Annotated in this window: 54 protein-coding genes (2 of these 54 only partly in view); 22 read left to right on the forward strand and 32 right to left on the reverse strand. The window is 33.8% G+C overall.

The genetic code is table 11. From position 1 onward, the window contains the following. Both ES674_RS12525 and ES674_RS15435 read left to right on the forward strand, forming a co-directional pair. Positions 1-487, forward strand: the end of a protein-coding gene (locus ES674_RS12525; RefSeq protein WP_148404475.1) for a C1 family peptidase. Its footprint begins 632 nt before the window's first position; 487 of the gene's 1,119 nt are visible here — the last part of the coding sequence; the start codon falls outside the window, past its left edge; the stop codon is at positions 485-487. Between the two features lie 268 nt (positions 488-755). Then, positions 756-914 carry a hypothetical protein gene (locus ES674_RS15435; protein WP_170234014.1) on the forward strand — a complete coding sequence of 53 codons (159 nt, stop codon included), beginning with the start codon at positions 756-758 and terminating at the stop codon, positions 912-914. 2 nt (positions 915-916) lie between these two features. Here ES674_RS15435 and ES674_RS12530 read toward each other — a convergent pair whose 3' ends face one another. The 5 genes from ES674_RS12530 to ES674_RS12550 all read right to left on the reverse strand — a co-directional run bounded on the left by ES674_RS12530 (position 917) and on the right by ES674_RS12550 (position 5,701). Beyond that, positions 917-1,750: a CvfB family protein gene (locus ES674_RS12530; RefSeq protein WP_148404477.1), complete on the reverse strand. Its 834-nt coding sequence runs from the start codon at positions 1,748-1,750 to the stop codon at positions 917-919. A gap of 148 nt (positions 1,751-1,898) precedes the next feature. Next, positions 1,899-2,237, reverse strand: coding sequence for a DUF2853 family protein (locus ES674_RS12535; RefSeq protein ID WP_148404479.1), 339 nt, complete (start codon positions 2,235-2,237; stop codon positions 1,899-1,901). Positions 2,238-2,324: 87 nt separating this feature from the next. Continuing rightward, positions 2,325-4,085: a 2-succinyl-5-enolpyruvyl-6-hydroxy-3-cyclohexene-1-carboxylate synthase gene (gene menD / locus ES674_RS12540; RefSeq protein WP_148404481.1), complete on the reverse strand. Its 1,761-nt coding sequence runs from the start codon at positions 4,083-4,085 to the stop codon at positions 2,325-2,327. A 50-nt stretch (positions 4,086-4,135) separates the two neighbouring features. Next, positions 4,136-5,272, reverse strand: coding sequence for a chorismate-binding protein (locus tag ES674_RS12545; protein WP_148404483.1), 1,137 nt, complete (start codon positions 5,270-5,272; stop codon positions 4,136-4,138). 3 nt (positions 5,273-5,275) lie between these two features. Continuing rightward, positions 5,276-5,701, reverse strand: coding sequence for a PaaI family thioesterase (locus tag ES674_RS12550; protein ID WP_148404485.1), 426 nt, complete (start codon positions 5,699-5,701; stop codon positions 5,276-5,278). Positions 5,702-5,753: 52 nt separating this feature from the next. Here ES674_RS12550 and ES674_RS12555 point away from each other — a divergent pair, with 52 nt between their 5' ends. Beyond that, on the forward strand, positions 5,754-6,395 hold the full coding sequence (locus ES674_RS12555; protein ID WP_148404487.1) for an alpha/beta hydrolase: 642 nt from the start codon (positions 5,754-5,756) through the stop codon (positions 6,393-6,395). Further along, on the forward strand, positions 6,396-6,971 hold the full coding sequence (locus tag ES674_RS12560; protein WP_148404489.1) for a GNAT family N-acetyltransferase: 576 nt from the start codon (positions 6,396-6,398) through the stop codon (positions 6,969-6,971). A 51-nt stretch (positions 6,972-7,022) separates the two neighbouring features. Here ES674_RS12560 and ES674_RS12565 read toward each other — a convergent pair whose 3' ends face one another. The 4 genes from ES674_RS12565 to dnaK form a co-directional block, all read right to left on the reverse strand. Continuing rightward, positions 7,023-8,777, reverse strand: coding sequence for a serine hydrolase (locus tag ES674_RS12565; RefSeq protein WP_148404491.1), 1,755 nt, complete (start codon positions 8,775-8,777; stop codon positions 7,023-7,025). 191 nt (positions 8,778-8,968) lie between these two features. After that, complete coding sequence (locus ES674_RS12570; protein WP_148404493.1) at positions 8,969-9,943, reverse strand: NAD(P)H-dependent flavin oxidoreductase; 975 nt, start codon at positions 9,941-9,943, stop codon at positions 8,969-8,971. A 75-nt stretch (positions 9,944-10,018) separates the two neighbouring features. Then, the gene (locus ES674_RS15640; RefSeq protein WP_246126043.1) at positions 10,019-10,462 is read right to left on the reverse strand and encodes a class I SAM-dependent methyltransferase; all 444 of its coding nucleotides are present in this window, start codon (positions 10,460-10,462) and stop codon (positions 10,019-10,021) included. A 463-nt stretch (positions 10,463-10,925) separates the two neighbouring features. Continuing rightward, positions 10,926-12,836 (reverse strand): molecular chaperone DnaK, encoded by a 1,911-nt coding sequence (gene dnaK, locus ES674_RS12580; protein ID WP_148404497.1) that lies wholly within the window; start codon positions 12,834-12,836, stop codon positions 10,926-10,928. A 202-nt stretch (positions 12,837-13,038) separates the two neighbouring features. Here dnaK and ES674_RS12585 point away from each other — a divergent pair, with 202 nt between their 5' ends. The 4 genes from ES674_RS12585 (at position 13,039) to ES674_RS12600 (ending at position 17,017) form a co-directional block, all read left to right on the forward strand. Next, on the forward strand, positions 13,039-13,551 hold the full coding sequence (locus ES674_RS12585) for a collagen-like triple helix repeat-containing protein (protein ID WP_148404499.1): 513 nt from the start codon (positions 13,039-13,041) through the stop codon (positions 13,549-13,551). An 87-nt stretch (positions 13,552-13,638) separates the two neighbouring features. Beyond that, positions 13,639-15,063: an L-serine ammonia-lyase gene (locus ES674_RS12590; protein ID WP_148404501.1), complete on the forward strand. Its 1,425-nt coding sequence runs from the start codon at positions 13,639-13,641 to the stop codon at positions 15,061-15,063. A gap of 158 nt (positions 15,064-15,221) precedes the next feature. Beyond that, positions 15,222-16,040 carry a 3-methyl-2-oxobutanoate hydroxymethyltransferase gene (gene panB, locus ES674_RS12595; protein WP_148404502.1) on the forward strand — a complete coding sequence of 273 codons (819 nt, stop codon included), beginning with the start codon at positions 15,222-15,224 and terminating at the stop codon, positions 16,038-16,040. A gap of 278 nt (positions 16,041-16,318) precedes the next feature. After that, positions 16,319-17,017: an RluA family pseudouridine synthase gene (locus ES674_RS12600; RefSeq protein ID WP_148404504.1), complete on the forward strand. Its 699-nt coding sequence runs from the start codon at positions 16,319-16,321 to the stop codon at positions 17,015-17,017. Here ES674_RS12600 and ES674_RS12605 read toward each other — a convergent pair. The 4 genes from ES674_RS12605 to ES674_RS12620 all read right to left on the reverse strand — a co-directional run bounded on the left by ES674_RS12605 (position 17,014) and on the right by ES674_RS12620 (position 20,718). Then, the gene (locus ES674_RS12605; RefSeq protein WP_246126044.1) at positions 17,014-17,835 is read right to left on the reverse strand and encodes a sensor histidine kinase; all 822 of its coding nucleotides are present in this window, start codon (positions 17,833-17,835) and stop codon (positions 17,014-17,016) included. The genes ES674_RS12600 and ES674_RS12605 overlap by 4 nt on opposite strands. Then, positions 17,811-18,512: a hypothetical protein gene (locus ES674_RS12610; RefSeq protein WP_148404506.1), complete on the reverse strand. Its 702-nt coding sequence runs from the start codon at positions 18,510-18,512 to the stop codon at positions 17,811-17,813. The genes ES674_RS12605 and ES674_RS12610 overlap by 25 nt, the downstream gene beginning before the upstream one ends. 8 nt (positions 18,513-18,520) lie before the next feature. Next, entirely contained in the window at positions 18,521-19,033 is a 513-nt protein-coding gene (locus ES674_RS12615; RefSeq protein WP_148404508.1) for a hypothetical protein, read from the reverse strand. A gap of 146 nt (positions 19,034-19,179) precedes the next feature. Then, positions 19,180-20,718 (reverse strand): YifB family Mg chelatase-like AAA ATPase, encoded by a 1,539-nt coding sequence (locus ES674_RS12620; RefSeq protein WP_148404510.1) that lies wholly within the window; start codon positions 20,716-20,718, stop codon positions 19,180-19,182. A gap of 155 nt (positions 20,719-20,873) precedes the next feature. Here ES674_RS12620 and ES674_RS12625 point away from each other — a divergent pair, with 155 nt between their 5' ends. After that, entirely contained in the window at positions 20,874-21,851 is a 978-nt protein-coding gene (locus tag ES674_RS12625; protein ID WP_148404512.1) for an NAD(P)H-dependent flavin oxidoreductase, read from the forward strand. 96 nt (positions 21,852-21,947) lie between these two features. Here the strand turns inward: ES674_RS12625 and ES674_RS12630 are convergent, their stop codons facing one another. The 5 genes from ES674_RS12630 to ES674_RS12650 form a co-directional block, all read right to left on the reverse strand. Beyond that, the gene (locus ES674_RS12630) at positions 21,948-22,904 is read right to left on the reverse strand and encodes a YheT family hydrolase (RefSeq protein WP_148404514.1); all 957 of its coding nucleotides are present in this window, start codon (positions 22,902-22,904) and stop codon (positions 21,948-21,950) included. 1 nt (position 22,905) lies between these two features. Beyond that, the gene (ade, locus tag ES674_RS12635; protein WP_148404516.1) at positions 22,906-24,525 is read right to left on the reverse strand and encodes an adenine deaminase; all 1,620 of its coding nucleotides are present in this window, start codon (positions 24,523-24,525) and stop codon (positions 22,906-22,908) included. A gap of 72 nt (positions 24,526-24,597) precedes the next feature. Then, a complete protein-coding gene (locus ES674_RS12640; RefSeq protein ID WP_148404519.1) occupies positions 24,598-26,625 on the reverse strand; it encodes a protein-disulfide reductase DsbD family protein in 2,028 nt (675 codons plus the stop codon). After that, positions 26,615-27,937, reverse strand: a complete 1,323-nt coding sequence (tilS, locus tag ES674_RS12645; protein WP_148404521.1) for a tRNA lysidine(34) synthetase TilS — start codon at positions 27,935-27,937, stop codon at positions 26,615-26,617. Before tilS ends, ES674_RS12640 begins: the two co-directional genes overlap by 11 nt. A gap of 59 nt (positions 27,938-27,996) precedes the next feature. Then, a complete protein-coding gene (locus ES674_RS12650; RefSeq protein WP_246126045.1) occupies positions 27,997-29,310 on the reverse strand; it encodes an anthranilate synthase component I family protein in 1,314 nt (437 codons plus the stop codon). A 153-nt stretch (positions 29,311-29,463) separates the two neighbouring features. On the opposite strand from ES674_RS12650, the gene ES674_RS12655 reads away from it, so the two are divergent. After that, entirely contained in the window at positions 29,464-30,813 is a 1,350-nt protein-coding gene (locus tag ES674_RS12655) for a DEAD/DEAH box helicase (RefSeq protein WP_148404633.1), read from the forward strand. 66 nt (positions 30,814-30,879) lie between these two features. On the opposite strand, the gene ES674_RS12660 is transcribed toward ES674_RS12655, so the two are convergent. The 5 genes from ES674_RS12660 to ES674_RS12675 all read right to left on the reverse strand — a co-directional run bounded on the left by ES674_RS12660 (position 30,880) and on the right by ES674_RS12675 (position 34,494). Next, positions 30,880-31,392 carry a DUF3124 domain-containing protein gene (locus tag ES674_RS12660; RefSeq protein ID WP_148404523.1) on the reverse strand — a complete coding sequence of 171 codons (513 nt, stop codon included), beginning with the start codon at positions 31,390-31,392 and terminating at the stop codon, positions 30,880-30,882. A gap of 162 nt (positions 31,393-31,554) precedes the next feature. Then, entirely contained in the window at positions 31,555-32,646 is a 1,092-nt protein-coding gene (locus tag ES674_RS12665; RefSeq protein ID WP_148404525.1) for a transporter substrate-binding domain-containing protein, read from the reverse strand. Between the two features lie 341 nt (positions 32,647-32,987). After that, entirely contained in the window at positions 32,988-33,170 is a 183-nt protein-coding gene (locus ES674_RS15645) for a TPM domain-containing protein (RefSeq protein WP_317132056.1), read from the reverse strand. Positions 33,171-33,173: 3 nt separating this feature from the next. Further along, positions 33,174-33,377 carry a hypothetical protein gene (locus ES674_RS15650; RefSeq protein WP_246126046.1) on the reverse strand — a complete coding sequence of 68 codons (204 nt, stop codon included), beginning with the start codon at positions 33,375-33,377 and terminating at the stop codon, positions 33,174-33,176. A gap of 58 nt (positions 33,378-33,435) precedes the next feature. Then, the gene (locus ES674_RS12675) at positions 33,436-34,494 is read right to left on the reverse strand and encodes a flavin monoamine oxidase family protein (protein ID WP_148404527.1); all 1,059 of its coding nucleotides are present in this window, start codon (positions 34,492-34,494) and stop codon (positions 33,436-33,438) included. An 82-nt stretch (positions 34,495-34,576) separates the two neighbouring features. On the opposite strand from ES674_RS12675, the gene ES674_RS12680 reads away from it, so the two are divergent. After that, complete coding sequence (locus ES674_RS12680) at positions 34,577-35,254, forward strand: class I SAM-dependent methyltransferase (RefSeq protein WP_148404529.1); 678 nt, start codon at positions 34,577-34,579, stop codon at positions 35,252-35,254. Positions 35,255-35,523: 269 nt separating this feature from the next. Here ES674_RS12680 and lpdA read toward each other — a convergent pair whose 3' ends face one another. From lpdA to ES674_RS12700, 4 genes are all read right to left on the reverse strand, one after another. Beyond that, entirely contained in the window at positions 35,524-36,924 is a 1,401-nt protein-coding gene (lpdA, locus tag ES674_RS12685; protein WP_148404531.1) for a dihydrolipoyl dehydrogenase, read from the reverse strand. A 261-nt stretch (positions 36,925-37,185) separates the two neighbouring features. Then, positions 37,186-37,956, reverse strand: a complete 771-nt coding sequence (locus ES674_RS12690; protein ID WP_148404533.1) for a response regulator transcription factor — start codon at positions 37,954-37,956, stop codon at positions 37,186-37,188. A gap of 62 nt (positions 37,957-38,018) precedes the next feature. Beyond that, positions 38,019-39,605: a S41 family peptidase gene (locus tag ES674_RS12695; protein WP_148404535.1), complete on the reverse strand. Its 1,587-nt coding sequence runs from the start codon at positions 39,603-39,605 to the stop codon at positions 38,019-38,021. Positions 39,606-39,693: 88 nt separating this feature from the next. Continuing rightward, positions 39,694-40,152: an Lrp/AsnC family transcriptional regulator gene (locus ES674_RS12700; protein WP_148404537.1), complete on the reverse strand. Its 459-nt coding sequence runs from the start codon at positions 40,150-40,152 to the stop codon at positions 39,694-39,696. Positions 40,153-40,321: 169 nt separating this feature from the next. Here ES674_RS12700 and ES674_RS12705 point away from each other — a divergent pair, with 169 nt between their 5' ends. The 5 genes from ES674_RS12705 (at position 40,322) to ES674_RS12725 (ending at position 44,603) form a co-directional block, all read left to right on the forward strand. Continuing rightward, entirely contained in the window at positions 40,322-41,521 is a 1,200-nt protein-coding gene (locus ES674_RS12705) for an aminotransferase class I/II-fold pyridoxal phosphate-dependent enzyme (protein ID WP_148404539.1), read from the forward strand. A 155-nt stretch (positions 41,522-41,676) separates the two neighbouring features. Next, positions 41,677-43,152: a Na+/H+ antiporter NhaC gene (gene nhaC / locus ES674_RS12710; protein ID WP_148404541.1), complete on the forward strand. Its 1,476-nt coding sequence runs from the start codon at positions 41,677-41,679 to the stop codon at positions 43,150-43,152. 134 nt (positions 43,153-43,286) lie between these two features. Then, positions 43,287-43,925 (forward strand): peroxiredoxin, encoded by a 639-nt coding sequence (locus ES674_RS12715; protein WP_148404543.1) that lies wholly within the window; start codon positions 43,287-43,289, stop codon positions 43,923-43,925. Positions 43,926-44,031: 106 nt separating this feature from the next. Continuing rightward, positions 44,032-44,340: a thioredoxin family protein gene (locus tag ES674_RS12720; RefSeq protein WP_148404545.1), complete on the forward strand. Its 309-nt coding sequence runs from the start codon at positions 44,032-44,034 to the stop codon at positions 44,338-44,340. 5 nt (positions 44,341-44,345) lie between these two features. Beyond that, positions 44,346-44,603, forward strand: coding sequence for a DUF6952 family protein (locus ES674_RS12725; protein WP_148404547.1), 258 nt, complete (start codon positions 44,346-44,348; stop codon positions 44,601-44,603). A gap of 89 nt (positions 44,604-44,692) precedes the next feature. On the opposite strand, the gene ES674_RS12730 is transcribed toward ES674_RS12725, so the two are convergent. After that, positions 44,693-45,271, reverse strand: a complete 579-nt coding sequence (locus ES674_RS12730; RefSeq protein WP_211359291.1) for a fasciclin domain-containing protein — start codon at positions 45,269-45,271, stop codon at positions 44,693-44,695. A 177-nt stretch (positions 45,272-45,448) separates the two neighbouring features. Further along, positions 45,449-45,970, reverse strand: a complete 522-nt coding sequence (locus ES674_RS12735) for a fasciclin domain-containing protein (protein ID WP_148404549.1) — start codon at positions 45,968-45,970, stop codon at positions 45,449-45,451. Between the two features lie 154 nt (positions 45,971-46,124). Between ES674_RS12735 and tpx the strand changes: the two genes are divergently transcribed. From tpx to ribB, 6 genes are all read left to right on the forward strand, one after another. Next, on the forward strand, positions 46,125-46,631 hold the full coding sequence (tpx, locus tag ES674_RS12740; RefSeq protein WP_148404551.1) for a thiol peroxidase: 507 nt from the start codon (positions 46,125-46,127) through the stop codon (positions 46,629-46,631). After that, positions 46,624-46,992 (forward strand): diacylglycerol kinase, encoded by a 369-nt coding sequence (locus tag ES674_RS12745; RefSeq protein WP_148404553.1) that lies wholly within the window; start codon positions 46,624-46,626, stop codon positions 46,990-46,992. The genes tpx and ES674_RS12745 overlap by 8 nt, the downstream gene beginning before the upstream one ends. Positions 46,993-47,121: 129 nt before the next feature. Beyond that, positions 47,122-49,512, forward strand: a complete 2,391-nt coding sequence (locus ES674_RS12750) for a DNA translocase FtsK (protein ID WP_148404555.1) — start codon at positions 47,122-47,124, stop codon at positions 49,510-49,512. 47 nt (positions 49,513-49,559) lie between these two features. Continuing rightward, complete coding sequence (locus ES674_RS12755; protein ID WP_148404557.1) at positions 49,560-50,198, forward strand: LolA family protein; 639 nt, start codon at positions 49,560-49,562, stop codon at positions 50,196-50,198. A 106-nt stretch (positions 50,199-50,304) separates the two neighbouring features. Further along, entirely contained in the window at positions 50,305-52,134 is a 1,830-nt protein-coding gene (locus ES674_RS12760) for an LptF/LptG family permease (protein ID WP_148404559.1), read from the forward strand. Between the two features lie 33 nt (positions 52,135-52,167). Continuing rightward, positions 52,168-53,322, forward strand: a complete 1,155-nt coding sequence (ribB, locus tag ES674_RS12765) for a 3,4-dihydroxy-2-butanone-4-phosphate synthase (RefSeq protein ID WP_148404561.1) — start codon at positions 52,168-52,170, stop codon at positions 53,320-53,322. A gap of 148 nt (positions 53,323-53,470) precedes the next feature. Here the strand turns inward: ribB and ES674_RS12770 are convergent, their stop codons facing one another. The 3 genes from ES674_RS12770 to ES674_RS12780 all read right to left on the reverse strand — a co-directional run. Beyond that, a complete protein-coding gene (locus ES674_RS12770) occupies positions 53,471-53,851 on the reverse strand; it encodes a DUF4870 domain-containing protein (RefSeq protein ID WP_246126047.1) in 381 nt (126 codons plus the stop codon). 182 nt (positions 53,852-54,033) lie between these two features. Further along, positions 54,034-57,219 (reverse strand): T9SS type A sorting domain-containing protein, encoded by a 3,186-nt coding sequence (locus ES674_RS12775; protein ID WP_148404563.1) that lies wholly within the window; start codon positions 57,217-57,219, stop codon positions 54,034-54,036. 37 nt (positions 57,220-57,256) lie between these two features. Then, positions 57,257-57,671 carry the 3' portion of a T9SS type A sorting domain-containing protein gene (locus ES674_RS12780; RefSeq protein WP_148404565.1) on the reverse strand. It continues 374 nt past the right edge of the window, so the window shows 415 of its 789 coding nt (coding positions 375-789); the start codon falls outside the window, past its right edge; it ends in the stop codon at positions 57,257-57,259.

The raw sequence follows: 57,671 nt of genomic DNA on the forward strand, positions 1-57,671 counted from the left end.
TTTCATTTTAAATCTTCCTGATAATTTTTCAAATGGTAGTTTTCATAATGTAAAATTGGATGAGCTTATGGGCACTATTAATAATGCTTTAGAAAATGGTTTCACGGTTGAATTAGATTGTGATGTTAGTGAAAAAACATTTTCTGCTAAACATGGTATCGCTGTTATTCCTGAAAATGATGACACTGCGGCTGAAGCTATTATTAGTGTAAGACCAGAAAAGAAGATTACACCAGAATATAGACAGCAAGAATTTGAAAATTACGCCACCACTGATGATCATTTAATGCACATTACTGGGATGTTAAAAGATCAGAACGGAACCATTTATTATAAAGTGAAAAATTCTTGGGGAAATGATGAAAATCGTGTTGCTAACGCTGGATATATCTATATGAGCGAAGCTTTTATGCGTTTAAAAACAATTTCAGTAATGGTACATAAAGATGCCCTTACAAAAGATTTGAAGAAAAAATTAAACCTATAAAACGCCTACTAAAGTCCTCAATTCCTAATTAAAACGGCATATCAGAAAATATTTAAGTTTACAAATTGCCGACTTCTATTTTTTCAAAGATTCCGTAGATGTTGAATTCGCCGAAGATGTGCATGTTTGTTAAAATGTTTTACAGGAAATAATTTCTAGAAGTAAACTTTATTATGCCAAGAACAAGAATAAACCCTTCGGACTTATTGTAAATAAATTCTATAGGTATACAAAAGTCCCTAGTGATGCCAAAAAATTAGAGCTCGAATTGCCAAACCTAATTGCCACAGCTGTAGTAACCCGAGATGATGCTTTAGCTATAAATTTCGATCTAGAAAATCACTTCTTTAAAACCATGAAAAGACGCCTATTCCCTAATATGAAATCGGCTGAACATTGGATTGTTGAGAAAATTAATACAGCATAAATTTATTCTGCTAAATAGATGCCGTCGTCTTTAATTTCAATCAATTTTTGCTTGTAAAGTGTACCAACAGCCTTTTTAAAACTCTTTTTACTCATCTGTAAAAGATTTTTAATAGCTTCTGGATCTGATTTGTCAGTTAAGTTTAGATATCCACCATGATCTTGGAGTTCTTTCATGATTAAATCCGCATTTGGTTCAATACTTCTATAACCAATTTTACCAAGTACAATATCTAGCTTATTGTCTTCACGGATTTTTTTAACGTAACCTTTTAATCGGTCACCCACGGATAAATCTTGGAAGATATCATCATTGAAAATTAAACCAAGATGTTTTTTATTCACAATAACGTTCATACCCATATCTGAAGGATGCGAAACAATTAAATCCACTTCCTGATAAGGTAAAACGGTTAATTCTTTATTATCTAAAAAATGATTGGTTTTACTAGAGGCAACTAATCGATTAGATTCATCATCTAAAAAGCAATACACCAAATACCAACCGCCTTTTTTCATTTTAAAGGCTTGCTCTCTAAAAGGACAGAATAATTCCTTTACCATTCCCCAATCCAGAAAAGCGCCGTGCTCTGTAATCGCGTTACAACGCAGTAAAGCAAAATCACCTCGTGTTATATAAGGTTTATCCGTAACGGCTACTAGACGCTCCTCATTATCGAGATACACAAATACATCCAGCTTATCCCAAATTTTAAATTCCTTTGGCACGTAGCGGTTAGGCAATAAAACTTCATTACCATCACTGTCTTCTAAAAATAATCCAGGTTCTGTTTCCCGTAAAATTTCTAATGTATTGTATTCTCCAATTTTTATCATGCTACAAAGGTAATATTTTATAAGATATTATAAGCATCTGTTCTTTGGATTTAGACGACATCATTAAAAATCATTTATTGTCATAAAAAAAACGCCACTTGTAGTAAATGGCGTTTTCTAATTTATAGTTTTTTTGAAAATTTACAGTTTAGTAAATTCCTTCTTTTTTAAAATGTTTTGTTAACATATAATAAACAACGGCTCTGTATTTGTTACGGTTTGACTTTCCGTATTGCTCCATAACAGCTTCTAAACCTTTATCCAATTCTGGACTGTCTTTTAAGCCTAATTTTTTAATTAAAAAATTATTTTTTACAGTAGCCAATTCTTTAGGATCAGAACCTGAAACGGTAGCTGCATCAGCATTATAAATAGATGGTCCACAACCAATGGTTACTTTGGTTAATAAATCCATATCTGCACTCATGCCCATTTTATCTTTTAAATCGGCTGCATACTTGGCTATTAATTCGTCTCTTTTACTCATGTCTTTTAAATTTTAAATGTGGTTAATATTACACCCATAATATAAGCAATTTTCAATAAATTAAAAAATATAATAATTCAATTAAATTTACTTAACAAAATTAAAGTAATTCCGTAATACCTCATCATTTAAGGTTCTGGGTGTGAAAATTTCCAGAATTTTTGGTTGCTCGGATTCTTTGTAAAAATCTTTCAATTTATTCTTCAATTGGACCTCATTTGAAGCTGTTCCATATTGGAATTTATACATATTTGCCAAATGCTTGGCAGTCATGTCATGTTTGGTTTCAAAAAAGTTTTCAAAATTTTCGGAATGCGTATTCCCTGGTAAAATCCTGAAAATACCACCACCTTGATTGTTAACAATAATAATCCTGAAATTGGCAGGAATGTAATTATTCCAAAGAGCGTTACTATCATAAAAGAAACTCAAATCGCCCGTTATAAAAACGGTTTGTTTACTTTGAGCAACAGCACAACCAATGGCCGTTGACGTACTTCCATCAATTCCACTAGTACCGCGGTTACAAAAGATATCTATACTTTTATGAATGTCAAAAAGTTGTGCATATCTAATAGTAGAACTATTTCCTAATTGCAAGGCGATGTTATTAGGCAATGTTTTAAATAACACGTCAAAAGCTTGAAAATCGCTAAAAGGAATTTCCTCTAAATATTCAGCATGCTTTTCTTTTCTATGATTTCTAACTTTTTCCCAATTGGCTTTATAATCACTTTTTACAAAATGAGTGATTTGTGTTAAAAAGGTTTCAAAGAAATTATTGGGCGTTGTTTCAATATGTTTTTCTAAACTGAAAAAAGTATCATTTGCGTAATCTCTGTCAATATGCCAATGTTCTTTGGGACGATACGCTCTTAAAAAGGATTTTATTTTTTTTGAAACAATCAATCCGCCAAAAGTTAAAAGAATATCAGGCTGCAAATCTTTGAAATCAGCTTCCTCCAAAGGCATAATCATGGTATCAATACTATTGAAAAATCCGGGATTATGAATATTAGAAGTCGTTTCCGTGAAAACAATAACGCTATTATCTTTTGCTAATTCATCCAACCATTTTTGCTCAATAGCATTTGGCGGATTAACACCCACCAAAACCATCTTTTTAGCAGAACTATTCCAGGTACTTAAGCAATCATTATATATGAAATCGTCCACTTTACTGGCGCGTTTTTCAAAATCAATAATTTTTGGGTTTACGCTTAAAGTATCGGTTAATTCATATAAAGGCTCGTGAAACGGCATATTAATATGGACAGGACCGCGTTTGGATAATGCTTTGTTCAGAGCCTTATTAATTTCAGTCTCGTTTTCTTGCTGTAATTCTTGTTTACGGCCTAAAAAACGTTCTAATTTGTTTTCAATACTTTTAATAATAGCTGATTCCTCTTCATCCCGATTTTTGAATTCAGCATCCATTTGAGAACTCAAATTAGCTGTATAAATAACGTGATTTTTAAAAACATCGCGTTGGTTTATTGTTTGCCCATCCCCTATTCCTATTAAATGTTTTGGCCTATCCGCAGATAATACAACTAGCGGAATATGGCTATAATAGGCTTCAGCAACAGCAGGATAATAATTTAAAAGGGCACTTCCTGAACTGCAAAGAACTGCAACTGGTTTATTAATTTGTTGGGCAATTCCTAAAGCGAAAAAAGCCGCACAACGTTCATCCACTATGCTGTAACATGTAAAGAAATCGTCATTGGAAAAACCAATTGTTACAGGGGCATTGCGGCTTCCTGGAGAAATAACAATATGTTGTACATTTTTAGCTTTACAAAGCTGAATAATGGTTTGAGCAAGCGGGATTTTTGGGTATTGCATGTAAGATTGAATCTATCTGTAAAAATAACAAATAGCTGACTGATAAAAAATTATTGTAATACCTTTTTCATGGTTTCTGATTTGGAAACCGTTTCCTCCCATTCCTTGATTGGATTGGAACCATCGGTAATACCACCACCGATATACAAAAGCGCTTCGTTGTTTTTAATTTGCATACAACGAAGATTTACAAACAAATTGGAAGCCGTTTTTATACTGAAATAGGCATGGTTTTCTACATTGCGTCTGTTGGCGTTTCTTGAAACTTCTTTTTTAAGATTTAATTCACCTAAAAATCCCGTGTAAAAATCGCGTTTATAATGTTCATTTTCCATAATAAACGATTTAGCAGCTTCCTTTGGCATGCCGCAAACAGCTGGTGTAGGATGTAAACTTTTAATAATACGTGTTAAGCTAGATGCCTCCATATTAATACGACCTGAAATATGCGTTTTTAAATGCAGTAAAGTTCCAGCTTTTGCCGTTTCAACTTTAGAAACTTTTAATGCTTGCAACTGATTTTCTAAATTTGAAACTATAAAATTGGTCACAATTTGCTGTTCCTCCAATTCTTTTGCTTCCCAAACAACATCCGTTGTGCCTTTATAAACCTTCGTCCCTGCTAAGGCCATCGTTTTAAATTCCCTGTTTTCTATTTGAAGTAAGGTTTCAGGCGTAGCACCTAACCATAAACCTACTTTTGGATGATACCATACATAAACAAATGCTGTTGGGTAAGATGCCAATAGTTTTTTAAAAATTTGAATAGGATTTTTTTCGGTTAGTAAAACCGGTTCTTCACGGGATAGAACCACTTTTGAAAAAACGTTTTCCTGAATAGCTTCGATACCTTTTTCAACTAATGAAATATGGTTTTTTTTGACTGAAACTTCATTGATTATTTCTGAACTTTTGTTTGAATAATCTCTGGATTCAATTTCTTCTAAAGTATCTTCATCACTTATAATAAGTTCAGAGGATTCCGAAGGAATTAACACACTCATTTCTTCTAAATTAAAAGGCGCCAAAACAAATCCGCTTTCTAAAAATTCCGTCGTTTTATGAAGAATAGAATCAACTTGCAAAAAAGATTGCACATTAGATTCTTTCGGTTTTCTATAAGCAACAAAGGGTAATTCCTGGGTTAATTGCTCTTGAATTCGCTCTAAAAAATCAGAGAATATCATGGTTTATTTTTTTCGTGGTAATGAAATAGTTGAAAGTCTGCAAATAGAAATTAAATTATCCGCATCATCTGTAACGCGAATATCTAAAAGTTGCGTTGTTCTACCTTTATGTAAAAAAGTAGCTTTCGCATACACATGGCCTTCTGTAACACTTTTAATATGGTTGGCGGTAATTTCAATACCACGCACAAAAACTTCATCTAAATTTGAAAATAAATGCGAAGCGAAACTGCCAACACTTTCTGCTAAAGCAGCCGTTGCGCCCCCGTGTAAAACGCCATCAGGTTGATAAACGCGCGAATTTACAGGCATTTTGGCTATTAAATAATCAACCCCAAAATCTGAAATGGTGATCTCTAGCGTTTCCATCAAGGTATTTTTGCAAACCGCATTGATTTCTTTAAGTTTGGTTTCTTTAGATGTTGGCATAAAATTCTGTATTTTTAAATCGAAATGTAAAAGTACAAAACACCTGCTACAAATGAATCTAACTGAAAAGGAAATATCTTATACAACCACGAATAGTTATGCAACTTTAAACACGTTAACGGATGCTACAAAAAATGTATGGGTTGTATGTCATGGTATGGGTTTTTTAAGTCGGTATTTTCTGCGTTATTTTCAAGGTTTGAATGCTGATGACAATTACATTATTGCACCTCAAGCTCAAAGTAAATACTACATTCCACCAAAATTTAAACATGTTGGCGCGAGTTGGTTAACCAAAGAAAATACGGTTAAAGAAACCGAAAATATTATGCGGTATTTTGATTCCGTTTTAATAGCCGAATCCATTCCTGAAAACGTTAATTTAATTTTTCTAGGTTATTCGCAAGGCGTCAGTGTGGCAACGCGCTATTTAGCCAAACGGCAGTTAAAATGTGATCAATTAGTAATTCATTCTGGAGGCATTCCTAAAGAATTAACAGCATCTGATTTTGAATATTTAAACGAGAACGCTAAAGTCTCCCTTATTTATGGTTCCGAAGATGAATATTTAAATAAAGAGCGCATGATTTATGAAGAAAATAGGGCTAAAGAATTATTTGGAAAGCGATTACAAATAATACCCTTTGAAGGTAAACACGATGTAAACGTAGATGTGATTAATAAACTCGTATAAATGAATAACGCTTATTTTGAAAACAATTATGTAAAACTCACGCTTTTAGATTTGAGTAATTACAAGTATTTAACTGAAATTGCTGAAGAAAAAGATTTAATTTTTTACGCGCCAAATGCCATTTCTCCGCCGGGAGAATTAAGAGAATATGTGCAAAATGCAATTGAAGATTATATTAATAAAACAGCTATACCTTTTATTATTTATGACAAAAGAAAGCAAGCCTATGCTGGAAGCACTCGTTTTGGCCTAATTAACTATAAAAACAAAGTTTTACATATTGGTTGGACTTGGATTGGTAAAGACTTTCAAGGAACTGGATTAAATAAAAACATCAAATTTTTAATGCTTCAATATGCTTTTGAAACATTAGCGTTTGATAAAGTGGAATTCCGCATAGATGAACGAAACATGAAATCTAGAAAGGCTGTAGAAAAAATTGGAGCAACGTTAGAAGGTATTTTAAGAAAAGACACGCTGATGTTAGATGGTTTTAAACGAAGCACCTGCTGTTTTGGAATTTTAAAAGAAGAATGGCTACACCTTAAAAATACTATTTTTGCTGGTTTTAAATAAGCAAAAACCCCTGAAATAACTTCAAGGGTTTGTTTTAATGACATTTAGGTTTTACAATTTTTTACCTGTTATTTCTTGTCCACCTTGCAATAAGGTTACGCTTTCAACGTCCCCTGCATCATTTTTATTAAACGTCAATTGAGCGGTTGCCACCTTCAAATAAAACACGTTTTCTGACTTTGGAAAAACATCAACTATAGCTTGTCCTGTAGCTTGGGTTTTTAACTGATTACCTTCTTTAGTTACCGAAAGTACAAAACCTGGAGCAAGTTCATATTTACCTACATAGCTTTGTAAAATAGCCTCTGACACTACAATTTCTTTTTCAAAATCTGAAACATCTACTCCAAGTTTCTTTAACATTTCAATCCCATTTTGATTATTGGGATTCATTTCTAAAGACGTTTTATAATTTTTTATGGCTAACTCCTTGTTTCCTTGAGTCATGAGCGCTTCAGCATAACTATCATAGGTGTTATATGATTTTGGGAATGCGTCCACATTCAATTTTAATACTGTAAGGGCTTCATTCATTTTTTCGGAACGTAGTAATTGGTAGCCAATTGAGTTCATTTCATCTTCAACTAAACCATAATTTTTAGATGCTTTATTAATATTATAATTTTTTAAAGCTTCATCCATTCCTTTTTCTAATATATCCTTGTAAAGGATATTGGCTACAGATTTTTTTGACAACTCATACGGTTTATTATACAGTATGCCCCGAATAGCTTGCGCTATATCCTCAAGTGGTGCGCCGCCCGTATTGTTAAGTAACACGATTAAAGATTTATCAGATGTTGCTCTGCTAATTAACGTGTTAAATCCATTTATTCCGCCACCATGACTGATAGTTTCGATAGTTTCGTCTGTACTTCCAATGCCTTCATTTCCAATGGACCATCCGTATCCATAATGTGCACCTCTGGCAGATATATGTTCGCCAAAGAATAAATCCATTGATTCTTTAGTGATTAGTTTATTCGTGTAAAGCGCTTGATCCCATAGGTGTAAATCCTCAACTGTGGAATATAATGAACCCGCAGCATAGGGAACAGACATGTCTATATAGCTTGAATTAATAAACCCATTAGCCGATTTACTATAACCTGATGCTCTATTTTTTAAAATCGTTTCATAATGATCAAAGCCCGAATCTTTCATATTTAAAGGTGTAAATATGTTTTCTTGAAGCATCTGCTCATAGGATTTTCCTGAAACTTTTTCAATTAAATCTCCCAAAAGAACATATCCAGAATTACTATAACTAAAGCGTTCTCCAGGCTCAAAGTCTAATGGTGTTTCAGAAAACACATTTATAAGTTCAGTTGGTGTGTAAGGAATTCTGCTGTTTTTTTCCATAAAACCAGGAAACGATGTGTAATTTGGAATACCAGATGAGTGTGTTAATAAGTGATGTGTAGTAATTTTAGAGGCATTAGCTTTAGGATAATTTGGAAGATACTTTGCTATTGGCGTTTGTAAATCTATTTTGCCAGCTTCTACCAATTGAAGAATTAGCATAGCTGTAAATTGCTTTGTTATGGATCCTAATCTATGTTTTGTGTCTGGTTTATTTGGAATATCCCATTCCATGTTTGCCATACCAAAACCTTTCTTATAAATAACCTTACCGTTTTCTGCAACTAAAACCGAACCATTAAATTTATGGTATTCTGTATAGGAATCTATAAGTTTATCTAATTGCGCTTTTTTGTTCTGACCAAAAGAAAGGCTGCTACATAATAACAATGCAATAAGTAAATAAGCATAGTTGTTAAAAAAATGAACTGATTGTTTTTTCATGATAAATATTTTTGATTGATTGATAATAGCTATAGGACGACGTCATGTTCCATTATGTTACAACAAAAATGATAATTTTTAAAAAAACTGGTGATTTAATCCAATATCACGATGATTCCGTTTCAAAGTAAACGTGTCATATTTTCTAATAAACTTCTAGCACAATTAGGAAACTATTATATGTGTTTTTATTAAAATTCTGCAGTAAGATTCGTTATAATTTCTCTAATTGGTAAAATAGCTTTGGTGTATTCAATACTCGGTCCTGCCACCCAAACTGTTTTATAAGTGGCTTGCATAGCAGCTTTTTCTGTGGCTTTCATACCCATATAAAAACGAATCATTTTTACCCACTTTTTCAGGGTTTTACTTTTATTTAAAAACTTTTCTAAACCAGTAGATTTCGTGCCAATTTTCTGAACATAAGGCGTATTAATAACTGTGCATGGTGTTCCTGAAATACGCTCCGTCATAACAATATCTTTAGCATTATAATCTACACAGGCTTGCTTATATTCTTGTGTTACGCTAGCCTCTACAGAAGCAATAAATGGACTTCCTACAGAAACACCATCGGCGCCATAACTAATCATTCTATCTATATCAGCTTTGCAACCTACGCCGCCAGCAGATATAACTGGAATTTTTAATTCTTTTTTAAGCAAACTAGTTAATTCCTGTGGTGATAAATTACCACGATGTCCACCAGCTTCGCTATTAACAGCAATAGCAGCGTCTGCACCTAATGTCTCTATCTTTTTGGCGAAATGTAAATCGGTAACATCACACAAAACTTTGATTCCAACGGCGTGCGCTTCTTTTATGGTTTCTTCAGGACTACCTAAAGAGGTTATTATAAAATCGCAACCTTCTTCGCAAATTACGCGTAATTGCTCCAGATATTTGACATTGGATTTATTTACAATTAAATTAAAACCGAAAGAGCCACCCGTTCCATCCAGCAGTAAGGATGCCCCTTTTGCAGCTTTCAATTCAACAATGGCATCTCTTAACTCATTTAAAGTTCGGTAATTTAAGGCAGGAATACAACCCGCAATACCACTTTTCATACCTTCAATAACCATAGCTGTATTGGAAACCAAAAACATGGGTGCCATAATGATTGGATGCTTAATTTTGAGAAGTTCGGTGAGTTTGGTTTGCATGCTTTGTATAATTTTAAAGACCTCAAAGGATTTATACAAATATAATAGAATTTATTATGCGTGCATAGCTTTTAATTAGAACTTTAAGTCTTTTTTAGCGATAATAATAGTTTCATTTTCTAAAAACCCGAAGTAGTTATCTGCTTTTTCGTTAAAACATAAATTTTGTGTTTTGAAACCAGCTTCTTCAAGTCTGGATTGTAATCCAGAAACTGAATAGAATCTTAAATGATCTTCTTGTCCAAAATGTTCTAATCTTCCCTTTTCTGTTATAATTGAATTATCTTCATAGATGTCACCCTCTTTAAAAGGTGTTTGAATATAGCATATACCATTAGGTTTTAGAATTCTAAAAAGCTCCTGCATAGCCTTTTTATCCTGTTTAACATGCTCTAAAACATGGTAACAAATTATCACGTCATAAGTATTATCTGGTTCATCAATAGCCTCAATATTAAGATTTTTCAAGGCTTGAAACTCTCCCAAATAATCTGAAGTTATATATGTTTGGGTATCCATTTTTTGAATTTCGCTTTTTAAGCTTTTTGAAGGTGAAAAGTGCAATATACTTTTATTCTCCAACGTATTTTGAAGTAAGGTATATAAATGTCTATTTCTGGAAACACTACCACACTTCGGGCATAGCTTATCACAGTTCTCTGTTTTAACAAATTTGGATAACTTAAAACCACATATATTACATTGATACTTATTACCTATATAAAACATGGAGATAATACTTCTAAAAAGCGTTTCATTTCTTTCAAGGGTTTTTTTTGGTAAGAAGCTTTTAAGCGTTTTTTTAAGGTTTTGATACATGGGGTTGTAAATCTTGGTATTTGCGAAGATACTTTTTTAACACCTATTATTATAAATAAAAAAACGCAACCATTTCTGATTGCGTTAATTTTATTAGTTCCCAAATAAATTTGGGATAAGCGATTCGCACAATTCTGATAAAAAACCAGAATTTGCTCTTTACTTATTTTACTTCTTCGAAATCCACGTCTTCTACGTCGCTTCCTTCGTTAGAATCTCCGCCTGCATTGGCATCAGGTCCTGGTTCTGCACCACCACCTTGTTGGCCATCAGCTTGCGCTTTATACATTTCTTCGCTTGCTACTTTCCATGCTTCGTTGATTTTCTCTAAAGCTGGGTCAATAACCGCAATATCTTTTGTTTCGTAAGCTTTCTTCAATTCTTCAAGCGCTTCTTCAATTGGTTTTTTCTTATCATCAGATAATTTATCACCAAATTCTTGCAATTGACTTTCTGTTTGGAAAATCATAGCATCAGCACTGTTCAATTTTTCAGCTGTTTCTTTTGCTTTTGCATCAGATTCTGCGTTAGCTTCAGCATCCGCTTTCATTTTCTTGATTTCATCTTCAGATAATCCAGAAGATGCTTCAATGCGAATATCCTGTGTTTTACCTGTCGCTTTATCGCCTGCCGTTACATGAATAATACCGTTGGCATCAATATCAAACGTCACTTCTATTTGAGGTGTACCACGTTTTGATGGTGGAATACCATCTAAATGGAAACGTCCAATTGTGTTATTATCCGCTGCCATAGCACGCTCTCCTTGTAATACATGGATTTCAACAGATGGCTGATTGTCAGCCGCTGTAGAGAATACTTGCGATTTTTTAGTAGGAATAGTTGTGTTAGCTTCAATAAGCTTCGTCATAACGTTACCCATTGTTTCAATACCTAATGACAATGGTGTAACGTCTAATAAAAGCACATCCTTAACATCACCTGATAAAACACCACCTTGAATAGCCGCACCTAATGATACAACTTCATCTGGATTTACACCTTTACTTGGTTTTTTGCCGAAGAATTTCTCAACAGCTTCCTGAACAGCAGGAATACGTGTTGATCCACCTACTAAAATTACTTGATCAATATCCGATTTTGATAAGCCTGCAGATTTCATTGCAGATGCACAAGGTGCAATAGTACGTTTTACTAAATCGTCAATTAATTGTTCAAATTTTGAACGTGTAAGTGTACGTACCAAGTGTTTTGGTCCACTTGCAGTAGCCGTAACGTATGGTAAGTTAATTTCTGTTTGAGCAGCAGATGACAATTCAATCTTCGCTTTTTCAGCAGCTTCTTTTAAACGTTGTAAAGCCATTGGGTCTTTACGTAAATCAATATCTTCTTCAGATTTGAATTCGTCAGCTAACCAATCAATGATTTTTTCATCCACATCATCACCACCCAAATGCGTATCGCCTTCAGTAGATAATACTTCAAAAACACCATCACCTAATTCTAAAATAGATACATCATGAGTTCCACCACCAAAATCGAATACTACGATTTTTTGGTCAGTTCCCTTTTTGTCCATTCCGTAAGCTAAAGCAGCAGCAGTAGGTTCGTTAATAATACGTTCTACTTTTAAACCTGCAATTTCTCCAGCTTCTTTAGTTGCTTGACGTTGTGAGTCATTAAAGTAAGCAGGTACTGTAATTACAGCACGTGTTACTGTTTGACCTAAATAATCTTCAGCAGTTTTCTTCATTTTTTGAAGAATCATAGCTGATAATTCTTGTGGTGTATATAAACGACCATCAATATCCACACGTGGCGTATCGTTGTCACCTTTTACTACCTTATATGGTACGCGTCCTGCTTCTTTTGAAGAATCAGAAAACTTATTACCCATAAAACGTTTAATAGAATAAACCGTTTTTGTTGGATTGGTAACGGCTTGACGTTTTGCTGGATCTCCAACTTTAATTTCACCGCCTTCAACGAAAGCGATTACAGATGGAGTTGTTCTTTTACCTTCTGCATTTGGTATTACAACAGGTTCATTACCTTCCATTACAGAAACGCAAGAGTTAGTTGTACCTAAATCGATTCCAATAATTTTACTCATAATATGTATATTTCTTTTAATTTATAATTCCCAAGGCTACTTGGAAACGTTGTGTTCTTGTTTAATTTCGAATAGTAATAGACAAGGATTGTGCCACTCCAAAAAATATGACACGATGTCATATTACTATGTTAATATGTATAAAATAGGCTAACATGAACCTTATTATTACTACTTTTATGTTCTAAAAAATAAAAATATTATGAAAAAGCTTTTAACTATATTATTCGTTTCTGCCTTAATTTTGACTTCTTGTGAAGGTCCTCAAGGTCTTCCAGGAGCTCCAGGGCCTCAAGGTACGCCAGGGACTGATGGTCAGATTGAAGTAGCACCTTCTTTTGAAATTGAACTCGATTTTGTTGCTTCAAATAATTTTGAATTTTTCGAGCCTTATGGGTTTACAACGTATGCATCTGATGTTACGTTAGTATATATGTTGTGGGAAGTTAATAACAATCAAGATGTTTGGCGCTTATTGCCACAAACAGTTGAATTTAGTGAAGGCACTTTAGTTTATAATTTCGATTTCACCCAAACCAATGTGCGCTTCTTTTTAGATGGAACCGTAGATTTTAATAGTCTGGATGTTTCATGGACTCGCAATCAAGTATTTCGCGTTGTAGTTATTCCTGCATTTAATGCTGGTAAACAAGACTTCTCTGATTTGAATACGGTAATGGAAGCCTACAATATTACAGAATTTGAAAAACGCTAAGGGTTTTCTGGTTTAATATCCTTTTGGTTTCTTTAGAAACATGCTAAACTAAATGTATCTTTGCCTTTAATCTAAAATGATTTTTACATGGAGTGTATTTCTGTCTTTGATATGCTAAAAATTGGTGTTGGTCCGTCTAGTTCTCATACTTTGGGTCCTTGGCGTGCTGCTGAACGTTGGATAGCCGACTTAAAAGCTAAAAACAGATTTGATAAGGTCGAAAAAATCACGGTCGATTTATATGGTTCACTTTCTTTAACCGGAAAAGGACATGCTACGGATTATGCCGTTATGCTTGGTTTAAGTGGAGCCGATCCAGAATATATTCCAGTAGATACCATTGAAGTTATCATTGCTTCGGTTAAAAACACCAATAAATTGTTTTTTAATAATGAACGTTCTATAGATTTCGATCCGAAGACCGATATTATTTTCAATCGAAAATTTCTACCGTATCATGCCAACGGTATGCGTTTTACGGCCGTTATAAATGGTCGAAAAAACCATGCCTACTACTACTCTATTGGTGGTGGTTTTGTGGTTCAGGAAGAACGTCAAAATTCCAAAGCCAATAAAATTACTTTTTATTGCACGTTTCCATATCCCGTTGAAAATGGCGCTAAGCTTTTAGAGTTTTGTCAGCAATTAAACTTGCCGGTTTCAGGCGTTGTTTTAGAAAACGAAAAATCTATTCGAAACGAGGAAACTATTGATTTAGAATTAAAACGTATTTGGAACACCATGTTGGAATGTATGTATGTTGGTTGTCATACAGAAGGAAATTTACCTGGAGGCTTAAATGTGCGTCGCCGTGCTTTTGATATGCATTCTAAATTAAGCAATGGCGTACCATATGATTCTCCAGAAACATGGCTACAAAGTATTCGACAAACCGAAGTTAAATTTCGACAAATTTTAAAATGGGTCAGCTGTTTTGCATTAGCAGTTAATGAAGTAAACGCGGCTTTAGGCCGTGTGGTTACTGCTCCTACAAATGGTAGTGCTGGCGTTATTCCTGCGGTTTTAATGTATTATTTGGTGATTGAAAATCATGAAGCCGATTTTGAGCACATTAAAAAATTCCTATTAGTATCCGGTGAAATTGGCTCGATCTTTAAAAAAGGTGCGACTATTTCTGCAGCTATGGGTGGTTGTCAAGCTGAAATTGGCGTATCATCTGCCATGGCAGCTGCTGCATTATGCGAATTGATGGGCGGAACGCCAGATCAAGTTTTAATTGCTGCTGAAATTGCTATGGAACATCATTTAGGTCTCACCTGTGATCCTATAGGCGGATTAGTACAAATACCCTGTATTGAGCGGAATTCTATGGGCGCAATAAAAGCGATTAATGCTGCGGAATTAGCACTTGAAACAGATCCTAAAAACGTCAAAGTACCTTTAGACAAAGTGGTACAAACCATGTGGGAAACAGCAAAAGATATGAATTCTAAATACAAAGAAACCAGTGAAGGTGGATTAGCGGTTAGCGTTAATTTAACGGATTGTTAATCTATTTATTCAACTAACTTCAAAATAATTGTTCTCTTATATTATTTAGATATTATTTTGAAATTTTTCTGTAGTTGAATCCATCTATTGAAATAATTAAAAATGTATCTCTAACTAGTCTTATTTTATTAATTTTACACGCATTTTAAACCAAATATATGTCAGTCGCAAAAAAACAATACAAACGCATCACAGTTAAAACGTTGGTGGATATGAAAGCCAAAGGCGAAAAAATATCCATGTTAACTGCTTACGATTATACCATGGCAAAAATTGTTGATGGTGCAGGCATAGATGTTATTTTGGTTGGCGATTCTGCCAGTAATGTGATGGCCGGTCATGAAACGACATTGCCTATTACATTAGATCAAATGATTTATCATGCATCGTCCGTAGTTCGTGCGGTTGAACGTGCTTTAGTGGTTGTAGATTTACCTTTTGGAAGTTATCAAAGTGATCCTAAAGAAGCCTTGCGTTCTGCTATCAGAATCATGAAAGAAAGTGGTGGTCATGCTGTAAAATTGGAAGGTGGTAAAGAAGTAAAAGATTCTATAAAACGCATTTTGAATGCAGGAATTCCTGTGATGGGACATTTAGGTCTAACACCTCAATCCATTTATAAATTCGGAACGTATACCGTTCGTGCAAAAGAAGAAGAAGAAGCTGAAAAACTAAAAGAAGATGCACTCATGCTTGAAAGAGCTGGCTGTTTTGCCATTGTTTTAGAAAAAATTCCTGCTAAATTAGCTCAAGAAGTTGCTGAAAGTGTCAGCATTCCAGTAATAGGAATTGGGGCTGGAAAAGGTGTAGATGGTCAAGTACTGGTTTTACATGATATGATAGGTATGACCCACGAATTCAATCCGCGTTTTTTACGCAGATATATGAATTTGTATGAAGATATGACCAACGCTATTTCGCAATATGCTAAAGATGTGAAGTCGGTTGACTTTCCGAATGACGAGGAGCAGTATTAATAATTTAAGGGTTAAGGTTTATGATTCAAAGTTTAGACCGGAATGCTTTTGAAATCTGTGCCTCATTTTCTAGCCAAGTCGCAAAGGCGCAAAGTAAAGCATCCGTGTAAATCAGTGTAATCAGCGTCTGTTTTTCTCACAAAACCGCCATGACATCAAGTTTTAGTTTGAATATCATTCTCTGAGAAACTCTGTGTTTTTCTCCGTGTAACTCTGCGAAACAATTCGTGTAATCTGTGTCTTTTAAATTTATTAATTAGTGTAAATTCGTGTAATTCGTGTCAAAAGTTCTCTCCAACAAAAACAATCTCCAAGTCTTATATGAAGATAATCATCTAATCATCATCAACAAACGTGCTGGTGATATTGTTCAAGGTGATAAAACTGGCGACACACCTTTAAGCGACGTAGTTAAGGATTATATTAAAGACAAATACAATAAACCAGGTAATGTCTATTTAGGAGTGGTTCACCGTTTGGACAGGCCAACAACTGGTGTGGTTATGTTTGCCAAAACTAGTAAAGCCTTACCACGATTAAATAAGTTATTTGTAGATAGAAAAGCCGATAAAACCTATTGGGCTTTGGTTAAAAATGCACCAGAAAAGCAAGCCGATACTTTGACGCATTGGTTGCGGAAGAATCCAAAGAATAATAAATCGACAGCCTTTCCAAAGAAATCTGAAGACAGCAAAAAAGCTATTTTACACTATCAGATTTTAAAACAATTGGACAACTACGTTTTAATTGAAGTATCTTTAGAAACTGGCAGACATCATCAAATTCGTGTACAATTAGCCAGTATTGGAAGTCCCATAAAAGGCGATTTGAAATATGGTTTTAACCGAAGTAATCCGGATGGCAGCATCAGTTTGCACGCTAGAAATTTAAAGTTTTTACATCCTGTTTCTAATGAAGTAATTCATGTAACCGCACCACTTCCAAAGGATCCCGTTTGGGATGTTTGTCTAGCTTAAAATTTCAATTTCGTTTCTTCTCGATACGGATATTTCAACTGCAATTTAGTGCCTTCTTTACTAACCGAGTGCAAATTGAAATCAGCATTAATTAAATCTGCACGATTTTTCATATTAATTAAACCGGCACCTTTTTCAACTGAATTGACTTCAAATCCTTTTCCATCATCTGAAATTTCGATTATCAAATGTTCATTTTTGTAAATTAATGATACTAATAAACTAGCGGCTGAAGCATATTTTACCGTATTGGAAATAAATTCCTGAACTATTCGAAATAGGATGATACTATCTTCTGAATTGGTAAACAGCGTTTCATCTCCTACAATTTCTAATTCAGCTGATAATATTTGTAATTTATTTAAGCGCGTAATTTCATTTTCAACCGACTTCTGAAAACCACGATTTACAATCACATCACTATTTAAGGATTTAGAAAGCGCACGCAATTCGCTTAAACTCTCCTTAACCACATTTTTGGTTTCGGTGAATTGTTCTTTTAAGGGTTCTTGAATTTGCATATTCATAATGCTCATTTGCATATTGGCAACAGATAATAACTGTCCAATATTATCATGTAACTCCTGACCGATATTTTTTAATGTTTGCTCTTGAATCTCAATTTGGGTTTTAGAAATTTCTTCTTGAAACGCCTGTTCTCGCTCAATTTTATCTAATAATAATTTATTTTTACGTTTATTAAAAAATATAAAAATTAATATAATAAGAGTACAAATAAGCAGCAATACACCAATCATGTACACTAACAAATATCTTTCAGCAGCTGTGCTGACTAATGGGTCTCCGGTTTGCACCATAATAAAGCAAAGCTAAAGGTTAAATACATAAACATATTGGCAAATAGGAAAATTTGCCATTTTAAGATTATAAAATTCCAATCGGCAGTGGTAAAATATACATTGTAAAATATCAAAGGTGTCGTAATAAGCCACCAAACAAAAATAGTAGTACTGATATAAAAATAAATAGATTTATAGAAATTCAGAATTTTATCTGATTGCAATAATTCATAAAAATAAAGACAAACACAAGTTAATACAACTAATCCTCCTGTAATAAGTAGTGACGGAAACATGGTATGAAAATATCTCTTGAAATTTGTTGAAATTATAAAAGCAGCTAAAACTAGAAACCCGATACACATCCATCTTATAAGTTTCTTAAACTTATCCTTTTCAACTAAACTGTGATAGAAAAAGCTAAAAAATAATACAGATCCAATATTCCAATACAAAGTTGACCACCAACTATTTTTTTCAAAAACAGTATCTTCTAAAAAGTACAATGGCCCTTCAAATATTTGATACGTATATCTACTTAAAAGCTCACAAATAAATACATATATTAAAAAAAAAAGAAAAAATTTAGCCGTTGTATACCTGTATTTCTTAAAACAAAATAAAGCAATTACAGCGGCTAAACCTTCAATTGAAAGAGATAAAATAGTATAATTACTTCTTAAAAACTCTTCCATGAAATAATTTATTGTGGATAATTGGCACTTGGTGGATTTCCATCACCAGACATATTCAAACCATCTCCTCCAGGTATGTCACCACCTTGCCGTTTAAAATTAAATGGCAAACTAGATCCTTCTGATAAAGCTTGAGTACCTGTTGGTACAAAAAACATAGTGGTATAACCAATGCCTACTTCAGGTGAATCTGGATGTGCACCCAAATATAAACGCACGCCATCCATTTGATAACCTAGTTCATGAGATTGATTTTCCGCGTATTTTAAATAATTTCTAACATCTTCCAAAGACCACCAAGATGATCGGTTATCTGGACGCATAACAATGGAATCACTAATTAATTGATGTCTGGAATTAAAAGCTTCATCTAAAATCATGGCTTCTTTAGGTGAAATAACACCTGCTGGTTTAACAATACCTTCCACTTCATCATCATGACCAGTGCAATTAGGACAAAAATAATAGGTGGCTAAAGCACCAATGATGATACCAATAATTAATAAGGATACACTTTTCATATTTTGGTTGGTTTGATTAATAGACTCTAAAAATATAAAAAAGAATGAAATAGGCTTTGTTTTTATTGAATTAAAATACGTTTTAATATATTTTTATGCCGCCATTTTTATTGGTGATAAGATAGAAATTGTCAGAAAATTTTCACTTAACCCAACCAGCCTTCCCGATCTAAACTTCTATATTGAATGGCTTCACTTATATGTGAACCGTTTATATCTAAACTGGCTTCCAAATCGGCAATCGTTCTGGACACTTTTAAAATCCGGTCGTAAGCACGAGCAGAGAGATTCAAGCGTTCCATAGCTGTTTTTAATAATTCTTTGGAAGCATCATCCAGTTTGCAATGCTTTCGGATTTGCTTCACATTCATTTGGGCATTATAATGCACACTGTCGGAATCTGAGAAACGTTCCGTTTGTTTTACTCTTGCTGCTGTAACGCGTTTTCTAATGTCTACTGAAGATTCGCCTTTGCGTTCATCAGATAATTTTTCAAAAGGGACTGGTGTCACTTCAATATGAATATCAATTCTGTCCAATAAAGGGCCAGACACTTTACTCAAATAGCGTTGCATTTCCGCTGGTGATGAAGTTAAAGGTGCATTTGGATCGTTAAAATAACCACTTGGACTCGGATTCATACTAGCCACCAACATAAATGAACATGGATAAGTTACCGTAAACTTAGCTCTGGAAATGGTGACTTCCCGATCTTCTAAAGGTTGACGCATAACTTCTAAAACGTCTCTTTTAAATTCGGGTAATTCATCTAAAAATAAAACACCGTTGTGCGACATAGAAATTTCGCCAGGTTGTGGATAGCTTCCGCCTCCAACTAAAGCGACATTCGAAATGGTATGATGCGGACTTCTAAAAGGCCGTTGCGCCATTAATCCGGTGTTTTCTTTTACGCGACCAACAACCGAATGAATTTTGGTAGTTTCCAAAGCCTCACTCAATGTCATTGGAGGAAGGATACTCGGTAAACGTTTGGCAAGCATAGTTTTTCCTGCGCCAGGAGGACCAATTAATATAATATTATGACCTCCAGCTGCAGCAATTTCCATACAACGCTTGATTCCTTCCTGACCTTTCACGTCAGCAAAATCAAACTCTGGAAAATTCAGATTTCTATTAAATTCTTCCTTCACATCAATAATGGTTTGCTCTAACGCTTCGCCTTTATCAAAATAATCGATAACCTGCGAAATCGTATCCACACCATAAACATTTAGGCCGGAAACGATGGCAGCTTCTTTGGCATTTTGTTTTGGGAGAATAAATCCTTTAAAGCCTTCTTCATGCGCTTTTATAGCAATTGGCAAAGCCCCTTTTATGGGTTGCAAAGTGCCATCCAAGGACAATTCACCCATAATAACATAATCCTCTAAATTATCTGCTTTAATCTGGTTGGTAGCAGCTAAAATACCCATGGCAAGTGTTAAATCGTAAGCACTTCCCTCCTTTCGTAAATCGGCTGGCGACATATTAATAATAATTTTTTTACCAGGAATTTTAAAACCATTATTTTGAAGTGCAGCTGCAATTCTGAAATTACTTTCTTTAATGGCATTATCCGGTAAACCCACTAAATGATATCCGACGCCTTTGTCTACATTGACCTCGACCATTATGGTGGTTGCTTCTACTCCAAATACCGCACTTCCAAACACTTTTTTGAGCATAATTGATTGATTTCCTTAAATGTAGTAAAAATGCGCGAATAAAAAATGGCAAAGCTTATGTGCTTTTTCTAGTATTAAGAAACTCTTAAGACTTCAATTAAAGTCTAATGAATGAATTTTAATTATATTTGGTAACCAAACAAAATACACCAAAAATGAGCAAAGCTTCCTTTATAAAAGATTTAAAATTACCTGTTGTTGCAGCACCAATGTTTTTAATTTCCGGACCACAATTGGTTATTGAATGTTGTAAAAATGGGATTGTTGGAACGTTTCCGGCTTTGAATCAACGAACAAGTGAAGGTTTTGAAGATTGGCTAATAGAAATTAAAACAGCCCTTTCTGAATTTGAAAAGGAAACTGGAAAAAAAGCAGCACCTTTTGGCGTCAATTTGATAGTTCATAATACAAATCCGCGTGTTCAAGCCGATTTAGAATTATGCATAAAGCATAAAGTGCCGTTAATAATTACCTCATTAGGAGCTGTTTCAGAATTGGTGGATTCTGTTCATAGTTATGGCGGACTCGTTTTTCATGATGTTATTAAAAAGCGCCATGCTGAAAAAGCAGCCGAAGCTGGTGTGGACGGACTTATTTTAGTTTCTGCTGGTGCTGGTGGTCATGCAGGAACCATTAATCCGATGCCATTGGTTGCGGAAATCAAACGGTTTTTTAAGAAAATTATTTTATTAGCTGGAACTATAAGTACAGGACGTGATATTGCTTCTGCCTTACAAATGGGTGCCGATTTAGCCTATATGGGAACTCGTTTTATAAATGTGCAAGAAAGTAAAGCACCCAAAGAATATCGTGATATGATAATTGAAGCCGGAGCAGATGATATTGTTTATACTGCTGCCATTTCTGGCGTGGCTGCAAACTTTTTGGGACCCAGTATTACAGCCATGGGAATTACCGAAGAGATGTTGACTCGTGAAAAGAAAGTCGATTTTGGAGAGGAATTAACAGTACATAAAGATGATGCCAAAGCTTGGGCAACTATTTGGTCAGCGGGACAAGGCGTAACAAACATTCATGATGCGCCGCATGTTGCCGAATTGGTTTCAGATTTAAAGAAGGAGTTTATTGAAGCTATTAAAGAACAGACTAAATATTTGGAGATTTATAAGTAAATTATAGACACGAATTTCACGAATGAACACGAATAAACTAGATATTAAAAGCAACAGTCCTGACTGAACGTCAAATAAGTAATGAACAAACCTCTTTTAATTCTCCAAAATAAACTCCAAAGTCCGAATCTCATTATAATAATAACCGCCTTTTTGAATAAAGCCCATATGTCCGCCATATTTAGGCATTTCTAGAAACAAATTGGGGTTATTTTTCGCTTCTTTCACCGGATAACATTCTGATGATAAAAACGAATCGTTTAAGGCATTAATTATTAATGTTGGAACTGTAATATTCGGAAGAAACTGCAAGGAACTGCTTTTTTCGTAATAATCAGATCCATCAATAAATCCGTGTGCTTTGGCTGTGTAATAATTATCAAAATCGTACAACGTTTTTATGGCCTTTAAGTCTTTAGGATCTATTTTATCAGGGTGACTATCAATTTTGGCACGTAACTTACTAATTAAATCGCGCTTGAATTTTTCATGAAAAGCTACATTTTTAAGTTTATGTAATTCCTTGGCAGAACCTGATAAATAACAAGGTACTGAAACGGCAATACCTCCTTTTACTTCTTTGGGAATATTAGATTCTTCACCTAAATATTTCAAAGTAACATTTCCACCTAGACTAACACCTTTAATATAGATTTCCGAATAGGATTTAGTTCCTAAAACATGAGCAATCACATCATTTAAATCGTTTGTAGCGCCAGAATGATACGATTGAAATAACAAATTATCTTCACCTGAACAACCACGAAAATTTACGGATAGCGCATCAATATTATTTTCATTACATAATTTAGCGGTTCCTGTAACGTAAGCACGCTGCGCGCTGCCTTCCATTCCGTGTAAAATAATAATGAGTTTTTCAGTTTTTTCTTGAGCGTAACTCCAATCTAAATCTAAAAAATCGCCGTCAGATAACGTGATGCGTTCTCGCTTTTGCGGAAGATTAACATTTCTAATTAATCCCGAATAAACGGTTGCAACAAAGCCTTTTCTAAATAAAAACGGTGGTTTATAAGTGGACTCTACTATGGGCATATTAAACTTCTAAAGATGTAAATTTAAAGGTATTCCCATCAAATAAACCTTTATCGCTCAATTTTAATGCAGGAATAACTAACAAAGCCATGAAACTTAAGGTCATATAGGGCGCATTAAGTGTGCTTCCTAATTTTTTGGCCATTTTATCTAATTCCCCATAAGCATCACCAATGGTTCTAGCATCCTGATCGCTCATAATACCAGCCACGGGTAAAGAAACAATATGACTGTCCGTTTCTGAAACAGCACAAATACCGCCTTTATTTTCTATGATAAGATTCACTGCTTTACAAATGGCGTCATCACTTACGCCCACAGCAATAATATTATGAGAATCGTGACCAACAGAACTGGCTATGGCGCCAGATTTTAAGCCGAAGTTTTTTATAAATGCCATGGAAGGTTTGTCATCGTTATACCGATTTACCACCGTCATTTTTAAAATGTCTTTTTCTATATTTGAAATGATATTGCCATTTTCAAGTAAAGCGTCTTTAATTAATTCATTAGTTACCAATTGTCCTTCTAGAGCTTCTATAACGCGAATTTTTTCAGCTGAAGATTCAATTCTGAAGTCTGAAGGCTGTTTTTTTGAAGTTTGAAAATTATTAAGAATTTCAAAGGACGTATGCGGAATTAAAGATTTTCCATTTTTAAAAACCACGTGACCATCTATATAGGTTTGAAGGGTTTTAAAATTTATTAAATCTTCCACCACAATAAAATCGGCAGGATCATTTACTTTCAGTAAGCCTACCTTAAGTTTGTAATGCTTTACAGGGTTTATACAAGCCATTTGTAAAATTTGGAACACATCATAACCTTTGGTAACTGCTCGCGCGCACAACTGGTTAATATGACCTAGTAATAGGTCGTCTGGATGTTTATCATCACTGCAAAACATCATATTTTCATAATATTTCGGAAGTAAATCTATTAAAGCTTCAAAATTTTTGGCCGCACTACCCTCTCGGATTAAGACTTTCATACCTTTTTGAAGTTTCTCCAAACCTTCTTCATAGGTGAAACACTCATGATCAGTAGTTATTCCGGCATTTATATATTTTGAAATATCATCGCCACGCAAACCGGGCGCATGACCATCAACCGGTTTATTATTATGTTTGGCCCAAGAAATTTTTTTCAGAACCTCTTCATCATCAAATAAAACGCCAGGATAATTCATCATTTCGGCTAAATAGGTAATATCAGGGTTTGCCATTAATTTTCGTATGCCTTCCGAATCAATCACAGCGCCGGCCGATTCAAAAGTAGTAGCCGGAACACAAGACGGTGCGCCAAAATTGAATTTAAAAGGCGTTTGCTTGCCATTTTTTATCATGAATTCTACTCCTTCAATACCTAAAACGTTGGCAATTTCGTGCGGATCAGAAACCGTGGTAACCGTACCATGAGTAACGGCTATTCTAGCAAATTCACTAGGCACCAACATGGAACTTTCAATATGAATATGAGAATCTACAAAACCTGGCATTATGAATGTTTTGATAGTATGTGCAACTTCTTCAATAACAGTAATTTTTCCATTTTCAACTGTGATTTCACCCGAAAAAATACGCTTGTTAGGAATATCTACAATCTGTCCTTGAATTTTCATAAACTAGTTTTGGTAAAGCTACTTATTTTAGACAAAAAAAGCGAGAACTGATCTCGCTTGATTTTTATAAACTTATTCTTTATTTTTAAAACGCTCAACGCCTTTGGTCAACCAAGTGTGATATTCTTCTTCATCTGGCGTATAACCAACGGGTTTACTAATATCATTACCGTCTACATCCTGAATAACATATAAAGGTTGCGCATTGGTGTTATAACGCACTTGCTGAAATTCTAACCATTTATGACCGAAAGTCTTTACATTATTTCCTGTTAACTCTGATGCGTATTGTTCACTTTCGGGAAGTTTGGTTCTATCATCTACATAAAGCGAAATTAAAACAACATCTTTATTTAAAACCTGTAGTATGCGTTCTTTCACCCAAACTTGCTCTTCCATTTTACGGCAATTAACACAAGTTAACCCCGTGAAGTCTAACATAACTGGTTTGTTAACCTTTTTGGCATAAGCTAAACCTTGATCATAATCTCTGAAAGCTATTATATTATTTGGACCATAATGTGCATGTTCTGGTAGTTCTACTGTGGAACCTGAATAGACGCCAGGTTTGGAATAACCAACTCCGTAAGGCGATTCACTATTCGAACTCATTGGTGGTGGAAAACCACTAATAAGTTCTACTGGAGCACCCCAAAGTCCTGGAATCATGTACACGGTAAAGGATAAAGCTATTAACGCCATACATAAACGACCTACAGAAATATGTGGTAAAGGTGAATCATGCGGTAATTTAATTTTTCCTAATAAATACAAACCTAATGTTCCAAAAATGGCAATCCATATAGCTAAAAATACCTCACGCGATAAAATATGCCATTCTAATACCAAGTCTACCATAGATAAGAATTTAAATGCAAACGCTAATTCTAAAAATCCTAAAGTCACTTTTACTGTATTCAACCATCCACCCGATTTTGGCATAGAATTTAACCAACTTGGAAAAAATGCGAATAAAGCAAATGGTAATGCGATCGCTGATGAAAAACCCAACATACTAACAATGGGTGCAATGCCACCTTTTGTTGCAGCATCCAATAATGCCGTTCCAGCAATTGGAAACGTACATGAAAAAGAAACCACCGCTAATGCAAGTGCCATAAAAAAGATACCAACAATACCGCCTTTATTAGCGCCACTATCTACTTTGTTTACCCATGAATTTGGCAACATAATTTCAAAAGCACCTAAAAATGAAAAGGCAAATATTAATAAAGCAATAAACATAATGGTATTGAAGGTAACACCTGTAGAAAATTCATACATGGTATTACTTCCAAAAATAGCTGAAATAGCCGTTCCTAAAAGTGTGTAGATTACAATGATAAAAAAGCCGTAAAGCAAGGCGTTTCTAATACCTTGACCTCTTGTTTTACTTTGTTTGGTAAAGAAACTCACCGTCATGGGAATCATAGGAAACACACAAGGTGTTAGCAATACTAAAAATCCTAAAAAGAAAGCCGTGAAAAATATAACCCAAAGTCCTTTAGATTCGTTTTCGGCTGCAGCCTCGGCGTCTATTACACTAAAATCCTGTTTTATTTCGGCCGTATTATTGTCTAATTGGATAATATCAGAAAGTGACGAACTCTGACCAGATAATAGGGAACCTGCATCATTGGAGCCGTCTAGATTGAATGTAACTGATTTCTGTTCATAAATACAACGAGCATCATCACAAGCTTGAAATTCAATATCAGCCGTTATATTTTTTAAATTGGGATTGAGAAGTTCAATTTTCTGCTTGAATTTCGCTGAAAAATCGAAAAAATTTAAATCCATTTCAAAAACTGGATCATAAGCTGTGATATATTTGCTTTCTACAACTTTTCCAATTAACTTATAATTATCCGCTTGTTTTATCGAATCGAAAATGAATAAGGTGGGTTGCGGACCTTCATCAGGAAGATCTTGGGAGTATAAATGCCACTTTTCTTCAATGGTAGCTTCAAATATTAAATTATATTCGGTTTCCGATAACTTTTCTGTTTTACCAGTCCATTTTACGGGATTTAAAATTTGTGACTGCATGGAAAAAATTGCAGCAAATAGAGTAATTAATAGGACTAAATTACGTTTCATTATGAAGACTAATTTTTAATATGGGGTTCGTTTCGTTAGTTACTTTAAATCGGTTATCGGCGCGTAAACCTATAACCCAAACAATGTCAGTATCGGAATATAACAACCAAGTTTCTTCCTTTTCTGGCATGCTTAATTTCTCGTCTTTGAAAAATTTACTGACTTTCTTTTTGCCAGACAAACCAAAAGGGTAAAAATAGGCTCCTTTTTCACATTTTCGGACCGTTAGTGGATATTTTAACAAATCTTTATTAACATATATACTTGTGACAGATGTTTCATCAATCTCTGTAACATTTTCAATGCTTAATCGACCAAAAGGCGTACTTATTTCAGATTCATTTTCGATCCAAATAAATTCTGAAATTTCTGCTTCAATTGGTAGTTCTGTTAAAATTAACGTGGTTCTATCTTTAACCAATCTGTGTGTTTTAGAAGTCACAAATTTGCCAGATTGCGCAAATAGCAATTGATACACATCATCCCATTCCGTGAATTGGAAAGCTTTTAGCAATTGGTATAAATAGACTTTAGGGTTTGATAATTGCTGTAGTTTTTTTACATCTAATTGAATTATATCTCCAGAAGCATGCACAATTTTCTTCTGAATGCGAACTAGGGCGTCATCAACAATTTCAGCCGTTTCTTGCAAATGTTCTTGTGTTTTCTGGAAGCTTTGAATCAATTGTGGATTTATGTCTTTTAAAATAGGAATGACATCATGACGTAATTTGTTTCGCAAGTATTTAGTGGATGCATTGCTACTATCATCACGCCAGGATATTTTTTTACTTTTTGCAAATTCTTGCAACTGGCTATGAGAAAAGGGTAATAATGGACGAACTAAAATACCGTTTGTTTCTGGAATTCCAGTTAATCCGTCCAAGCCCGTGCCGCGCATTAAGTTTATAAAAAACGTTTCCAAATTATCATCGGCATGATGGGCTGTTAAAATATAATCAAATTTTAACTGCTCCGCCAATTCATGAAACCAATTATAACGAAGTTCTCGTGCTGCCATTTGAATGGACAAATTATTCTCTTCGGCGTAGGTTTCAGTTTCAAAACTTTCAATAAAAACTTCAACATCAAGATCTTCTGCTAATTCCAATACAAAATCTTCATCGGCATCACTTTCAATACCTCGTAAATTAAAATTACAATGCGCTAAAGCAAAATTTAAATTCAATTTATGGCATATATGTGTTAATACAACGCTGTCCATGCCTCCAGAAATAGCAATAAGCAGCCTACTTTTTTCTAAAAATGGCAACTTTAGTTGGATGTGATTTTGAAAATCTATCAACGTCATTTTTTATGTATTACACGTTTTTTTTTTACTCGCTTATTCACAAATTTACATTTTTTAAATCAACAATTGCCATCTTTAGAACCCTCTAAAACATCACGCATAGCTTTTGCTTTTGTAAGACATTCTTCATACTCACTTTCCGGTTTACTTTTAGCCGTAATGGCACTTCCTACAGAATAAGAAGCATATTTATTGGTTTGGTTATATAAAATACTTCGGATAACCACGTTAAAGTCGAAATCACCTTCAGGCGAAAAATAACCGACAGCTCCCGAATATAAACCGCGTTTGGTTTCTTCTAAATTTTCAATAATGGTCATTGCCGAAATTTTAGGAGCGCCCGTCATGCTTCCCATAGGGAAGGTGGTTTCAATAATATCAATCGGATTTGTAGTTTCTGAAACCGTACTTTGAACGGTAGAAATCATTTGATGCACTTGTTCAAAGCTATAGATTTGGCATAATTCTGGCACATGAACACTTCCTTTTATAGCCGTTTTTGATAAATCATTTCGCACCAAATCCACAATCATAATATTCTCACTGCGTTCTTTACTATCTGAAACCAATTGATTTTTCAGAAAGCTATCTTCTGCGCCATTTTTAGATCTTTTGGCTGTTCCTTTTATGGGTTGTGAAATAACGGTATTTCCTATTTTCCTTAAATAACGCTCGGGAGATGCCGACATGGCGAATTTATCATCCAATTTTAAGAAAGTAGCAAAAGGCGGTTTGGAAATGGCATTTAGATTGTTATAAATTTCTAAAGCCTCAATTGTAACGTTTTCAGCATAAAATTCTTGACAAAAATTAGCTTCGTAAATATCACCACGATGAATATGTGTTAACATCTGATTCACTTTTTCTAAATAAGCTTCCTTTTGAATTCTTGGCTGGATTTTTATGGGATTATCAGGAAGTTCTGAACTGTGAACCCGAGAAGTTTTTTCTATGGTTTCCAAATCGCTTTCCATCTCATCGTCCACCATATTCAAATAGCGCATTTCAACTTGATTCCCTTTAAAAAGAAATATTTTTTTAGGTTGAAAAAACCATAAATCCGGAAATTCTAAAGCATCGAAATTCTCCGATTTTAGGTGTTCTGTGGCGTTTTTAAGATCATAGCTTAAGTATCCAAAAAGCCAATCGTTTGTTAGTGTTTGGTATTCTTTAAGTTTCTGAAAAGCATCCGTAAAATCTGTTTGAATACTGGTAAAAGCATCAACGGCTAAAACCGCATCGTAACTACTATTTGTTTGGGTGAAATTATTAGAATCTAACCATAAAACTTCTCGGAATTGCTGACTCCACATCAGTAATTGATTTTTAAAGACCGGCATGTCTTGAGGCTGATATGTATGTGCTTTTCTCAAATAAAAGTTATTTACAAATTACCGAAAATTTCATTGGATAAAAAAGTGCTAGAATGCTTCTTATAAACTGATTTCATAAAGTTGGTATGCCATAAAGCATAAGAGTTATAAAAGATTTATCTTTGTGGGCTAAAACAGAAACTTTTGGACGCTATTACTTTTCAAGATTTAAAATTAAATACACCTTTATACAACGCATTAGACGATTTAGGTTTTACAAATCCTACGCCTATTCAAGCGGAAGCCTTTAATGTAGTTGCCTCTGGGAAAGATGTGGTGGGAATTGCACAAACCGGTACGGGGAAAACGTTTGCTTATATGTTACCTATTTTAAGAGGTCTCAAATATTCCGAGCAGGAAAATCCACGTATTATGGTTTTAGTTCCAACGCGTGAATTGGTTGTTCAGGTGGTTGATGAAATAGGAAAGTTAACAAAATACACCAATATTCGTGTTTTAGGCGTTTATGGTGGAGTAAATATTAATGCTCAAAAACGTGCGGTTGCCGAAGGTTTGGACATTATTGTAGCAACGCCGGGACGTCTATATGATTTGGCTGTAAGTCGCGTTTTACAACTAAAATCTATTCAGAAATTGGTGATTGATGAAGTTGATGTGATGTTAGATTTAGGATTTAGACATCAATTAATTAATATTTTTGATATCATGCCCGAGCGTCGCCAAAACATTATGTTTTCGGCAACTATGACTGAAGATGTAAGTGAACTTATTAATAATTTCTTTACAGTTCCAGAGGTTGTTTCCATTGCTGTTTCGGGAACGCCGTTAGATAATATTACACAAGAAAAATATGCCGTTGCTAACTTTTACACCAAATTAAATTTATTAAAGCATATTTTGAAAGATAAAGAAAACTTTAATAAAGTATTAATTTTTGTGGCTTTTAAGAAAATGGCCGATCGCTTATTTGATGCTTTAGATGAACGTTTTCATGATGAATTATGCGTAATTCACTCCAACAAAACACAAAACTACCGTTTACGAAGTATTGAGCAATTTCGTGCTGGTGAAAACCGAATTTTAGTGGCAACCGATGTTATGGCTCGTGGTTTGGATATTGATAATGTATCACATGTTATTAATTTTGATACGCCAAACTTCCCTGAAAACTATATGCACCGAATTGGTAGAACGGGTCGTGCAGAACGTGAAGGTCATTCCCTATTATTTTACACGGAGAAAGAGAAAGACGCTTTGGAACGTATAGAAAATTTAATGCAAATAACGATTCCGGAATTAGATTTTCCTGAAAACGTAAAAATAGCTACAGATCTTCTAGAGGAAGAACGTCCACAAATACAAGAACGTAATAATCCACTTAAATTGCGTGATGAGGATGCACCTGGTCCAGCTTTCCATGAAAAGAACGAAAAGAATAGTAAAGAAAACTTAGGCGGTTCTTACAAATTTAAAATTGCTGCTAAATATAAGAAGCCTAAAACTAGAGGTGATAAGAATTATAATAAGCGAAATAAAAAATAGTCCATCTTCTTGGCGTATTTATTAAAGTTTCATGCATGATTTATAAATTCCAGCGCAAACTGGAACTTATTTAATGCGTTTGCCTGTTGTAGAAAAGGATAAACCCTGTTGCCCTAAAGTAGAATTCATAATGCCCTCAAATAAAGGTTCTGATGTATTTTCAGCTTTTTTCCATTCAAAAATAAAATTGGAACCTGTTCCACCTTCTATATCCAGTTCCTCAATTATAACCTCGGTTGTTTCCATAGGTGCTAAATAAATAGATTTATCAAAATAGGTGCGAATTAGTTTACCTTGCGCATCATAATATTTAGCGCTCGTTACAAAAATGGTGTCAGTATCACTTGTATTGCGCATGCTAGCCATAGCAGTTAAATTATGCGTTTTATGCTGAGACATACTATAAATTTGAGAATAAATTGATAAATAGGTTTTGCCAGTTTCTAGAGAGTCTTTTGGGTTAACATCCATGCGCCTTTTACTCCAATTTTCGGCGTGATATTCCTCATGAGAAGGCAACTCGTTACAAGACGTTAAACAAGCAAAACTTATAAGTACACAAATAACTATTCTTGCCATAAAATCTGTTTTAAAGAGGAAGCAATATACGAATAGCATTTTTATTTCTTAAAAAAAATATCCTAAGCCAATTCTGTCAAAGGATTGCCAGTAAACATATATTTGATTGTCCCTAAAACATCATAAACTAGTTTAGGAGAATTTTAATGTTTTAAATATTTATTACTCATCCTTTTGTATGTAAGAGTAAATTATTCGCTCCGTATCTTGATTTTCAGCCAACTCCAGCAAACTTCTATTTACATCAGAAATAAGTTCTGAATTTAAAGAAAATGCAAAACCATAGCCCTGTTTATAATATTCTGCTTTACTGAGATATAATTTATCTTTTTCATTTTGTTTTATGAAATATAACAGTTGGGGCCTATCAAAAACAACAGCATCCACTTCTTTATTTTCAAGCTTAGCGATGGCGTCATCTAAATTCGATACGCTAACAACCTTGGCTTTCGCTTTTTTAAGAAAATCTTCAGACGTAGAACCGGAAACTGTAGCCGTTTTCCGATCAGAAAGTTGCTCAATATTTGAAAAGGTGGTTGCTCCTAGATAGGAAAGTGTTAGCGTACTTGCTATTCCAGCAACCATTGACGTTGCGAAAATAATAGAAATAATCATCCATGAACCCGCAATTATTCGGCCTACCAATGTTATAGGCGCCTTGTCACCATAACCGGTTGTACTCATCGTTACAACAGCCAACCACATACCAGTGCCTATACCGTGCAAGGCATCATGCGGAAATTGATCTGGTGATTTTTTACGTTCTGCCAACCAAAATAATGAACCTACAATAGCTAAAATAATCAGGAAAACGCCAACTGCTAATAGTAATTTAATACTGAAAAGTGGTTTGATTTTCTGCCATAAGCTATTGTTATCAATTCTGGAAATTATGGAAATACTTGAATTATAAAAAGGTTGCGAAAACCGCATAGTTTCTAATCTTTTAGCCGTAATACTAATGGAACCAACTACTAAATCTACATTACCTCTATCCAATGCCCGTAAGGCTTCATCAACTTGATTAAAAAAAACGTAGTCGTAACGCCATCCTTGATCTTTAGCAATTTTATCCCAAATTTCAACAGCAATGCCAGAATCGGAACCACTAAATACAAAAGGTTCACTACCTGTCACACCAACTCGCAGCGTTTTCGAATCCACTTGAGACGTATCTGATTGCGACCAAACCGTATTTACAAAAAAAGTAAGCGTTACTAATAAAAATGATTTTGAGAGTAATGTGAATTTCATGAAATTTTATTGGAGGTTTTTAAAATATGTCAAAGCTTATAAGATAAATGTTTAATGGCAAAACTGCCAAATTTATGACCTAAAATCAAGATGAATACACGAATTTAGCTTTTATTTCTTCTGTATACATATATCGATTTTACTATAATTCACTTTGAAAACATAAGCTAAATAGAAATAATAATGGTTATCAATTTAATTCCATTTCGCCATTAATTCCAAGACACCATTTTTTATACCTTCATAAAATTCCTGATTTTTAAATTTAGGAATTATCGTGTTTTCAATAACCTATTTGCAAATTTCATCAGTCAATTCAAAACTTGTATTGGTTCCAGTAGCTATACCAATTTGTCTACACGGCAAATCACTATAGTAAGTCCATTGTGTATTCCTGCCATTCCAACACCCCAATAATTGCCTAAATCCATTGCAAATCTTTGAATATCCGTATAAGGTTCTAAAGAGTTAATGGTTACTAAAGCGATTTGTAGTTTGGTTTTAATTTCATAATCGTAAAGAATTTTTTATAATTCGGCACTTTGAGATTCCGTTAGAATTTCCCCATAATCATTGACTATTCCAATGGATTTAGGAAAAACGTTCTTTTCAATTTCACTGGAATTTACTTCTGTTGTAATCTGATTTTTTTCAGTTTCTTGGGCAGAAACCGAAAATGAAAACAAAATTAAAGAAATAATAAGTGTTTTTAATTTCAAATTGATTTTCATAGTAAGTCTCTTAAAGTTTCACTTCTAGGTTTCAAAACTAATTTAGCAAATAAAAACACTATTTCAGGTTACTTCTATGTGCTTTTATAATTTTTTCCGCAATTTGATTCCCTATATAGACCGCACCATCCATATAACCTGAGAAATCTTGAGATGCTTCTGAACTTGAAATCAATAAGTTTTCTTCGTAATAAGATTCACGAAATACAGCGTTTCCATTGTTTTGATGTGGAAATAGAAAGGTTTCTGACTCTTCAAAGGTATAGTCTTCTTGACTCCAAATACATTCATTATAATCTATAAAATCCATTGCATTTTTACCGAAGGAAGATTTTAGTTGGTTTAAAACACGTTCGCGTCTTTCTTCATTAGAAAGATTTTTCAAAGTTGAACTCATAAAACCACAAAGCGCGTATTTGGATTGTTCAAAATTACAATGATCGTAAAATTCGGTTATCGGTCCGGTATTACTAAATAAAGCACCAGATTGAATGGCATCGCGCCAAAAAGGTTTGGCATATGTTAGGGCTACTTTAATAGAATCTTCCATCCACGTATGCGTTTTCTTGGCTATATCTATTAAATTTGATGGTAATTGAGGCTGAAATAAAATCTTTCTTGCCCACAATTTAGGAGGAATTGCTAACACTACTTTTTCGGCTTCATAAACACTATCCGCTATTACTTGAACACCATTTTCATGAAAACGAATTTCTTTAACGGTTTTATTGAGCAATACATTATTTTCATCCAATCCATTATATAATGTTTTGATGAGCTTGGCTGTTCCTCCTAAAATTCTATAACTAGGAGCTTGATTGGGAAGCTGAATCAATTGTGTTGGCGCCTCAGCGGATGGTTGATAAAATGCAGAACCATCCATATATTGTTCAAAATAATCTAATTTTAATTCGTGTAAAAGCGCTAGGAGATTTCGATGTGGGCTTTGAAACCAAGTGGCACCCAATTCAACTAGTGTATCATTTGCACTAAATAACGTGTGAATTCGCCCTCCTACCCGACTTCTGGATTCTAGAATTTTAAATGGAATACATTCCTTTTTTAAACGGTATGCCGTTAATAAACCTGATAATCCTGCGCCTACAATTATAACCATTTGGCAAAATTAAGGATAAATTCTCGTTTGCATAATTCATTTATGAGTAATTTGGTCCGAGTAGCTTTTGCAGATCTAAATTATGAACGAAAATAAAAACAACCCTAAAAAACCAAAAATGCCTTGGCCCACAAAAGACACTATGAAGCAGGTTTATGAGTTGAAACTTTGGGGAGATAATAAATCTGCATTCTATTCGGGTGCTGGTTCACATGAATCTGAATTAGTTGATCCTTATATTCAGGCAGTAACTGGGTTTTTATCGTCTTTTAACAACCCCATTACGGTTTGTGATCTTGGTTGTGGTGATTTTAATGTAGGCGAAAAATTAGTAAAATTCACTAAACAATACATAGCTGTTGATATTGTTCCAGATCTTATTATTCATAATAAAGAAACATTTAAAGCTGATAATTTAGAATTTCAATGTTTGGATATTGCAGTAGATGATTTACCGAAAGCCGATTGTGCATTGGTAAGACAAGTACTTCAACATTTATCAAATTCAGAAGTCCAGGAGATCCTTAATAAATTAAAAGCTTTTAAATACGTTATTATAACGGAACATATTTCAGCGGAAACATTCACACCTAATAAGGATATTATTTCTGGACAAGGCATCCGTTTAAAAAAGCAAAGTGGTTTAGATGTTTTGGTAGCACCTTTTAATTTTAAGGTTTTGGAGCAAAAACTATTGGTTTCAGTAATCGTTAATGACGGGAAGGAGATTATTGTAACGACTTTATACACTATTTTTTGAGATGTCTATGTTGGTCTCAAATTAAATTAAATCTTAGTAGTTTCGTGTAACTTGCTTTAGCTTCTAAAAATTTTTGACACGAATTTCACGAATTTTCACGAAATTAACAGACTTTCAATTTGATTCATAAACGTATTTAACCTTTATCCAAAGTGATTCAGTTATGGATTTTTCAAAATAATTAATTCAATTGAAATAATTCAAAATAAAAAACCACTCCGAATAAGAAGTGGTTTATTGTTTTTAAAAAGTTTGCTTTTAGGCTAAATTTAAACGTGTAAAGCACGATTTTCAGTTGCGGCTAATGCTGCTTCTTTAATGGCTTCTGCAAACGTTGGATGCGCGTGAGACATTCTAGAGATATCTTCTGCTGAAGCTCTAAACTCCATAGCTACAACCGCTTCGGCAATTAAATCTGCTGCACGAGCGCCTACCATGTGAAATCCTAAAATTTCATCGGTTGTTTTATCGGCTAGAATTTTTACAAATCCGTCTAAATCCATGCTCGCACGACTACGTCCTAATGCGCGCATTGGAAATTGTCCTACTTTATATTCTACGCCAGCTTCCGTTAGCTGCTCTTCCGTTTGTCCAACAGAGGCCACTTCCGGCCATGTATAAACCACGCCTGGAATTAAGTTATAATTAATATGCGGTTTTTGTCCAGCAATAGTTTCTGCAACAAATACACCTTCTTCTTCTGCTTTATGGGCTAACATAGCGCCTTTAATAACATCACCGATAGCGTAGATATTTTTAGCAGATGTTTGTAAATGTTCGTTAACGTCTATTTGACCACGTTCGTTTAATTTAACACCGGCAGCTTCCGCATTTAAACCGTCTGTATAAGGACGACGACCAACAGATACTAAACAATAATCGCCTTTAAACTCAATTTCTTCACCTTTTTTATTATCAGCTTTTACTATGACTTCGTCACCGATACGTTCCACCGATTTCACTTTATGAGATGTGTTGATTTTGAATTTTTGTTTCTTCAACACTTTATTTAACTCTTTTGAAAGACCAGCATCCATAGTTGGAATAATCCGATCCATATATTCAATTACAGTCACTTCGGCACCTAAACGTTTATAAACTTGACCTAATTCCAGGCCAATTACACCGCCGCCAATAACAATCATATGTTTTGGAATTTCTTTAAGCTTTAATGCTTCTGTAGAAGTGATAACACGTTCTTTATCAAGTGTTATAAAAGGTAAATTTGAAGGTTTACTTCCAGTAGCGATAATGATATTTTTTGCTTCAATTTCAGTATCCTTATCACCTTTGATTATAATATGAGTGGCATCTTTGAAACTTCCTAAACCTTGATACACATCAATGTTATTCTTCTTCATTAAAAAATCAATACCACCTGTTGTGGTATCAACAACCGATTGCTTACGTGCAATCATTTGTTTTAGATTCACTTTAATTTCACCTGGAATATCAATGCCATGTTCTTCAAAATGCTTAATCGCATCTTCATAATGGTGACTTGAATCTAAAAGTGCTTTACTTGGAATACAACCTACGTTTAAGCAGGTTCCACCAAGCGTTGTATATTTTTCTATAATAGCTGTTTTTAATCCTAGTTGCGCGCAACGAATAGCTGCTACATAGCCTCCAGGTCCAGAGCCGATAATGGCCACATCATATGAATTCATATAATTGATTTCTTTAAGTTACAAAGATGTTTTTAGCATGGTTATCATGCTTTAAATTTTAATTCATACAAAAATACAAATGTTTTATGGGTAGGCAATAAAAAAGTGACTTCATAATAAATACCTTTTAAAATAGGAGCATAAAAAAGGGCAACGCTAACAAACTGTCAGGCTGCCCTTAATTTAAGGTACTCCCTCAAATAATAGCATTACAAATATGTCATTTTATTTAAAGTCTTACAATACTCAAATTGAGTAAATCTATATAAAACCGATGTTAATCTTCAGCATTCCAACCAATTCACCGGTAGATGATATGTTTAATTTTTTTAAAATATTTCTACGATGCGTATCTACGGTATTGGGACTAATATATAAACTATCCGCAATTTCTTTACTAGATTTATTAAGGGTTAATAACCGAATTACGTCGCGTTCCCGATTACTTAACCCATCCGTTAATAAGCTTTGCGAATAATTATTGAAGAATTTAGTTTCATACTCATTTTGGTCATTTAATAATTTAGCCGAAACGGTGATAGGCATTTTTACTTGTGCATCCATAACCGTATAATGGGCTAAACCCATAATGGGTTTCATTTCCGCATCAAATTCTAAAGGCGTTGTGTTTTGAATGATATTTACATAATCATCTTGCTCATTTTTAAAACGATAATTCCAAGTATAACTCATCCGGTAACGTTTATTTAAAGGAATATCTTCCAATGTATAAACCATTAAATCATTTAAACCCTTAAGCCATAATTCGATATCTTCCGGATGAATTCGGCTCCAAAAATTTCGCATGCCTTCATTAAGCAGTACATTTTTATCCAAGCCTAAACATGCTTTCATATTTTTACTGACAAATTCGAAGGTTAAATTTTGCGTATTTGTAATACAGAAAAAGGTTGAACTGTAAGGCAAATACTCGTCCAGTTCCATTATTTTTTTAATATGTGTATCAAGTTCCGGATGGGCATAAGAACTGAAAATATCTTGATAAATTTTTTCGATGTTTTGGTAATTCATAGAATTTTTTATCGTGTTTAGTTAGAACAACTTGCACTAAAAATACATAAAATCTCATACAATTAATCTTTTATATCTTCTAAAATCCATTCTACTTCTGGATCATGATCATTAAAAATATCGTTACGAGTCGGCACAATTTTTATATCTGGCTTAACTCCAAAGCCATTTGGCTCGACTTTATAGGGTGCATCAATTTGCATTAAACCAAATCGTACCGACACTAAAGAGTTCTCTAAATCATAGATCTTGTAGAGTCCTGCAACCGTTCCATTATAAGCGCCTCCAGCTTCTTCGCCTACAAATGTTGCTAAATTATTGGCTTGAATATTTGTAGACAAAATGGAAGACGCAGAAAATGAATTTCCGTTAATTAATACATATAATTTTCCTTTATAATTGTTTTCAAAAGGCGATTTTAATTTGGAGTATCTAAATTTGTAAAACAGTTCATCGTCTACCTTTTTAGTTTTTATTAAATTGTGGGTTATAATAATGGGAGAAAGAAGTCCCGCTACAATTTTTAAGCCTAAAGGGCTGCCATTACTCATCGTATAAACCATAAACGGTATTCTCGTTTTTATTTCGCTTTCATTTATTAATTGAAAATCCTCTTGAGCCAAATAACGGTATAGATAAAAAATTTCATCAATTCGTCCGCCGCCATTATCACGAAGGTCAATAATTAAATTAGGCGTTTTTAAAGAATCTAATTGTTCAAAGCTTTGCTTGTAGAATTTCTTATAATTACCATTTCCAAAGCCCCGAATTTTTATTATAGCCACCAAACTATCGGGATCCACAAAATTAAAATTCCGCGTATATTTTCCTTCAGAGCCTTCAAAACCAAAGATTTTATTTTTTAAACGCTTGTGTTTAGCTTCTTGTTTTTTAATTAATTTTTCAGCTTTTGACAGTTTAGGCGCTTTAATGGGATCATTTAGCTTTTTTAAGGAGTCCGATTTACTAAGCGTAGAATCCTTTGGGATCCGTCTAAACATTTTGGTGTAAAGTAAATCTTGTTCTTTAAAAGTAACAGACAGACTATCTAAAAACCCTTTATCACGAGCATATAGTTTCTGAAAAGCACGCCCTAAATACCTGTCATAAAGGGTGGTATTAAAACCATCAGATGCATATAGCTTTTGGTATTTTTTAATTAATTCCATGACGGGTTCATTTTCAATTTGGACAACTTCACTTCCTATTAATAAAGAATCCGTTTTGGATTCTGTAACCCACAATTTCTTGTCAATATATTTGAAAGCTAAATCGTAAAATTCGAATTTCTCCTTTCTTAAAACTTTGCGTTCTTTTTTGGTGAATTGTATTTGTGGCGGCGTAACGGAGATATGACCTTGTCGGACTTCTGCGAGTACTGGCGCTAATTTTTCATAAAAATCATGACTCGTTAAAGGCTGTTTAATACTTGCCTTTAAGCTGTCAAATTTAAAGTCTAAATCCGTTTTTGAAATATATTGATATAAGCGTGGATGGTATTTTTGAAGTTGGTTGTAAACAGCATCTACATCATCTTGAAGTTCAACAATACTATGTAAACTGGTAACAATTTCATTGTGTTTTTTAACGCTTCCGCAGGAAAGAAATAGGAATAGGATTGATATTGACCAAAAATAATGGTGTTTCATGGAATAATTTCGCTTTTATTAGAAGCGCGAAATACGCAGTATTTTTTAAATAATAAAAATTGAATATCATAAAAAATTATAAAATAACTTAAATCATAATAGCTGTGGTATGTTTTACTTCGTTAATAACAAACATACTATGCGTACTTCCAATATGACTTATAGAGGTTAATTTTTTCACCATAAACTCTCTAAAATCTTCCATGTCCTGAACTATTACTTTCAATAAATAATCATAATCGCCACTTATATGGTAACATTCTGAAACTTCTTCTAAATTGGTAACTTCCCGTTCAAATTTCACGATATTATCTTGCGTATGTTGAACAAGTTTTATATGACAAAAAGCGACGAAACTTCTATCAACTTTATCTTTATTTACCAAAGCAACATATTGAGAAATTACGCCTTCACGTTCTAATTTCCGAATGCGTTCGTAAACGGCCGTAACAGATAAATTTAATTTGTTAGATAATTCTTTGTTGGTCTGCTTAGCATCCTCCTGAAGAAACTGTAAAAGCTTTAAATCGGTGACATCAAAATTCATGATTTTTGAAAAATTTTCATTAAAAAAACAAAAATAGCAATTTTGAATGTAATAAAATCTATCAATTAATGAATTTATAGTTTTATAATCTAAATTAAAGAGTATCTATTGATATATAATCTAATATTTCGGATTTTTACGTAATAATAATTTTAAATATTCAATTATCATGGCATTTAAACCAGCAAACAATATACAGGATTTACAATATTTCGGTGAATTTGGCGGTGTTAACCCATCTATCTCGGACTCATCAACTTACACATTTCTATCAGCTAAAACCATGTTTGATACCTTTGAAGGTAATGCGGACGGTTGTTATTTGTATTCCAGACACTCCACACCTTCTAACTTATATTTAGGTGAAGCTCTAGCCGCTATGGAAGGTACAGAAACGGCAAGCGTAACGGCATCAGGAATGGGCGCCATTACCCCTGTTATTATGCAGCTTTGTGGTGCTGGAGATCATGTGGTTTCAAGTAGAACAATTTATGGAGGAACTTATGCCTTTTTAAAGAATTTTGCGCCACGCTTTAATGTTAAAACAACATTTGTAGATATTACAAAACTAGACGTTGTTGAAGCTGCCATAACGCCTAATACTAAAATTTTGTATTGTGAGTCTGTTAGTAATCCGCTTTTAGAAGTTGCTGATATTTCTGAACTTTCAAAATTAGCCAAAAAGCATAATTTACAATTAGTTGTTGATAATACTTTTTCTCCATTATCAGTTTCGCCAGTTCAATTAGGTGCTGATATTGTTATTCACAGTTTAACCAAATTCATTAACGGGTCTAGTGATACAGTTGGTGGCGTGGTTTGTGGATCTCAAGAATTTATTGATAGTTTGCGTAATGTAAATGATGGTGCTTGCATGTTATTAGGTTCTACAATGGACAGTTTAAGAGCGGCTTCCATTTTAAAAAACCTACGCACCTTACATATTAGAATGCAGCAACACAGTTTAAACGCCACGTATTTAGCCGAAAAATTTGAAGCTGATGGTTTAAAAACTGTGTATCCTGGTTTGGCCTCGCATCCATCACACGATTTATTTAAATCTATGATGAATGAAAAATATGGTTTTGGTGGCATGTTAACTATTGATGTAGGCTCATTAGAAAACGCCAACGCGCTTATGGAATTAATGCAAGAGAAAAATTTAGGTTACTTAGCCGTAAGTTTAGGATTCTATAAAACCCTATTTTCAGCTCCAGGAAGCTCAACCTCCTCTGAAATACCAGAAGATGAACAAAAAGAAATGGGATTAAGTAATGGCTTAATTCGTTTTTCTATTGGTTTAGATGCTGATATTGAACGCACTTATAAAACTATGCGTGCGTGCATGGAATCTTTAGATATTCTATAAATAGGATATTTTAAATTATAGACTAAAAGGAGTTCATTATTATGAGCTCCTTTTTTATTTGAGGTATTATCATATTTTTATTTGCGACTTGACTTTAGTATTTGCATACTTTATCCGAAAATCGTAACATTACAATCCGAATTAAATAAACACCCATGAAGCAGGACGATAATAATCTATCTAACATTGAAATTGAAGACCAAACGATCATTGACAATAAAGAGTTAAGTATTTGGGAAGCTTTAATTCCCGTGGTTTTATTAATGCTTATGCTAGCTTACAATATCTTTCTTGCGGATGGTGAAGCTTTAGGAGAATATTCCAATCAGTTTATATTATTATTAGGCGGTGGTGTTGCCGCAGTGGTAGGATTTTTCAATAAAGTAGGCTTCAAGGCCATGCTTAAAGAAGTTTGGGAAAATTTACGCAGTGTTTTTGTGCCTATTATGATTTTGTTTTTAGTTGGTGCTTTAGCAGGAACTTGGCTTATTAGCGGCGTAATTCCGGCTATGGTTTATTACGGTCTTCAAGTTTTAAGTCCTGGAATATTTTTGCCAGCATCTGTTGTAATTTGTGCTGTTATTTCCATTGCAACTGGTAGTTCATGGACAACTTCTGCTACCGTTGGTATTGCTTTAATAGGTATTGGAACTGCTTTAGGGATTCCTACAGGTATGATTGCTGGTGCTGCCATTTCTGGAGCCTATTTTGGAGATAAAATGTCGCCTTTAAGTGATACTACAAATTTAGCGCCTGCTATGGCAGGGACGGATTTATTTACACACATTCGTTATATGGCGTTAACAACTGTGCCAACCATTATAATTACACTTATTGCTTTTACAATCATGAGTATGTCCATTGATACAACCGGTAACGCTGATTTAACAAGCCTTTTAGTGAGTATTGATAAAACCTTCCAAATTACACCATTGCTATTTATAGTGCCTTTAGTAGTTATTGTACTCATTTTATTAAAAACAAAACCACTTATAGCCTTAGGTGTTGGTGTTTTATTAGCTGCTGTTTTTGCTTTTATATTTCAACCAGCCATTTTAGATAGTTTGGGTGACACCAAGTTGGGCGCTACTTTCCATGCTATTTTAACAGATACGCAAATTATAACGGATAATGAAAAGCTTAACGACTTGTTTGCTGCTGGCGGTATGAAAGGGATGATCTGGACGATATTACTTATATGTTGTGCTATGTTTTTTGGTGGCATCATGGATGCCATTGGCGCTTTAGCTAGAATAACGAAAGTATTATTATCTTTTGCAACCACTGTTTTCGGACTATTTGCCAGTACGGTTATTAGCTGTTTAGGATTAAATACCATTGCAAGCGATCAATATTTAGCCATTGTAATTCCAGGTAAAATGTTTAAGAAAGCCTATCAAGATAAAGGATTAGCACCTGAAAACTTGAGTAGAACGCTTGAAGATTCGGGTACAGTAACTTCAGTTTTAATTCCTTGGAATACCTGTGGTGCCTACCAAAGTAGTGTTCTAGGTGTTTCGGTAGCAGATTATTTTGTGTTTGCAATATTCAACTGGTTAAGTCCATTTATGACATTATTGTTCGCTGCTTTAAACATAAAAATCAAGCAATTAGCAGTTAAATCGATATAAACTATCGTAATATAAGTTTACTATAAGTTTAAACTATACTTCAATAAAGATTTAAAATTTCATTTATAAGTTTTACCTACATCTTGTGCCTACCTTTGTATTAAGAAAATTACTAATACTTAAAATATAAAAACATGGCCATAGTAGGAAAGAAATTCCCAAATTTAAACGTAGACGCAATGAATGACATGGGCGACACTTTTAAAGTGAACGTTCTTGAAGAAGCGATTAATAATAAGAAAAAAGTAGTATTATTTTGGTACCCAAAAGATTTTACTTTTGTGTGTCCAACTGAATTGCATGCATTTCAAGCAGCAATGAAAGAATTCGAAAAACGTAATACCATCGTTATCGGAGCTTCTTGTGATACGCCTGAAGTACACTTTGCTTGGTTAAATACACCAAAAGACAATGGCGGAATTGAAGGCGTTACCTATCCAATATTAGCAGATACAAACAGAAATTTATCTTCTACATTAGGAATTTTAGATATTATTAATGAGCAGTATAATGAAGAAACTGGCGTTGTAACTGTAGAAGGTGATAACGTAACATACAGAGCTACTTATTTAATTGATGAAGAAGGAACGGTTTTCCATGAAGGTATTAACCATATGCCAGTTGGTAGAAACGTAAATGAATTTTTACGTTTAATTGATGCGTATACTCACGTTCAAAAAAATGGTGAAGTTTGTCCAGCAAACTGGGAAGAAGGAAAAGACGCTATGCAAGCTAACGCGAAAGGAACTGCTGCATATTTAGCATCTCACTAATCACAATTCTTCCACTTAAAAGAAAATATTTTCAATACAAAAATAATGATCTAGTAGAAGTCCTTCCTTTTTAGGAAGGGCTTTCTTTAGACTAAAATTTATAAACATGGTACAGGAATTAGAACAAGATAATTTACAAGATATCATTAACAATAATGATACAGTAGTGGTACAATATTCAGCAACTTGGTGTGGTAATTGTCGCATTATGAAGCCGAAATTCAAAAAATTGGCAACAGAGCACGAAGGTGTAACTTTTGTGATTGCGGATGCCGAGAAATTTCCAGAAAGTAGAAAATTAGCAACAGTTGATAATTTACCAACTTTTGCGACTTTCAAAAATGGTGAATTTGTTGGACAAGAGCAAACCAATAAATTTGATGTTTTAAAAGAACTTGTTGATACCGTAATCTAGAACTTATGAAACTACCTGTAATTAAACATTTGACGCAATTTATTGAAGACAATGACGAAGATTTTGTATTAGAAACCATTGAAACTTTAGAATCATTAACGGAAGTATCGTCTTTAAAAGATGAAGAGCTAGATGTCATTGGCGAACTTATCTCTAATATGTATGGTGCTATTGAAGTAACAAAAATGATGAAAGAAGGCACGCCGCAAAAAGAAGCTTTAAATAGTTTTATGAAACGTGTTCTTGGATCTATTGACAAGTAATCTTATTGATGTATAAAATATAAAAAGCCTCTAAAATTAATTTTTAGAGGCTTTTTACAATTCAAATAAAAGTATAGACTAATATATCTTTATGATTTTGGTAATAATACCGCATCAATGACATGAATAACACCGTTAGACTGGTTCACATCAGCAATAGTTACTTGAGCTGAATTGCCATTTTCATCTTTAACATACACATGTTTTCCTTTCATCCAAGCGGTTAAAGTGCCACCACTTAAAGTTTTAATTTCTGCTGTACCATTTCCTTTTTTAATAGCTTTCATAATATCTTCAGCACTCCAGTTTCCAGAAGCCACATGATATTTTAAAATAGATTGTAACATCATTTTATTTTCAGGCATTAATAAAGTATCAACAGTTCCTGCAGGTAATTTACTAAAAGCGCTATTTGTTGGAGCAAAAACGGTAAAAGGACCTTCACTAGATAAAGCATCTACTAAATCAGCAGCTTTAACTGCCGCTACTAATGTGGTATGATCTTTAGAGTTGACAGCATTTTCAATAATGTTTTTTGTAGAATACATTTCAGCACCACCAACCATTTTAGTTTCTTGCTTCATCATTTTACTTTGTGCAGACATAGACATGGATAAAACCATAGTAAATACAAATGTTGCAACGGTTACTAATTTCAAATTTTTCATTTTATTAATTTTTATGTTATTAATTTGTTTATACCCTACTAACGTAATTATTTGAAAGTCGGTTTTTATTTTTCAAAAGAAATATTAATAGTCCCTCTATTTATTAGGAAAAAGCGGACATAAAAAAGTCACTTTATTTACAAAGTGACTTTTAATGCTATCAATTAGGGGGAATTCTTATTTTGGTAATAAAACAGAATCAATAACATGAATAACACCGTTTGATGTTTTCATATCTGTTGCTTCAATTTTAGACCAATTCTTGTTTTCGTCTACTAAATATACCGCACCATCTTTCATTTGTGCAGTTAATTTGTTTCCGCTTACAGTTTCAATCATTGCTTTACCATTAGATTTTTTAATCATGGCTACAACATCACTTGCCATAACAGACCCTGCAACAACGTGATATTTTAAAACTGTTTGTAAAGTTTCTTTACTTTCTGGCTTCAATAAACCTTCAACTGTACCTTCTGGTAATTTTGCAAAGGCACTATTAGTTGGTGCAAAAACCGTGAAAGGTCCTTTACTAGATAATACATCTACCAAATCGGCAGCTTTAACAGCAGCCACTAGCGTAGTAAAATCTTCAGATGACATAGCTGTTTCAACTATGCTTTTATCTTGAGCTTTAACGTTCCAAGATAAAAGCATCATTAAACTTACTACTACGGACTTAATTACATTTTTCTTTTTCATAACATTTCTATTTTTGTGATTTTGTTTAACAAATATACAATTAAGTTAAACAAAGTAAATTCCTTTTACCAAAACTTTAACGTAATTAAATCTGGGGACATCTTACTATTTTGGTCTATATTTAGTATTTTTAAGTTCACAAAAAAATAATATTATGGCAACAGTAACTTTTCATGGAGACAACATACAAACCTCGGGAACACTCCCGAAAACAGGAACAAAGGCTCCAGATTTTAAATTAACAGATACCAAACTAGGCTCTAAATCATTAAGTGATTATTCAGATAAAAAAGTGGTCTTAAATATATTTCCAAGTATTGATACAGGTGTTTGTGCTGCTTCCGTTAGAAAATTTAATGAAGAAGCTAATAAGTTAGAGAATACGACTGTTTTATGTATTTCTCGCGACTTACCTTTTGCTTTAAATCGCTTTTGCGCTGCAGAAGGTTTGGAAAATGTGGTGTCACTTTCAGATTTTAAAGATGGAAATTTCGGAAAAACCTATGGTGTAGATTTCACTAATGGCCCTTTACAATCACTACTTTCTAGAAGTGTAGTTGTGGTAAACCAAAAAGGTGATGTAGTTTATACGGAACAAGTTGCAGAAACGGGAGATGAACCAAATTATAAAGCAGCTTTGAAGGCTTTAATGGATGCATAAGAAAGAATCGTTTTTAATAAATCGATTAAAAAGTATTACATATGCTTTTAAAGGCGCTTTTATACTAGTCTCAACCGAGGCTAGTATAAAAGTGCAATTTTTTATTGGCATCCTGATGACGGTTGCTGGTTTCTGTTTTAATATTTCACCCACAGAATGGTTGCTCCAAATTGCGGCCATTGGATTAATAATGGCATTAGAAGGCGTAAACACTGCTATTGAAGAAATAGCAGATTTTGTGCACCCAAATTATCATGTGAAAATTGGACTGATAAAAGATATTTCTGCAGGAGCCGTTTTTATCTTCGCCATTACGGCTATTATCATGGGTTGCATCATTTATATTCCCAAGGTTTTTTAAATCCATTTAGCTTTAGGATAAACCCTAACTATTTGTATTTTTGTGGTAATCTGATATGTTAAAAACATACTATTTCAGATTCAATAATTAGTGATGAAATAATCTTTTCTGTTAGCACAGAAAACCTATATGGCCAAGAAGAAAACAAACACAACAAAAACTACTAAACCTAAAGTAAAGGCGCCTCGTTTTAAACTATCAAATCAGCAAAAACTGGTTTTAGGTAGCTTTTTAATGATTGCCGGCGTACTTCTTTTTATTGCCTTTGTTTCTTACTTTTTTACAGGAAATAACGATCAAAGCACGCTTTCGGAATTTACCAATAAAGCTGTAGAATCAGATAATTGGTTAAATAAGTTGGGCGCTTGGGTAAGTGATTTCTTCATTTATCGCGGATTTGGTGTGGCATCTTTTATTTTTGCTGGACTAATTTTACTGTCTGGTGTATTTGTTCTTATTAACGGAAACAAGTCTAAACTCTTTAAACATTGGTTTTGGAGTGTTTTAATTATTATATGGATTTCAATTTTATTCGGATTCTTTTCTGAAAAATGGAATGTTTTAGGTGGAACAATCGGTTTTGAAATGAATGCTTACCTACAAGTTTATTTAGGTAAAATTGGAACCGCGCTCCTACTCTTTTTCGGATTGATCATTTATTTGGCCATTCGTTTTAGAATGACATTTGATACGTTTAAAAATATGTTTTCGGCTGTTAAAAAAGATATTAGCGATAATCTAAAAGACAGTAAAACAAATGATGATCTTATAGTTCCTTTGGATAACGACTTATCTGCAGAGGCCGAAGATATAAAATCCGCGTTTAGCTTAACCATTGAAGAAAGCAAACCAGAAGAGACCATTATTCCAGTTCAAAAGAAAGAAGAACTTAAACCTACTCCTAAAATAGTGGAACAGGATGAGGAACAGGATATGCAAATGGAAGTTGAAACTGTAGCCGAAGAATTATCAGAAACTGATAATTTAGCTAATAAATTGGTGGAAGATTTTGGCCAGTTTGATCCTACTTTGGAATTAAAAAAGTACCAATTTCCGTCTTTAGATTTACTTAAAAAATACGAATCAGAGGGCATCACTATCAACCAAGAAGAATTAGAAGAAAACAAAAACCGTATTGTTGATACTTTAAATAACTACAAAATCGGAATTTCTAGTATTAAAGCAACCATTGGTCCAACGGTAACCTTGTATGAAATTATACCAGAAGCTGGTGTGCGTATTTCAAAAATTAAAAACTTGGAAGATGATATTGCTTTATCACTTTCTGCTTTAGGGATTCGAATTATAGCGCCTATTCCAGGAAAAGGAACTATTGGTATTGAAGTGCCGAATAAAAATTCGACTATCGTTTCGATGCGCTCCGTTATTGCTTCTCAAAAATTTCAAAAATCAGAGATGTTTTTGCCTATTGCTTTAGGTAAAACTATTAGTAATGAAACCTATGTGGTAGATTTAGCTAAAATGCCACACTTATTAATGGCTGGTGCAACTGGTCAAGGAAAATCTGTAGGACTAAATGCTGTTTTAACATCCTTACTTTATAAGAAACATCCAGCGGAAGTTAAGTTTGTATTAGTAGATCCGAAGAAAGTTGAATTAACGCTATTTAATAAAATTGAACGTCATTATCTCGCTAAATTACCAGATAGTGAAGAAGCGATAATTACAGATAACAAAAAGGTTATTAATACATTGAATTCTCTTTGTATAGAAATGGATAACCGTTATGAGTTATTAAAAAACGCTTTATGTAGAAATATTGCCGAATATAACGTGAAATTCAAAGCACGAAAACTAAACCCTAATGATGGGCATCAGTTTTTACCTTATATTGTATTAGTAGTTGATGAGTTTGCCGATTTAATTATGACGGCTGGTAAAGAAGTGGAGACACCTATTGCCCGTTTAGCACAATTAGCACGAGCCATTGGTATTCACTTAATTATTGCCACACAAAGACCTTCTGTAAACGTTATTACAGGTATTATTAAAGCGAATTTCCCGGCACGTATAGCCTTTCGTGTAACAAGTAAAATTGATTCACGGACTATTTTAGATGGTTCAGGTGCTGATCAGTTAATTGGTCGTGGAGATATGCTTTTCACTCAAGGTAACGAAATGATTCGGATTCAATGTGCTTTTGTAGACACGCCGGAAGTAGAAAGAATTACCGATTTTATCGGTTCACAAAAAGCATATCCAGACGCCTATTTACTTCCGGAGTATGTAGGGGAAGAAAGTGGCACAAGTCTTGATGTAGACATAAGCGACAGGGATGTTTTGTTTCGAGATGCTGCCGAAATCATCGTTACAGCACAACAAGGTTCCGCGTCATTATTACAACGTAAATTAAAATTAGGATACAATCGTGCTGGTCGTTTAATAGATCAGTTAGAAGCTGCTGGAATTGTTGGTGGATTTGAAGGTAGCAAAGCCCGACAGGTTTTAATGCCAGATTTAACGGCTTTAAATCAGCTGTTAGATAACGAAACATCTTAATTAAAAATAAATCACCTCATTAAGAGGCAAAGAATAAACATAAAGTAATGAAAAAATTAATTGTTTTAGTATTGGTATTGGCTACTTCCTTGAGTTTTGCTCAAGATAATGATGCCAAAGTTTTATTGAATAAAGTTTCTAAAAAAGTAAAAAGTTATAATAATATTTCAATCGATTTCAAATACGCTTTGAATAATGATGCTGAAAATATTAAACAAGAAACGCGTGGTGATGTTGTTATTCAAGGTGAAAAATACCGTTTAAATATTTTAGGTATTACCCGTATATTTGATGGTAAAACCCTTTATAGTATTAGCCCAGATGATGAAGAAGTCACTATTTCATCGAATAACACGGAAGATGAAAACAGCATTACGCCAAGTAAAATGTTATCGTTTTACGAAACTGGATATACCTATAAAATGGATATTCTTCAAAATGTTCAAGGTCGAAAAATTCAGTATGTGAAGTTAACGCCAAGTGATTCCAAGTCGGAAATTAAACACATACTTTTAGGTATTGATGCACAAACAAATCATATCTACAATTTAATAGAAACAGGAAAAAATGGTACAAAAACCACGTTAACTGTTAATTCTTTTAAAACGAATGAGCCCTTATCAAAAACCTTATTTACTTTTGATTCAGAAAAATATAAAGATCACTACATCAATAAATTAGATTAGTTCATTTAAACTATTAATGATTAGTTTTATTTTAAGATAGACGGAGTTATTTACATTCGTAATTACTATTAACAAAGTTGCCAATTGATTCGGAAAATTTAAACGTGTGAAAATATTAGACCGTTACATACTTACCACTTATTTAAAAACCTTTTTCAGCGTGTTTATTATACTCATGCTGATTTTTGTATTACAAACTATTTGGCTTTATATTAAAGAATTAGCGGGTAAGGATTTAGACATGATTGTCATTCTTAAATTCCTATTTTATTTTACACCCAAGTTAATACCACTTGTTTTACCGCTTACAATCCTCTTGGCGTCTATTATGGTTTTCGGTAATTTTGCTGAAAATTACGAGTTTGCTGCCATGAAATCCACTGGTATTTCTTTACAGCGGGCTATGGCAGGCTTGAGTATTTTTATTGTTGGATTAGGAATTATTACCTTTTTCTTTGCAAACAATGTTATTCCTTGGGCGGAATATAATTCCCATAATCTTCGAAAAAATATTGCCACATTAAAACCTGCCATGGTTATTGCCGAGGGTCAGTTTAATGATGTCATGGAGTACAATATTAAGGTTGAGAAAAAGACGGGGAAAAATGGTAGGTATCTTGAAGGTATCGTCATGCACAAAAAAAGCAATGACAACAATGCCAATAATACGACTATAGTTGCTAAAGATGGCGAATTAATTGGTGAGGAGAAATCAGACGTTTTACAGTTTATTCTTTATGATGGTTATTTTTATGATGATACGCCTCCAAAGGATCGAAATGATAGAAATAGAAATCCTTTAGTTAAAAGTTACTTTGAAAAGTATACTATTAATATAGATTTGTCTCAACTAAACTCTAATGATTTAGATGATAAAAATGTATCGGATAAGTATAATATGCTTAATATTTCCGATTTAAATTATACTATTGATTCATTAGATGTCGCGCTTAAAAAAGACCATGAGGATTTTGCTATTAGCTTGTACAACCGATCTAATTTACCAGTTCTGAATTCTGGAATTAATCCGAAACGTCAACTGGATTCTACTTTTAATGGTCAAATTTTAGACTTATATCCAGACACCAAAAAAGTACAAATGTTGGATCAGGCGCTTAATTCACTAAAAAGCACCAACCAAATTATTAGTGTTAAAAGCAAGTATTTTAAAGAACGCAATATTTATTTAAACAAACATATAATTGCGCTTCATGAAAAGTTAGCATTAGGTTTTGCCTGTGTAATCCTATTTTTCGTTGGTGCGCCTTTAGGAGCTTTAATTAGAAAAGGTGGTTTAGGATTGCCTATGGTAATTGCTATTTTTCTATTTCTAACCTATCACTTTATTGGTATTTTCGCTAAAAACGGCGCTAAAGACGGGAGTTTAAATCCTATTTTAGCCGCTTGGTTTTCTACGCTTATTATGCTGCCTTTAGGTTATTATTTAACCAAGCGTGCGACAGCCGATCGTGGATTGTTTGAATTTGACCACATTATTGAACCCATAAAGAAATTATTAAATATTAAGGACAAATCGGAAGTTGAAAAAGAAGATAATTCCGCAACAACCATTTTGGACCCAGGACAGGAGTTAGCGGCAGAAAATCTACTTTACGATTATAAAATGCATGCCAAATTCAGTTTTATCTTTTATTGGATTTCGTTACTATTATTTATACTTCATTTTGTTTTTAGAAATAATAAATTGGAAGAGTTGGCTGCTATAGTTATTCAAATATCTACTATTTCAGCAGTTGTTTATACCGTCTATTTTTTAATGTCGTTTATGAGTAGTTTGAAATTATCAAAACTGACAGATACTTATGAAACTTCTAAAAATCCGTTGTTTATTTTAATTGGGTTTGTAATTTATCCGTTACGCCATGTTTTACTAAAAGTTAAAATAAAGAAAGTCTTTTCGTTGAATACAAAATAAGCAATACCTTTGCACTTTAATCAAAATACTGTTATGTCCACGATACAAACTCAAAATAATAAAACCATTCAATTAGATAGTATTGAAGATGCTATAAACGACATTAGGAATGGAAAAGTTATTATTGTTGTGGACGATGAAAACCGTGAAAATGAAGGCGATTTTCTAGCTGCCGCCGAAATGGCTACGCCCGAAATGATTAATTTCATGGCTACTCATGGTCGAGGTTTAATTTGCACGCCACTTACCGAAAAACGCTGTAAAGCTTTAGAGTTGAATATGATGGTTCGTAATAATACGGATCCTTTGGAAACAGCTTTTACTATTTCTGTAGATTTACGTGGAAATGGCGTAACAACAGGAATTTCCGCCGCCGATCGTGCTAAAACTGTTCAGGCATTGGTGGATGATAATATGAAACCATTTGAACTGGCACGTCCAGGTCATATTTTCCCTCTAGTAGCTAAAGAAGGTGGCGTTTTAAGACGCACCGGACATACAGAAGCTGCTATAGATTTTGCACGTTTAGCGGGTTTAAAACCTGCTGGTGTTATTGTGGAAATCATGAATGAAGATGGTACCATGGCACGCTTACCTCAACTTATAAAAGTGGCTAAAAAATTCGATTTGAAAATTGTTTCTATTGAAGATTTAGTGGCTTACAGAATGCAACATGATTCTTTAATTGAAAAAGTTGAAGATTTTCAATTGGAAACCCGTTTTGGAAATTTCAGATTACGTGCTTATAACCAAACCACCAACAATCAAATTCATATTGCTTTAACCAAAGGTTCTTGGAGCGCCAATGAACCGGTTTTAACCCGTGTTAACGCCACTTTGGTAAATCATGATATATTGGGAACCTTAACGAACAATGCCGACCAGAAATTGGATGATATGTTTAAGGTTATTAACCAAGCTGAAAAAGGAGCCGTTATTTTCATTAATCAGCAATCGGCAACCATGAATTTATTAAACCGCTTGAATGTTTTAAAAGATGCTCAAGTTCCAGGTGAAGTTGTTAAAGCTACTCGCATTGATATGGACACCAAGGATTTTGGCATTGGTGCACAAATTTTACATGATTTAAATATTCATAAATTGAAATTAATTTCTAATAGCGAACAAACCAAACGTGTTGGTATGATTGGTTACGGATTAGAGATTGTAGAATATGTTGGATATTAAAAAAAGGGAACTAACGCTGGTTTTACCCATTGCTACTCCCCTTCTCACTTCAATTAATAGCATTTTAAATACTTTTTGAAATATCAATTTTTCATAATATTTCAACCTCTACGAAACGGTTCTACATTTTACTTAAAGCGCGTTTAGATTATAAATTCTGAAACCACACTTCATATTTTTTTCCTAAAAAAGGTATTGGCTGTTGTTTTTCATTAATTGCATTCATTAAACCCATAATCCACATATAAAGCATTACAAAAAAACCAATGATGCTTATTAGCCAGCCTAAAATTGGGATCATACCAATAATTCCTAAAGCTAAACCAGTTAAAGCTAATCCAAGCGATTGCTGAATGTGATACCTTGCAAATTGATTTTTCCTTTCACCATTCATCACAAAAGCAATGATTAAACCTATCACGGTTAAATAGGCTATTGTAGCTATTGATTTTCCTTCGGCTACATCTGTATTTGTTGCGCTAGCCATAGTTCTTGATCCTGTTGTTTCTGTTGTTTCGGTTGCTTCCATTTTATTATGTGTTTTTGTGAGTTTGTTTTTAATTACTATTTTTATTTGTACTTACTGTTTAATGACGGACTTCTTAAAAGGTTAACATATTGCTTGAAATAAATCTTAAAATTATAAGATTCCATCACAAATTAAATTTCAAAAATGATTCTTCATTAAACAGATAAACAGAATCTGTTGAATTACTTGATGACTATTTTTTTAGTTATTTCGCCTTTATCTGTAACTATTTTCAATAGGTATATGCCAGATTGATAATTACTTAAATCCAGCTGTTTTGCATTCGTCTCTTGGATGATAGTTTTACCTAGCATATCGTATAAAGCAACAGATCTAATATCCTGTGATGTTCTAATATTCAAAATACCAGAAACAGGATTGGGATATATGGATACGGTTTCTAAAACCTGATAATCAATAGACAAACTTTCTTCTATTACAATTTCAGATTGGCTACATTCAGACGTATTACCATTAGCATCAATGGCAATGGCCACTATTTTTTGATCTGCTGCAAAAGAACTTCCAGATGGAACAGCTTTAGAAATTGTTTTATTAATACCTAAATTATAATCCGCTTCGGAATAAGTATCTACAAACAAAAATTCTTTGGCTTGACGGTTATTATCATCTATAAAAAATTCGACTTGAATTGGATATGCCGAATTAGCAGCAGCGGAAGGAATCAAATATGATAAGGTAATTACGGCTTCGTCTACAGTAGCACTATTGGCGCCGATAACAGGATAATTCTGGGTATTATTGGCTCCTAAATCGGCATCACCTGCATCATTTATGGAAATACCATCACTATTTAAATCAATACCTGCACTTGAAATACCATTTGGTGAAACATTGGAAAGATTACTAAACATACTATTTCCTGAAATTATATTCCCAATGGGTTCAATATCCGGATAACCGCCAAGAGATACTTTAAAAACACCAATTCCTTTGTTAACGTTGAAAGCAACTATATTACCTTCTCCACTATTAAGTCCGCCAAAAGTATTATTTGAACTTCCATTAAGAATTTGTACTCCAGTTTGACCATTTCCTAAAGCGGAAGAACCATCAGCTTGAACGCCAATTTTATTACCAAAAAGGGTGTTATTGGTTGCAACTAAAAGCAATACACCATCAGACAAATTTCCAGAAATAACGTTACCATCATTGAGGCCAGGACCTCCAATTGTATTTTGTAATGTATTGGTCATTCTTAAGCCTCTAAAATTTGATACAGAACTTGTACCTGTTACATCCGTGCCAATGTAATTTCCTAAAACTTGATTATTGATAGATAATTCACTGGCGATTAAAACACCATCTGATGAATTTCCTGAAATAATATTGCGTTCAGAAACCAAACTACCACCAACAATATTCGAGCTCGATTCTAATATCCGCAATCCTATGTTATTGGGTATTGGCAAAGTACCTGTTATATCGGTTCCTATATAATTTCCTGTAACACTATTCCCGGTTGCTGCGTCACCAAATATATTTATGCCATAAGCTGCATTGCCTGAAATAATATTTCGTTGTAATGCAGTAGTACCGCCAATAGTATTATTAGCCCCACGATTTTCAATTCCTTTTCCGTTAGGTATTGAAAATAGGCCGCCACTATCTGTACCTATGAAATTTGCTGTAATCTGGTTAGTTGTAGAAGAACTTCCTAGATAAATACCAGATACGGAATTTCCAGAAAGTACATTTGTATCAATAACATTATTGGCCGAATTAATGTATATGCCCGCTTGTCCATTTCCTAAAAGACCGGTTCCCAAAGCGTCTAAACCCATATAATTATTTTTTATGGTATTTGCTTCACCATTAGATATGGAAATACCATCAAATGTATTCCCAGAAATTATATTTCTAGATGCGCTAGTTGGACCTCCAATGGTATTTAAATTATTCTCTCCTGTTCCCATTAAAATTCCCACGGTATTAGGCAATGCCATATTGCCTGCTGCATTTGTACCAATATAATTCCCTAAAATAGTATTATTGGAAACCGGATTACCTGATTCAGAGCCTTGAAAATAAATACCTTGATTATTTCCAGAAATTACATTTCCTTCACCTGGACCCGTACCACCAATGGTGTTATTATTCGGGCCAAATACTAATAATATTCCAGCTCTCACATTTGGGAAGGCTAAATTTCCGGTTATATCGGTTCCAAAATAGTTACCTGTAATGGTGTTATTTATGGCGCTTGCACCTTTCATAGATATTCCTGTGCCATCCACAATTGCATTCTGATTATTCTCGCCTGCCGAAAAAATGTTACGGGCTGCTGGAGTATTTCCACCAATTATATTATTTGGTGCATCTATTAATTGAAGATTGAAACGGTTTCCTCGTGGTAGTAATCCTGTAGCATCTGTTCCTACTAAATTTCCTTGAACGGTGTTATTAGTACATTCCAAACCTTGAAATGTTATGCCTCCAGAAAGATTACTAGAAATAACATTTCCTTGATATGCTCCTGTACCTCCCACCGAATTATTACTACTATTTAGAAAGAATATGCCCCAATAATTACGATTGAAAGTGTTACCGTCTGGTTTTAAGCCGATATAATTACCTTGAATAATATTGTTATTAGTATACACATCAATTCCAAAACCTCCTGTAAATGGTGAAACATCAAGCATTTGGAAACCACCAATAGATAATCCGTAAATTTCAGAATTATTTGCTAACCCATATATTTTAAGCCCTGAATTATTTATAGGCAAACTTGAACCGTCTATTTCTATGACAGGTGAATTTGAAACCAAATATTCTGTTTGTGTGCGACCATCAATGACAATTGGATAAATAACGGTTGGCAACTCACTCGTTCCAATTACAATGGTAAATGGAGCTGTTCCAGAAATATCAAAATAAATTGTGTTTTTATCACTGGATTTATTGGCGTTTTGAATGGCCGCTCGTAAGGAACAATTCCCATTGGAATCGGCGCAAGCAGTATCTGCTATATTCGCATCTACTGTATCATCCGTTGTATTGACTATAAAATCACCTGCTCCTCTATTTACTAATTCATTTTCAAGATTAAAATCACGAACCTGTCCTTTTTCTAAAAAAGTAGAAGAATACTCTTGTGAAGTTCTATATGCTATTTCATAACCTACAGAATTACTAGGCGCGAAATTATCATGATCCGGTATTTCAAAAGTTTTATAATACTGTAACGCATTTTTTCTATCTGAATTTTCATCTTCAAATGATGTCGTTTTTAAGTTGGAATCTATCAGTGATTTTTCCTGCCCTTGTGCTAATTCTGGCGAGGTAATTAGCAAAATAAATAGCAAAAAAACCAAGCTCCTTTTTAAATTTTCTAGTTGTTTCATGATGATTCGTTTTAATAGATTAATAGCTTTTATTGCATTATTTAATCACTATTTTTTTAGTGATTTCCCCTTTGTTGGTAACAGCTTTAAGTAAATAAATTCCAGACTGATACGTGCTCACATCAATTTGATTAACCGATTTCGATGTTTTAAAAACTTGAGTTCCGAGAACGGAATACAGCTCAATTGAATTTACGGCATAACTTGATTCAATATGCAATACGTTGGATGCTGGATTTGGGTAAATGGCAATAGATTCATCTATAACAAACGTTTCCGTATTTAAAGTTTGGAAATTGACTGAACTAGCCATAGGATTATTTTGAGAATACAGGTTTTGAGCCCAGATATTAATATAGTTTTCTATATAAATAGTATCGAATACAGGATCACCATTTTCAACAAAGCGAATTTCGCCTGTAGTAGGATTTGGATCTGTAATAACATCAAAT

Source organism: Bizionia myxarmorum (assembly GCF_008086205.1).
GTDB classification, from domain to species: domain Bacteria; phylum Bacteroidota; class Bacteroidia; order Flavobacteriales; family Flavobacteriaceae; genus Algorimicrobium; species Algorimicrobium myxarmorum.

Bases quoted from the DNA above. Each gene is read 5' to 3' on its own strand.
- ES674_RS12530 (WP_148404477.1), bottom strand. From the start codon at position 1,750: ATGATAAAAATTGGAGAATACAATACATTAGAAATTTTACGGGAAACA.
- ES674_RS12535 (WP_148404479.1), bottom strand. From the start codon at position 2,237: ATGAGTAAAAGAGACGAATTAATAGCCAAGTATGCAGCCGATTTAAAA.
- menD (WP_148404481.1), bottom strand. From the start codon at position 4,085: ATGCAATACCCAAAAATCCCGCTTGCTCAAACCATTATTCAGCTTTGT.
- ES674_RS12545 (WP_148404483.1), bottom strand. From the start codon at position 5,272: ATGATATTCTCTGATTTTTTAGAGCGAATTCAAGAGCAATTAACCCAG.
- ES674_RS12550 (WP_148404485.1), bottom strand. From the start codon at position 5,701: ATGCCAACATCTAAAGAAACCAAACTTAAAGAAATCAATGCGGTTTGC.
- ES674_RS12555 (WP_148404487.1), top strand. From the start codon at position 5,754: ATGAATCTAACTGAAAAGGAAATATCTTATACAACCACGAATAGTTAT.
- ES674_RS12560 (WP_148404489.1), top strand. From the start codon at position 6,396: ATGAATAACGCTTATTTTGAAAACAATTATGTAAAACTCACGCTTTTA.
- ES674_RS12565 (WP_148404491.1), bottom strand. From the start codon at position 8,777: ATGAAAAAACAATCAGTTCATTTTTTTAACAACTATGCTTATTTACTT.
- ES674_RS12570 (WP_148404493.1), bottom strand. From the start codon at position 9,943: ATGCAAACCAAACTCACCGAACTTCTCAAAATTAAGCATCCAATCATT.
- ES674_RS15640 (WP_246126043.1), bottom strand. From the start codon at position 10,462: ATGGATACCCAAACATATATAACTTCAGATTATTTGGGAGAGTTTCAA.
- dnaK (WP_148404497.1), bottom strand. From the start codon at position 12,836: ATGAGTAAAATTATTGGAATCGATTTAGGTACAACTAACTCTTGCGTT.
- ES674_RS12585 (WP_148404499.1), top strand. From the start codon at position 13,039: ATGAAAAAGCTTTTAACTATATTATTCGTTTCTGCCTTAATTTTGACT.
- ES674_RS12590 (WP_148404501.1), top strand. From the start codon at position 13,639: ATGGAGTGTATTTCTGTCTTTGATATGCTAAAAATTGGTGTTGGTCCG.
- panB (WP_148404502.1), top strand. From the start codon at position 15,222: ATGTCAGTCGCAAAAAAACAATACAAACGCATCACAGTTAAAACGTTG.
- ES674_RS12605 (WP_246126044.1), bottom strand. From the start codon at position 17,835: ATGGTGCAAACCGGAGACCCATTAGTCAGCACAGCTGCTGAAAGATAT.
- ES674_RS12610 (WP_148404506.1), bottom strand. From the start codon at position 18,512: ATGGAAGAGTTTTTAAGAAGTAATTATACTATTTTATCTCTTTCAATT.
- ES674_RS12615 (WP_148404508.1), bottom strand. From the start codon at position 19,033: ATGAAAAGTGTATCCTTATTAATTATTGGTATCATCATTGGTGCTTTA.
- ES674_RS12620 (WP_148404510.1), bottom strand. From the start codon at position 20,718: ATGCTCAAAAAAGTGTTTGGAAGTGCGGTATTTGGAGTAGAAGCAACC.
- ES674_RS12625 (WP_148404512.1), top strand. From the start codon at position 20,874: ATGAGCAAAGCTTCCTTTATAAAAGATTTAAAATTACCTGTTGTTGCA.
- ES674_RS12630 (WP_148404514.1), bottom strand. From the start codon at position 22,904: ATGCCCATAGTAGAGTCCACTTATAAACCACCGTTTTTATTTAGAAAA.
- ade (WP_148404516.1), bottom strand. From the start codon at position 24,525: ATGAAAATTCAAGGACAGATTGTAGATATTCCTAACAAGCGTATTTTT.
- ES674_RS12640 (WP_148404519.1), bottom strand. From the start codon at position 26,625: ATGAAACGTAATTTAGTCCTATTAATTACTCTATTTGCTGCAATTTTT.
- tilS (WP_148404521.1), bottom strand. From the start codon at position 27,937: ATGACGTTGATAGATTTTCAAAATCACATCCAACTAAAGTTGCCATTT.
- ES674_RS12660 (WP_148404523.1), bottom strand. From the start codon at position 31,392: ATGGCAAGAATAGTTATTTGTGTACTTATAAGTTTTGCTTGTTTAACG.
- ES674_RS12665 (WP_148404525.1), bottom strand. From the start codon at position 32,646: ATGAAATTCACATTACTCTCAAAATCATTTTTATTAGTAACGCTTACT.
- ES674_RS15650 (WP_246126046.1), bottom strand. From the start codon at position 33,377: ATGAAAATCAATTTGAAATTAAAAACACTTATTATTTCTTTAATTTTG.
- ES674_RS12675 (WP_148404527.1), bottom strand. From the start codon at position 34,494: ATGGTTATAATTGTAGGCGCAGGATTATCAGGTTTATTAACGGCATAC.
- ES674_RS12680 (WP_148404529.1), top strand. From the start codon at position 34,577: ATGAACGAAAATAAAAACAACCCTAAAAAACCAAAAATGCCTTGGCCC.
- lpdA (WP_148404531.1), bottom strand. From the start codon at position 36,924: ATGAATTCATATGATGTGGCCATTATCGGCTCTGGACCTGGAGGCTAT.
- ES674_RS12690 (WP_148404533.1), bottom strand. From the start codon at position 37,956: ATGAATTACCAAAACATCGAAAAAATTTATCAAGATATTTTCAGTTCT.
- ES674_RS12695 (WP_148404535.1), bottom strand. From the start codon at position 39,605: ATGAAACACCATTATTTTTGGTCAATATCAATCCTATTCCTATTTCTT.
- ES674_RS12700 (WP_148404537.1), bottom strand. From the start codon at position 40,152: ATGAATTTTGATGTCACCGATTTAAAGCTTTTACAGTTTCTTCAGGAG.
- ES674_RS12705 (WP_148404539.1), top strand. From the start codon at position 40,322: ATGGCATTTAAACCAGCAAACAATATACAGGATTTACAATATTTCGGT.
- nhaC (WP_148404541.1), top strand. From the start codon at position 41,677: ATGAAGCAGGACGATAATAATCTATCTAACATTGAAATTGAAGACCAA.
- ES674_RS12715 (WP_148404543.1), top strand. From the start codon at position 43,287: ATGGCCATAGTAGGAAAGAAATTCCCAAATTTAAACGTAGACGCAATG.
- ES674_RS12720 (WP_148404545.1), top strand. From the start codon at position 44,032: ATGGTACAGGAATTAGAACAAGATAATTTACAAGATATCATTAACAAT.
- ES674_RS12725 (WP_148404547.1), top strand. From the start codon at position 44,346: ATGAAACTACCTGTAATTAAACATTTGACGCAATTTATTGAAGACAAT.
- ES674_RS12730 (WP_211359291.1), bottom strand. From the start codon at position 45,271: ATGAAAAATTTGAAATTAGTAACCGTTGCAACATTTGTATTTACTATG.
- ES674_RS12735 (WP_148404549.1), bottom strand. From the start codon at position 45,970: ATGAAAAAGAAAAATGTAATTAAGTCCGTAGTAGTAAGTTTAATGATG.
- tpx (WP_148404551.1), top strand. From the start codon at position 46,125: ATGGCAACAGTAACTTTTCATGGAGACAACATACAAACCTCGGGAACA.
- ES674_RS12745 (WP_148404553.1), top strand. From the start codon at position 46,624: ATGCATAAGAAAGAATCGTTTTTAATAAATCGATTAAAAAGTATTACA.
- ES674_RS12750 (WP_148404555.1), top strand. From the start codon at position 47,122: ATGGCCAAGAAGAAAACAAACACAACAAAAACTACTAAACCTAAAGTA.
- ES674_RS12755 (WP_148404557.1), top strand. From the start codon at position 49,560: ATGAAAAAATTAATTGTTTTAGTATTGGTATTGGCTACTTCCTTGAGT.
- ribB (WP_148404561.1), top strand. From the start codon at position 52,168: ATGTCCACGATACAAACTCAAAATAATAAAACCATTCAATTAGATAGT.
- ES674_RS12770 (WP_246126047.1), bottom strand. From the start codon at position 53,851: ATGGAAGCAACCGAAACAACAGAAACAACAGGATCAAGAACTATGGCT.
- ES674_RS12775 (WP_148404563.1), bottom strand. From the start codon at position 57,219: ATGAAACAACTAGAAAATTTAAAAAGGAGCTTGGTTTTTTTGCTATTT.